Here is a 57,671-nt window from a genome sequence, read left to right as displayed (position 1 = left end):
GCATCAAGCGCGGGGTAAATGTAATCAACCTTACCTTCCCACTTTTGACCTTTTAAGTAATCAAGCGTCATCGTTACAGGTAAACCAACGCTCACTTGTTCTGATTGGCGCTCGAACACTTCAGCCTCTACCCAAATTTCATCAAGCTGGGCAATACTCATCATTGATGTACCCGGTTTAACGTAAAAGCCTTCTCGAACTGTTAGCTCATCTACCACACCACTTTGCTTTGCGTAAAAAGTAATATTTTGCATTATCTTTTTATTTTTTTGTAAGCGCTCGATAAATCCATCAGACACATTTAACGACTCTAAACGCGCCTTTGCAGCGCGAATTAACACGGTATTATTACGATTAACCGCCAATAAAAGCTCTTCCTGTGCGTTCACCAATTGTGGTGAATACAATGTATATAAAGGCTCACCGGCTTTAACTTCTGCGCCTTGTGCTTTAACGTATAAACTTTCAATCCAGCCTTCTACACGCGGATGAATGTGAATAAGTTGGTCTTGGTTATATTGCACATAACCCACAGTATTTATATCGCTGTGAAGTGTTTTAAGCTCTACTTTGGCAGTTCTTACACCAAAGTTATTAACGACTGCAGGCGAAATAGTTACAGCACCAGGCCCATCCTGATCGTTGCTAGCGTTTTCATACACAGGGATTAAATCCATTCCCATTGGCGAAAGCCCTGGCGTTTCACGCCTGTAATTACTATCCATAGGCGCAACCCAGTATAAGGGTTGTTTGTCAGCATTTTGCTGTTCATTCATTGGCGAGTTACTAGGTAAAAGCTGCATTACTAAGCCCCCAATTAACCCAAAAGCGCCTGCGCCAACTAAGGCGGCAACAAGTAACTTTAAATTAGTATTCATTGTGTAATTCTCCAGTTTTCTCGCTCATTACTTGGGTGTCTAAGCTACTTGCATAATAATTAAGGCGGGCGGTAATAATATGTTGATCTACTTGAATATTAAGTGCGTCAATTTTGGCGTTTAGCTCACTAATACGCGCGCGCATCACGTCAGAAAAATCCCCGTCATCGCGTGTATAAGCATTAAGTGTTGCTTGAGATTGCTCTGACATTTGCGGTAATAACGTATTTTGATAAAGCGCACCGCGTTTTTGCAAACGAGCGAGTTGGCTAAACTCCTTAAAGTACATGCCTTTGAGTTTTTGAAGCGCCACCAGCTTTTGTGTTTTAGTAGCTTCTGCACTAGCAATAGCCGATTTAACCTGTTGATCTTGTCTGTTATCGGTAAACAATGGCAAATCAATACTAAACCCTACCGAGAGTAAATCAGCTCGCGACTCACCCATCGGAGTATCATCTCGGTAACCATAACCCACATTAACGCCCATTTGAGGTTTGTAGCTTTGCTTAGCGAGCGCAACTTCGGTTTGCTTTGCTGTGACGGTTTTGTCTATCGCAATAATTGCGGGATGCGCCATAAGCAACTGTATTAATTCATTAAATTCAAGGCTCGCAAAATCAACCAGCCCCGCAGTTTTAGTAAATTCTGTATCTAAAGGCTGCATAAGCATATTAATAGGTAACCACTGTGCTAAACGACCTTTAGCACTTTCAAACTGCTGCTCAAGCATAACCAGCTTATCTTCAAGGCGGGTGAGCTCTAATTGCGCACGAATAATATCTTGCTGACGTGTTTTACCTAAGGTGCTTGCGTAGCTTGCTTCGGTAATTTCAATAAGCTGAGTAAATAGCCCTTTATCTTGCTCAATTAAAGCAATACTTCGCTGAGCACGATACGCGTTCAACCACGACTCAATCACAATTGCTTTTACTTGTGCTAAGCGATCGGCGCGCTGCCAAGGGTATTGTTGAGCAGACTGTGCTAATGCTTTTTGTTTAAGCGCTAAACTATTCCCTCGGCTAAACTTTTGGCTCAAATCAACTTTAAGCTGCGTCATCCCTTCTTGATCAAACGCATAACCGTTAGTAGGTAAGTTGAGTAAGCCAACCGTTAGAACAGGATCGGGTAAGGTGCCTGCGGCAATGCTTTGCGCTATTGCGGCATCTTCTTGGTAGCCACTCGCTTTTAGCCATGGCTCATGCGTTAGCGCATAATTAAGCGCTTGCGTTAAGCTAAGCGTTTGCTCATTACTAGATTGCTTTAGTATTTCGGTATTTAGGTTATTTGAATTGTTTTGCGCATTAACAGCGGTGCTAAATAACACAACACTACATAATACGACTTTAATACTTACAGCGTGGTTCATCACCTGCTCCATCTAAAAATAAAAGAAAATCTTAAATTAGGAAGCAAAAAAGGTGTTTAGGAGTTACCAATAAACGGGGTTACCGCAATTTTTACATACACCTATCCTGCTATTAAGCAGACATAGGAGGACGGTAGAGTGAACGAGGTATATTAATTTGTGTAGTAAATACACGTACATTTACTTTTTCAGATTCAAGTAAAGTAACGCTAAATAAAGTATCAACATTAAGCATTGAGTTAGCAGCGCAGCCACTCATAGGGCATTTACAATCATTTTGTGGCGTACTTTCGTCGTCGCAACAATCCATCTGCATCATATTATCAGACATGCTAGCAACAGCTGTTGCATCACTACTTTGTGCCATTGGCATTTGGGCATGCATTGCTGTTTTAGTTAGCATATGTGGCATTTCGCATACCATAGCTACAGACGCAACTGCCTGACCCACAAAAGTGAGTAGCAAAGTTATCATGAGTAAACTAGAGTAAAAACGTTGCAACATTATGCCTTTTAATAAACTTTAAAATGATTGTAAGGTAACCTAACGGCAACCACAAATACTTTAATTATATAGACTGCGGTTTAGCAGGTGTTTTAATTAAGTTACTCGCGATAATTGCAAATATACAATATGCGCTAAAATACCAAAACCCTTCACCAAATTGTGCATTCATAACAAGTAGCTCGCCACTTTTACCATGGGCGTTACCTGCTAGATAAGTCACTATTAATGCAATAACAAATACATCAACCATGCTCCACTTACTTAATGCACAAATAACCAGACCGAGCTTTTGCTTAAACCTATTCAAAGGTAGGCAACAATAAAGCAATTGTAATAGCAGCTTCAAGCTTGGAATAACAATAGAAAACAACCCCACTAAAGCGGCTACAAATAAATTATTATTGCTAGCAAGCTCTTTAACTGTGCCTAAAATACTTTGTGTTTTGTTATAGGCGCTAATCTCGCCTTCTAGCTTATCAAGCCCTAGCATGTTCGAGAACATCATTAGCATACTGCGAGTTCGACCATCGCCCTCTTCAGCCAGCATTTCAATACCCGCTTGCGCTAGTTTTGATTTATCTATGTTGCCCTCTATTGTTAATACTGGTTTTGTAATACCAGGAAACAATAAACCAAGCGCGATTATAATACTTAAAACAGATAACCAATTACGCATACTTAATCACCAGCCACAACTTCAATAACATCATCACTATAAAGCATCGATTCTAAAACAAAGCTATAAACTTTCTCAATAGAGATTTGCGGGTTTACCTGTTTAAGTTTATAACTTGCAATTACCCAGTCTTTTTCTTGTATTGCTTTAGCAAGTAACAAACAATCACCGAGCACACCAGTGTGAGCTAATAATGCATTATTTATAGCAACATCAAGTGCAAACTCTTTTACAATAACGCTTAATTCTATATCTAAAATAGCATCAAGCATCGAAAACAAGCCCACCAAATAACCTTGCTGCGCCAACTCAACATTTTGCTCGCTTAAAATTAGCTCCATTAATCTTGCACGAATAAGAGCATACTTAGTAAGCTCTGTTGGCTTATCAATTCCCAAATCACTTAATGCTAAAACTCGTACAAACTGACGTATTGTATCCTCACCCAAATAAACAACAGCTTGAGAAATAGATGTTATTACTAAATTACTATTACCAGAGCGTGCATTCGCCAGTTTTAAAATACGTGCTGTAATACCTATATCTCGAGCTACTCGTTGGTGTATTTCTTCAAAACATAAAGAGTCTTTAGAAGTGCATTTTAGTAAATCAAATACTGTAACTTTAGAGGGATCAACGCTGTTATACGTTAGCATCTCAGGGCGTGAAAAAAAGAACCCTTGAAAGTAATCACATCCGGCGCCTTTGAGCGTCAAAAATTGCTCATGGGTTTCTATACGCTCAACAATCACCTTACATTTAGGGTAATTACGTTTGAGTTTTTTAACACGCATATTTGTTTTGATGATGGCTTCATCAACTTCTATTTTTATATAATCAACTAACGCTAATAATGGCTCCCACTTAATATCGCCATCGTAATCATCTAATGCAAAAATATAACCTTCTTTTTTTAATGCCTGCACACGCCTTGCAATAGCCGTTATATTAACTACACGCTCTACGATTTCAATAACCGCAGTTTCTGGTTTTAATAATTTAGGGAAGTCATCTAGCAGTGCATCAGTTGATAAATTAATAAATGCTCGATGGTTAGCGGTTAATTTTTCAATTCCAACTAACATTAGTGTATTAAAAAATAAGCGACTCGTTGCCTTTTCGTCGCTCATGCCAACCGGAAACGCATTATTTGATGAATCTCTATATAGCAACTCATATGCAAAAACGCCTTTAGCAGCATCAAAAATAGGCTGCCTAGCTACATATTGTGTAATAACCGGTTGTTCAGGCAATTTTTTTGAGGGTTTCAATATATATAACCTTTATAAGACGCTTTAATGTTCACCATTAATCCTAACACTTTAATATAAGCTGCATAGAATATACATAGTATAAATATACTATTCGTTACAAAAAAACTATAATACTTAACACTAAAGTTATAGTTTCACTAAATTTAAACCTATTAAGGAAAGCATTTGATTAACTTAAAAGGGCTATTAATAGCCTGCTTGTTATTATTCTCTTTTCCTATATTAGCTGAATTAAATAACCCAGCTTTAAAATATAATATTACTTCATCAGGGAACTACTACCCTTATTATACAAATAACCCTGTAGAGCCTGGTGTACTGCCAGAAATTATCGAAAAAATACTTAGTGATGCAGATATATCAGCATCGCACGTAAACCTACCAACAAAACGAATTACAAAATACCTTCAAGATGAAGTAATCGATTTTGATGTAATTACACTTAAATGGTTACCCGAAAGTGAGCGAAACAACCCTCAATATATTTTTTCTGAGCCATTAGTTAATGCAACAGAAATGGTTGTAAGTCTGTCTGAAAACATTAATAACTGGCAAAGCGCTAATAGTTTATATAATAAAAACGTAGGCACTGTTTTAGGTTACTACTATCACAACGATAATTTATTTAATCGCATAGATTTTCCTTCTGAAAAAGAACTTATGATTGCACTTGCTCGCAAACGAGTCGATGTAGCAATTATTGGAAAACTACCCGCTTTACATTGGTCTAAACAATTAAATGTTGATATTGCTTTTGGTCCGCAGTATTCACATGGCTTATTAAAAATACGCTTATTGAGCAAACATAAAGTTTTATTGCCAGCAATTAACAAAGCTATTAAAAACCTCCATAGCAGCGGCTTCATTCAGCAAGTTGCCGATAAATATATGGCAAATATACCCACACAAAATTAAGGGACTAATGGCACAAAGCCACTATGATGGGGTATAATAGCAACAAATGTTAACTCGACCAGAACGAGAAAGAACCTCCATGAGTATTGAAAAAGCCTTAATTGAACGCAGTAGTAGTCAATGTGAATTATGTGCAGCAACCGAAAACCTTTCAGTTTACGAAGTACCACCTGTAACCGAAACCCACTCAGACAAATGTATTTACACATGCCAAACATGTAAAGATCAAATCGAAAACAGTAGTGAGCTAACACCAACACATTGGCATTGTTTAAACGACAGCATGTGGAGTCAAACTCCTGCCGTACAAGTTGTAGCTTACAGAATGCTTTCGCGTTTAGCGCCGGATAATGGCTGGGCACAAGACGCTCTAGACATGATTTACCTTGAAGAAGACACGCTAGCTTGGGCTAAAAAAGCACTTGCAGAAGATGACGACGTAAAGCACGTTGATAGCAATGGTGTAGTACTTCAAGCTGGCGATACAGTTACCCTTATTAAAGACTTAGATGTTAAAGGCAGCAGCCTTACCGCTAAACGTGGTACCGCAGTACGTAATATTGGCTTAACAAGTAACCCTGAACACATCGAAGGGCGAGTTGATGGTCAACGTATTGTAATTTTGACTAAATACGTTAAAAAATAAGACCGAGTAATTAATTTTATTAAGGACGCATTTGCGTCCTTTTTTATTTTAAACAACCAATTAAGCAATGATTAAGTCACTTATTAATACAATTACTTTAATTTGTTTAAGTAATACTTTTAATTAGGGATAATTATGCCAAAGCGCAAACCTGCACATACAACTATAAAATCATTTGTTGGTTTTAGTTTGCTAGCCTGTGGTACTTTTATACTTGCTGGTTGCGACCAACAAACTCCATCATCAAGCACGGAGCAAGTAAAAAAAACGACAATCTTAACCACACAAGTTAGTTACTCCGATCGCTCAATGCTACGCCCAGGCTCACAACTTATAGTTACGCTTTCTGATGTATCAAAAATGGATGTAAGAGTTGATATTATTAGCCAACAAATACTCGATATAACCAAGACGCCACCTTACACTGTTGACCTTATATACGATGCAAGTAAAATTAACTCTAAACATCGTTATAGCTTAAGTGCCCGTATTATTAATAAAGATCGCGTGTTGTATACGAGTGCTGCCCATTACAACCCCTTTACTGAGTCAAAATCTACTAACCCGTATAAAATAGAATTATCAAAAGCCTCAACTAATAAGCCAAATGTTGATTTAGTAAATACTTACTGGAAAGCTAAAACGTTAAATGCAGAGCTGGTTAACGTTATTACTAAAGAACCATTTATTCAGTTTGATAAAAACAACAAGGTACATGGCTTTTTAGGGTGTAACAACTTTACTGCAAGCTACCAATTAGATAAGCAAACCATTGCTTTTAATCAACTCGGAAGTACAAAAAAAATGTGCAGCGAAGCTATGGACCAAGAAGCTGCATTATCTAAAGCATTAAACAAAAGTGCCCAGTGGCAAGTCACCGGTGAAACACTCACTCTAAATAACAGTGACGGGAAGCGTTTAGCTACTTTTGGCGCTGTATATTTTTAATTAATAAAAAAAAGCCCAGCGTATGCTGGGCGTATATCAGTAACTTAAATATTAACGGATTACTCGTCTACCAATTGCTCACTGCGATAAAAGCCACTTGGCTTACTTAATAAAGTCATAAGCTCTGGTAACACTTCATCCATAGTATGCTTTAATTTCCACGGCGGGTTTATCACAATCATGCCTGATGCAGTCATACCGTGCACATCAGTATCATCCTCAGTACCTAATTCAAATAACTGAATGTTGCGCATACCTGAATCAATTAAACCCTGCTCCATGTTTTCAATGCGCTCTCTATCTACAACTGGATACCAAATCATATAAGTACCTGTAGAAAAACGCTGGTAAGCTTTAACTAAGGTTTTTACAACTGTTTCGTAGTCATCTTTAATTTCGTATGGTGGGTCGATTAACACACATGCCCTGCGAGATGCTGGTGGCAACAAGCCAACTAAACCTGCAAAACCATCTTCTCCACGCACACGAATAGAGCGCTTACCTTGCATGTTTTCTTCAAGTAACAACAGATCGCGAGGGTGAAGCTCAAAAAACCAACCTTTATCTTGGCGGCGCAAAAAGTGCTCTGCTATTTTTGGAGAACCTGGATAAAACGCAAGTTCATCAGTGTCGTTAAATGATTTAATTAGATCAATATATTCATTAAGCGCAGCGTGCTCACTTTTATGCTTCCAGAGTTTTTCAATACCATCTTGATACTCTTGTGTTTTTTGCGCATCAGCGGCTGCTAATTCAAAAAAACCCGCACCCGAATGCGTATCTATATAATCAAGCGGTTTATCTTTAATTGTTTGATAGCCTAGCACCTGTGCTAGCACTAAATGTTTAAGTACATCGGCAGGGTTACCCGCATGAAATGAGTGTCTATAACTAAGCATTATTTATTTTCGCCATACGCAATTTAATATCGTAAGTGAACCATAAGCACTGTGCTTTGGCAACTTACACCATTATATGAGAGTGTTTAAGTGAACCATTTCTGAATGAAAAAGCCCATATGATGAATTATCCCTTAACGCAGAAGAAAAATCAGCTAAAACCACCGTAAATGCTGGCAAATCAACACACTTTGCTTTACATTTGCATGACATTAATTACAGTTATATGAGCGCATTTATGAATAACAACACTCTTCAACAACTCGAACAACTGATCGATTCACTAATTGATCGTAATAATCAATTACAAACTGATGTTTCTAGCTTAAAAGAGCAAAATAGTAAGTTAGTAGACGAAAACGAGCTACTACAACTAGAAGCTCTTGAAAACGAAGAAAAACAAAAAGATGCCAGCACTACTTTATCTGGTCTTCTTGATAAGCTACAAAGCGCACAACAGGCTAGCTAATGTCTGAGCTGCAAAACCAGCGGGTCACTGTTGAGTTGCTAGGTAAAGAGCAGCAATTTGCTTGCCCTGAAGGACAAGAAGAAGCGTTAATAGCAGCAGCTAAAAATCTAAATGACTTAGTTGAACAAATGAAACAGCGTTCATCCGTTAGAAACGATCAAAAAGCTCTGCTTATGGCTGCACTTAACTTAAGCCACGAATTGCTAGAAGCAAAAACGCTGGCAACCGTTGATCAGCAACATCAAGACCAACTCGTTGACAAACTCAGTCAATATTTGGCAAGTGACCCCAAACATAAAAAATAAAAAGCGCAAATTGCGCTTTTTGTTTATTATTAAAGTAACTAAACGCCAGCGTCGAGATACTAAATGCAGTTATCACTTTCTTCTATAATCACCTCATGTAAACACTTACTTCTCTTGTGTTCATTATCTGCTTTAGCTACACAAGCAAATGCAGCGGTTAGCTGGGAGACAATAAATCCCAACATACAATTTTTAAAACAAGAAAATAAACTACGCTTTTACGACTCAAATCAAGTTCTTATTGAAGGCGATGAATGTGCATTACTTGTTGATGCCAGCGGAAACTTCGCTGCGGTTGAGCAATTAGTCAATGATTTAAAAAAACGCCTTAAAACGCCTTTATGCTATTTAGTTGCTACGCATTATCATGACGATCATTTGCTTGGTATGGCGGTTATGCAGCACTTTTATCCAGACGCTAAACTGATTGTTCATCAGCAAGTAGACAAAAATTTTAGTGTGTATCAAAAAGCATTTAACGACCAACTCGATAGCTACGAAAAAAGTATTGAACTGAGCTATCAACGCTTGGCAAATATTCCAAAAGAAGAGCAACCTCAGTGGCGAGCAAAGTTAGATTTAGCCAAAAAACGACTTTTTCGCTGGCAAGAATACCAATTAAATACACCGCAAATAACTATAAATAAAAGCAGAACTCTTAATTTAGGTGGATTTGAAATAACACTTGAACCCCATAAAGCACATACCAATGGTGATTTAACTATTAGCACTAATAATGGCAGTATTTTAATTGGTGGTGATAGCGTTGATTGGCTTCCCTACCCTGGACATGGTGAGCTTGAAAGTTGGCAAGCACTTCTTAAGCAATACATTAATGATGATAAACTTACTTTAATTATACCTGGTCACGGCGGGACACTTAATAAATCTCAGCTCAAGCAACCCTTATCGTTTTTAACAGCAATGACTGAGCACGTTAAAAACAATAAAGAGCAGACTATAGAGCAACTTATGTTGTCTTTTCCTGAGGAAGTAATGAAGCCTTATAGAGAAGAATCTCTTAGCGCTAAATCAAGTAATTTATTTTTACAATCAGGGCTGGCTCGCGCTAAAAGTACGCAGTAACTCAACACAACGGATTGTGTTAAAATAATAAAAGGAATTTATAAAAGTGATCACTATGCGCTGTTTGATCTTATGTTTTTTGGGTGTTTTTTTATTTGGTTGCGAAACCACAGAACCAGAGTTACGAGAAGCTCCACAAATATTTACTCATTTTGAGCCTAGCTACGAGTATCAAAATGAGCCAGTACCACAGACAGAGCAACCAACTACCGTTAGTAAGAAAATAACACCACCACTTAAAAGAACGGTTATTAAAAAGCGCCCACCGAGAACAACTGATTTATGGGTGCACATTGCTAATAACTTACATTTTACGGTGTATCAAAATCGTGCTTTAAAAAGTCGTATTAACTGGTATTTAAAACAACCCAACTATTTACCTACTGTTAGTAAGCGTGCTGCTCCCTACCTGTATCATATTGTAAAAAAAATAGAGCAAAAGCAGTTACCTATGGAACTTGCACTATTGCCATTTGTTGAAAGTGATTTTAGACCAACAATTGCATCATCACAGCAAGCCGTTGGTGTTTGGCAATTAGTTGGAGCAACCGCACACCACTTTGGTGTTAAGTCGGATCAGTGGTATGACGGTCGTCAAGATGTACTTGCCTCTACCGATGCTGCGCTTAATTATTTAAGTTATTTACATGAGCGTTTTGATGGTAACTGGCTGCATGCTCTTGCTGCTTATAACAGTGGTGAAGGACGTGTTAAGCGCGCAATAGACAAAAATAAAAAACGCGGTAAAAGCACCGATTATTGGTCATTAGATTTACCTAAAGAAACTGCCGACTATGTACCTAAATTACTTGCCCTTAGTTATTTAGTAAAACATCCGCAAAAAGGAATTAACCGTCCACGATTAGCCTATAAACCACTTACAACGACTATGAATGTGGGACAGCAATTTGATTTTTCGGTAATCGCTAAACTCTCCGGTGTTGGTTCAAAACAATTACACTCACTCAATCAAGGCTATCTAAAAAATCAGAGTTCTCCTAATGGTCCGCATACATTACTACTTCCTATTGGGCAAGAAACGCTACTAAAAAGTCAGTTTTTTAGATCTAACTTTGCTGGCGAATACATAGTAAAACAAGACGATACCCTTTATGGTATTGCTAGACATTTTGATATGTCAGTAACCGCATTACAGCATTTAAACAATAAGCAAACGAGCCAAATTAGCGTTGGTGAAAAGTTATTAGTAGGACAACCCAAAACACTCCCAAAATCATTAACGGTTGATTATAAAATAAGCCCCTATCTAGAGTATCAAGAAGTGGCTATTCCAACTCTCGAGATTGATTATGAAGTAAAGCAGGGAGACACTCTTTGGAGCATTGGTCAACTTTACGATGTACCTCATAGTGATTTAGCTAAGTGGAATAAACTTTCTGCATCAAGCGTGTTAACGCCTGGCACCTCATTAATATTGTTTATCCCTCAAGCAGAAAAACCAAAAGTAGCACCAATAGAAAAAGATTTACTGTTAGATCTACAAAAAACGTTAAATCAACCACGTTAAGTTTATAAACGAATATATTTCGCGTAAAATTACGCCCTAACATAGTCAAATTTAAAGAGACAAGCATGCAAATTAGTAAAAATTCAGCAGTTGAATTTCATTACACCCTTAGCGAAGCCGGTGAGCAAGTAGAAACAAGTACAAGCGAAGCGCCACTTACTTACATTCATGGCAGTGACGGTATGCTTCCTGGTTTAGAAAAAGCACTTGAAGGCAAAGAAGCTGGCGAAAAATTTAGTGTAACCCTAGAGCCAAGTGAATCGTACGGCGAACGTGTTGATGACTTGATTCAACGTATCCCACTAAAGCACTTACAAGGCGACGTTAAAGTATGGAAACCAGGTATGACAGCAATGGTTAGCTCTAACCAAGGTCGTCATCAGGTAACTATTGTTAAGGTTGGTCGTTTTAATGCTGATTGCGATTTAAACCACCCATTTGCTGGTAAAACGCTAACGTTTGATGTTGAAGTTGTATCAGTACGTGAAGCAACAAGTGAAGAAGTTTCTCACGGACACGTGCACGCTGCAGGCGGCTGTGGTCACTCTCACTAGTTAGCAATAAAGGAAGTAAGTATGTCTAAAGTTGCAATAGTTACAGGTGGTACAAAAGGTATTGGTTTAGCTGTAGTAAAGCGCTTGCTAAGTAATGGCTATAAAGTACATAACCTTGATATAGAGCCAAGCGAAACTGGTACATTTCATCAGTGTGACGTAAGTGATGTATCAGCGGTACAAAGCTGTATCAATGCAATCTGTGAACAAAACCAACGTATTGATGTACTTGTTTCTAATGCTGGAAAACATTTAAGCGCAAATATAGAAAGCACCGATGAGCAAACTCTCGATGCGCTTTTTGCGCTTAATGTTAAAGGCGCTTATGCGGCAGTACAAAGCGTATTGCCCAGCATGAAAGCGCAAAATGGCGGCACTATTATATTAGTCGCATCCGATCAGGCAATTATAGGTAAGCAAAACTCTTTTGCATATAACCTAACAAAGCATGCCCTTGCCTCAATGGCTAAAACAACGGCGCTTGATTACGCGAGCTTTAATATTAGAGCAAATGCGGTATGCCCTGGCACAATAGAAACCCCGTTGTTTCATAACGCAATAGATGCATACTGCGCAAAAAGTGGCGCAAACAAAGCTGAAATAGTTGCTGAGGAAGCAAGCCTGCAACCACTTAACAGATTAGGTCAAGCTGATGAAGTTGCGGCCCTTGTGAGCTTTTTAGTAAGCGACGACGCCAGCTTTATTACCGGCAGTCTGCAAAGTATTGACGGTGGCTACACAGCCCAATGAGTACAGTGCAATGAGCATAAAAATTATTGATCCACACGTACATTTTTTTAACTTAGTAGAGGGTCAATACTCATGGCTACAAGGAACTCATCCACCAGCCTGGCCAAATTTAGATAAAATAAAAAAGCCAGTAAGTGCACAGCAACTTATTAAAAGTATCGACTTTGAACTAGCAGGGCTTGTTCATATAGAAGCAGGGTTTGATAACATATCCCCTATTAACGAGCTAAACTGGCTAGACTCGCATTTAAAAGATATTCCATTTAAAGCCATTAGCTACAACCAAATTGACTCACCAGCTGAACAGTTTATAAACTCGTTAGAAGCTTTAGCTCATCCTAGTTTATGTGGCATTAGAGATATAACCGAAGGTGCTGATGCAAAACGCTTATTAAGCGCTAATAGCTTTAAAAATCTAACAACGTTATCAGATACCCAACTGCATTTTGAAGCGCAATTTGATATTGAAAACAGCGAAATAACCAAACAAATTACTGACTACGCAAAACGGTTACCGCAACTTCAAATTATAATTAATCACGCAGGGCTGCCTAGTAATTTAAATACTTGGCAACAAGCTGTTGAGTTACTTGCTCAACATAACAATATTGCGATTAAATTTTCTGGTTTTGAATTACTACTGCTCACCAGCCAACAGCAAATAACATGTTTTAATTTTCTTTTTAATCACTTTGGTGAGCAGCGTATTATGTTTGCTAGCAACTTCCCTGTGTGCCAAATAAATACAAGCTACAGCAATTTATGGCACTGTCGTAAAGCATTGTGCTCAAGCGATAAAGTATGGCACAGCCTCGGCTACGCGAATGCCAAACACTACTATCAAGTATGAGTAAAAGTCGTTATATTAAATTATCTTTTGCTAATAATGCGAGTAGTTTATGAAGGTGTACTTTTTACTAATCGTTGTATTTTCAGCAGCTCTACTCAATGGCTGTATATCTCAAGGCGCAGACCCTACACCTAAGCTTCAACATGCCTTACTTGTTAGTCCAAATAAAATGGCCGTTAGCAACGCAATCAAAACTCTTATACACATGCAGCAGGTTCAACTAGCTGATAATGTATTTACTACCAGCAGCACAGTCACACTTAGCAACGTAAATAATAACAACGCAATAGACACTCAAAGTCTTAATAATCCCGATAGGTTTGAACTGATGATAAAAGGTGAGCAGTGCTATATACGCCACCTTGATAGTAAAGCAACGATCGAGCTTAAAAATGCAGAATGCAAAATTAATGAGCTATAACGAGCGTACCCAAACAACAAAAAAGCCAGCAAGTAAAAATCACTTGCTGGCTCTTTAATATGTAACTCAAATTTTAACTAAAAGATTACTATTTAATTTCTACGCGTTGAGAGCGCATAACAATCTCGTCATTTAGCTCAATGCCAAGCCCTGGTTCTTCTGACACTTCAAAGAAACCATTTTTAGGTTGTGGGTCTTGTAAACACAATTCACGGTTCCACTTTTTAATCGCATAAGTATGATGCTCATGAATCAAAAAGTTAGGAATAGCGGTCTCTAAGTGTAGTGATGCTGCTGTTGCAACCGGACCACCACATACGTGAGCTTGAATACGCACATCAAAAATATCTGCGTAGTCACATACTTTTTTAGTTTCGGTAAAACCACCACACAAACCAATATCCGGTTGTAGTACATCAATACTTTGATCTTCTAAATACGGACGTACACCCCAACGATTATACAAACGCTCACCACCAGCAATAGGCACTGATACTTTATCAGCTACTTTTGCGTGTAATGAATGGTTTAAATAGTTAACTGGCTCTTCAAAGTACATACAGTCAAACTCTTCTGCAATTTCACCTAACTGAATAGCCGTTGTAACGCCAGGTAAGCTATGGCATTCAAAAATAATATCAACCTCGTCGCCTACCGCTTCGCGAATAGCTTGCATACGTGCACGGTATAACTTCATTTCAGTACGTGAGATTATTTTTGTACGGTCGTAATAAGTATTGCCGTCTTTATCATACTGAATTGGGTCTACTTTTACTGCATCGTAACCTTCAGCTATTGCCTTTAAAGCAGCTTCTGCATACTCTTGTGGCTGTACTAGCGCTTTAAATTCGCTATCCCAGTCAAACTGTAATTGCGAAGCGTAAGTACGTAGCTTGTCGTTAACTTTACCGCCTAGTAATTGATAGACCGGTAATCCAAGCGCTTTTCCTTTAATATCCCAAAGAGCGGTGTCTATTGCGCTCATTGCGGCATACACAACAGGTCCGCCGCCTAAGCCCCAAAAGCTTTCACGTAACATACGTGACCATAGCTTTTCTGTTTGAAATGGGTCGTGACCAATTAAAAAAGCATCGGCCATTTCCTTTATCATAGCCGCTGCAGCACTATGGCCTAAATCGTAAGCAAGACCGGCTTCGCCAACACCACTAATGCCTTCATCTGTATGAATACGTACAAATACAGGCGTCCAAGAAGGTCTATCAGGACAGTGAATATCAAATACTTCAACGCGATTTACTTTCATTAAAATTCCTTATTAACCGCTATGGGTTATTTTGCAAAACTAGGGTCAAGTCGATACGCTTTACGTAACATAGCAGGCCACGCAAGTTGCCCGCCAGTACTGCCACTGTGCACTACATTTGCTTGATTATAAATATTATCGATTATAGGCTGCGGTACTTCAATAATCTCTTGTGAGCTTGATTGCAATGCCAATTGTATTTCACACGCGCGCTGTAAATCATAAAAGCGCATAAACGCATCACCAACGGTAGGGCCTACCGTTAAGCCACCGTGGTTTACTAATAACATGTGGTTAGTGCTGCCTAAATCGTCTTGCAGCACTTTTCGCTCATCGTCGTTTACCGCAAGCCCTTCGTAGCCATGATAAGAAAGCGATGGCAGTGAAAACATTGAATACTGGCTAAGCGGTAACAAACCATTTTTTTGCGTTGCAACAGCAATTGTTTCTTTAGTATGAAGATGTATAACACAATGCGCGTCTTCGCGTACTTCGTGAATAGCGCTGTGAATAGTAAAGCCAGCTGGGTTAATACTAAATGGCGTATCGTCGATAATATTACCGTTTAAATCTACCTTCACTAAATTTGAGGCGGTAACTTCATCAAAGGTTAAACCAAAAGCATTTACTAAGTAATGATCGGTACCAGGCAAGCGTGCTGATAAATGCGTATAAATTAAATCGCCCCAACGAAAATGATCTACCAATCTATAGCATGCGGCTAAATCAACGCGTAATTGCCATTCTTGTGCTGACACTTTATCTTTTAAATCGAGTACTGGTAAATCAAACATATTAAGCCTTTTAAAAACACAAACAAGCAACCTACAAAATAGATGTTTAGAAGTCTAAAGCAGTATTAATTTTATAGCAATTAACAAACAAAACAGCCACACAATTGTGTGGCTGTTTATAAAACTAATTTAATGCTAATCGCATTAAATTAGTGTGGCTACGCAAATTATTTTACGTTAGCTAAGTAATCTGCAATTGCTTCAAATTCTTCATCAGTAACTGTTGAAACCATTGCTTTCATTGCCATGGTCATACCGTTATTACGCTTACCTGATTTAATATCTTTCATTTGCGCTAATAAGTAGTCTTTGTTTTGACCATTTAGCTTAGGGTACATACCCATAATTGGCGCTTTACCTTCAGCTCCATGACAAGTTTGACAGCTTTTAGCTGTATATAGCGCAGCGCCATCAGCAGCTGCTGCGTTAAACGAAAAGCTTGCGGCTAAACTAAGACCGGTGCCTAATAATAATGTTTTCATCTTGCTCATTGTATTTACTCTTCTTTTTGACGGTTAGAAAAAACAGTTCATTGATTGTAATAAACAATCAAATAAAAAGTATACGTACGAAACGACACTAGACGATCAACTTAACTACACACTGCTAACGCGTTTCTGCTCACTTGTATTAAGCTTAATAAACAAAAATGAGCCGACACTTAATAGTTAAAATTTCCTACCAAACAATATCGTCTGGCACTTCAAAATCTGCGTACGGATCGTCTTCATCTTTAGGTTTATTTTCTGGCTCGACATGAAAAACAATATATTTTTCATCTACTTCAGCTACTTTTCGTGCTGGTTCATCATCTAATACATAAAACAACCCTTCAAGTACACAAATAGCTAGACGACCACCCGATAACGCTTTTTGCGTTTTCTCGTTTACATCTATATTTTTCACTCGGTTTTCATAAGTAAAATTAAATGTGCGCTCACCACGTATTGCATCTTGGTTATGGTGCTCTAGTATTTGCTTAACACGCGCTTCTTGTTCGCGCTGCTTTAAGCTAACTTGACGTGTTTTATTAAGCTCTTCAGCCTTTTTTTGCTGCTCAAGTTTGGTTTGTTGAATATGCTTTTGCAAATCACTAGGGTTACTAGTAGCCCCTTTTTTTGGCTTTTTTTGCTGCTTACGTTTTTCTGACTTTGCAACTTTGGCTTTGTGTGACGTTGTTAATCCTGCTTGAAGCAATTGGTCTTGTAATGAACCCATGGCTTTGTTCCACTAAAAACTAATATTAAGGTTATTTTAATCACCAACGCGTTTAAATAACAGCGCTATCGACATTAATCTATCAAACTAGTAAAAACAAACCATGATATAACGCACACACTATGGTTTTAATTATGAAATATAAGCTATTTTTAATACAATATGCATAACTGACCCAAAAATACATAGAGCCATACAATGCGACTACCTCACCTACTCGTTTGCTCTGTGTTTATATTTTTTGTACTTTACGCACCTCAGCCCCTACTTAGCCTTTTTGCAAGCGAGTTTAATGTAGCTCCGGCTGTAGCCGGCAGTTTAATGACCGCTGCTATGCTCCCTTTAGCCATTGCACCACTTGTTTATGGTTTACTTTTAGCAAAAAAAAATCCATTACAGATACTGCGTATTGCAATGATGTTTTTAGGTATCAGCTGTCTACTTTTTATTTATGTACCAAGCTTCGAGCTTTTATTGTTAGTTCGATTTTTACAAGGCTTAGCACTCCCCGCAGCTTTAACCGCAATGACCACTTACATAGGCATGAGTTATAGCGCTGATGCACTTCAAAAGAATATGACCCTTTATATAGGCAGCAGTATTGTTGGAGGTTACTTTGGTCGTGTGCTAGCTGCCTTATTTAGTGATTTATGGTACTGGCAAAGCTTTTACTACGTTATTGCTTTTATGCTTGTTGCTTTGGCTTTAACAATTAAACATTCTCACTTTACAAGCCCCACAACAACGTCGCGGCTTTCTTTGCTAGATTACATTAAACAACTTAAAGAAGGAGCTGTACTTAAAGTTTATGGCGCCGTTTTTTGTATGTTCTTTTGCTTTGCTGCACTACTCAATTATTTACCATTCATATTACAAAACACGTTTTTAATAACAAACACTCGCGACATAGGTCTGGTTTACAGTGGTTATTTAATTGGTGCTCTCGCCTCTGTTGCAGCACCTTGGATGCTTAAAAAAGTCCCCTCCCCTTGGCATTTATTAACTGCTGTATTTAGTTTTTATAGCGTGAGTATTATTTTATTAATGAGCCACCAGCTAGTGCTATTTCTAACGGCATTTACTTTATTTTGTGGTGCTATGTTTGTAATCCATTCGACTGCAGCGCCGCTCGTTAATAAAATAAGTAAAGCACCACCAAGTGTTACAAATGGCGGGTATGTCTCTTTTTATTACAGTGGTGGAGCGCTTGGCTCGCTATTACCAGGTGTGGTATACCAACATCATGGTCAAACGGCATTTATGTTTACTTTACTAGCCGTTTGCTTATGTGGTTTGTCATTAATTATGTGGGCTTATTTTGAGGGTAAAAATACAACGCGTGGCTGATGATTTGTGTGATTAAAAAATGTGTTTAAGTCAGCTTTACTAAGCAACCATGTTTGGGTGTTTTCAAACGGGTGGCAATGAAATAAGTCACCGCTGTAAATATCTTGGTCAACCCATAAACTCACTTCACTCTTTTTATCATTTAATAACGCAAGCATTGAAACACACCCTGGCGCTACCTTTAAATACTTAGCTAAACGCTCACTTGAAGCAAACCCGATCCGTGAAAGCCCTTGCTGCTTTGATAATAACTTTAAGTCGAGTTGCTTATCATGTGCTGTAATAACTAAAAAGTGCTGTTTACCCTGGTTATCACGTAAAAATAAGTTTTTTAGGCGAGTACCAGGACGCTCAATCATAAATTCATCAGCCGCTAAGCTCGTATGTAACGCCGGATGCTCTATTACATCGTAATTAATATTTAGGTGCGTTAAAAGCTCTGCTAACTTAGTTTTATCCGCATACATATTACAAACAACGCCCTCTTAATTGCACACTTAAATCTCGCCATATAACATCATTTACTTCATGCTTATTATCGCAATATTTACGCTCTTTTAATTCTTGGTTTAATAACTCCACCGCTTGGTCTTCTAACTGCAGCTTTAAAACACTCGACTCTTCGAAATGCTCTTGTTCAATATACTGCTTAACCTCACCACGGCTTGGTCTATTGTTAGGACCGCGATCAAGATTAAAATTTTCGCGATTCTTTGCTTTTACCGAAACAACATAAGCAAAAAGCTTATTTCCTTGTTCATCTTGTTTTTCATGAAACTGTTTATTATTTATTTCAAAAGGCGGCTCATCAATTGAAGAGCAACCAGCAAGTAAAACCATGAGCGCTAGAACACATTTTTTCATTGTTTTTTATCGTTTTAGTTTCAAATTAAGCTGAGTCTATCAAAAATTGACGTAAACAGTGAAAATTAGTAAAAAAATACTTGACCAAATATGCAAAAAAACTTAAAGTTCGTCCCGCTTGAAACTCAGCAGTCAAGCTTTTATGTAATACATAAAATTAGGAATGTGGGGCTATAGCTCAGCTGGGAGAGCGCCTGCCTTGCACGCAGGAGGTCAGCAGTTCGATCCTGCTTAGCTCCACCACTTTCCTACACTTCACAAAGCAAAATCTCTTTCTTTATTTCCTGTAAATATATTCTTAGTAAATTTTTATTCTGCCTCTTAATACACAAAATTATTTATTTATAATTAGTAACTTCAACTTGAGCATTTACAAGTTCTTAGCTATACATAATGTTACGTGTATTAATACTTTAGGCTTAAAATGGATACCCCTAAGCGCTCGACGCTAAAAAAGCTAGCAGTTATAGGCTTAACCGCAGGCGCTATTACACACGCACCTTATGTATTTGCTCGTAAAAAAGTAACTTTAAGAGTGCTTGGCACACACGTTACCTTGCAAGAAGCTATTCGAAAGCAAGCAATGAGCGACCTAGGTATCGATATACAATTTACCCCAGCAGGCAGCGCAGCTGTATTACAAAAAGCATCAATGAACCCCGGCTCATTCGATTTATATGAGCAATGGTCTAATAGTATAAATGTGCTCTGGGGTGCTGGCTCTATTCAGCCAATAGAAAAAAAACGACTAACCCACTTTAACGAAATAAACTCACTCACTAAAACGGGAAAACTTACAGCAAACGCCAATATTGGTGCTGGCGACGCCCCCTATAAATTATTAAATGTGCAAGCAGATGGCAGTTTAAGCGCACAAGAAAGCGATCATATTAGTTTTTTACCTTACGTACACAATGTTGATTCATTTGGCTACAACACTAAATTTATAAAACCCGGTATAGCCTACGAAACAGAAAGCTGGAGTTGGTTATTAGATGATGCCAATAAAGGTAAAGTGGGTATTGTAAACGAGCCTACAATTGGTTTATTTGACCTAGCACTTGCCGCTCAAAGTAAGGGGCTTATTAAATTTAATAATATAGGCTCAATAACTCGCTCAGAACTAGACAGACTTTTTAAAATTTTACTCGATTTTAAACGCCAAGGTCATTTTAATGGTTACTGGAACTCAGTACCTGAATCAATCGAATTTATGAAAAGTGAACGCGTGCATATTGAAAGTATGTTTTCGCCTGCCGTTGGGGCACTCAATAGCCAAGGCGTAAATGTACGCTTTGCTGCACCAAAAGAAGGCTACAGAGGGTGGCACGGTGTCATGTGTTTATCATCACAAACGCAAGATAGCGTAAAAGATGCTGCCTACGATTATATGAACTGGTGGCTCTCAGGTTGGCCTGGTGCTTTTATAGCTCGCCAAGGGTATTACATTAGCAACCCACAGCGCTCAAAAGCTCTGCTATCGTCTTCTGAATGGGACTATTGGTATGATGGTAAAGCAACCAATATTGATTTATTAAACACTAATGGCGAAATAGCAGTAAAAGCGGGAGAGCAACGCAATGGCGGAAGCTATCTAAAACGCCTTAGTAATATTGCAGTATGGAACACCGTTATGCCAACATATGACTATAGTTTACAAAAATGGTATGAGTTGATTAGCCGCTAATGAAAATACGATCTATAAAATCAAAAATAATTTTAGCTTTATGCCTACTGATAAGCTTATTAATTTTACAGAGCTACTTTTTTAATTATTCACAAAAGTCACTCTTAAGCTTACAAAAAAAACAGCATAATGCGCTTATTCAAAACGAAAGCGTAGCTAGCTTAGAGAACGATGTTATTTCTTTGCAAAGCCAAGCAATTGCATTTGTAGATCACGCCAATGAAAATACAATTGAAAAGTTTAGCTTTTATTTATCAGCTGCACACTTAAACCTAAACTTATTAAAAACAAATACCCTTCAACGTACACCTGAATACCAAAAAACATTAACTCGTATAGGCGAATACCTAAACAACTACCAAGAAACATTCGATCAAGTTGTTATTAACAGAGCTAAGCGAGAGTTAGTTTACGCAACACAGTTTAAACAACCTATTACTGACTTAAAAAAACAAATAACAAATTTAGAAACCAACGCCAACATTAAAGATAAAGGCGCCTACACAGATATATTACTGACGATTAGTAACTTAGAGCATGCATCTGTAAGTTATTTATACAAACCAAATTTTGATGAAGCACAAAATGTTAAGCAAAACCTCCAGCATTTACATTTAAGACTTATTAATATGCCACAAATAAAGGGAGCCCTTATAAATAATACAGCCGATTTAAAACAAGCCCTCAATCAACTTGTGCTATTAACGCGTGGCTATACCTTTTCGATTAATGTGGTACTGACTGGTATTGAAAATGAGCTACTTTATTTAGCTAATCAAGTTAAAGTTACCGAACGAAAAGAACTACAAATAACTGAAGACAAACTAACGTCTCAACTAGTTACAAATACTGAGCGAGCAAATATGTTTGCGGGGTTAATAATGATTATAATTGCATTAGTAAGTTACCTTATTTTTAAATCAATTATTAAACCAATTAACCAGTTAACTCAGTTACTTAAAGATATGAATAATGAAAAACAAATTACCTTATCAAACACTAATAGTGGTCAAACTGAAATCGCATCGGTAATAAGGGCAGCAAATACTCTTTATTTAAAAAACAAACAAACCAAAGAACTATTAAGTGAAACTCAAACACTTAATATTCAAATGGAAAAAATGAATAAAGACCTTACCTCCTCAATGGAGCAAACCCACGAAGCTAATAAAGCCAAAGGCGACTTTGTGGCAAATATGAGTCACGAGCTTCGCACACCAATGAACGGCATACTCGGTATGTTACAACTTTTACAAAGTAGCGCCCTACCCTCAAGACAAAAGCATTATGTTGATAAAGCATTTTCAAGTGCTTATAACTTATTGCATATTTTAAATAATATTTTAGATTTTTCTAAACTTGAATCAGAAAAGGTACAACTAGAGACTATTCCATTTACGCTGCATACTATTATTTCAAATGCACAAAACCTTTTTTCAACCAGTGCAAAACAAAAAGGACTAGCCCTTAACTTTACTTTACACGTAGATACAAGTTTAGAACTTATAGGCGACCCATTACATTTAAGCCAAATTATTAATAACTGCATTGGTAATGCTATAAAATTTACAGAGCACGGCGAAGTATCTTTAATAGTAGAAGCATCATCTCAGCATAAAAAAACAATAAATTTACGCTTTACAATAAAAGATACCGGTATAGGGATGACTGATGAGCAGTCAAAACGGGTGTTTCAATCATTTTCTCAAGGTGACTCAAGCACAACCAGAAAATACGGTGGTACTGGGCTGGGCTTAACCATAAGCAAGCAATTAACCACGTTACTTGGTGGAGATATACAGGTAAGAAGTGCATTAAATCAAGGCAGTGAATTTTTCTTTACTCTACCTTTTGTACTGTCGGAGCAACAAGCTCTTAAAAAACATGCTTTATTAATTAGCCCCAGTAGCGAGCAAATTAATAAATTAATGGACTTATTAAGCAGCACAAATATAACAACCGAAACAACGCAAGAACCGCTAAGGGCGATTGCTAAAATATCTCAACCTAACAACCCTTTTAGTATTGTTATTATGTCGCTTGAGAAAAAAGAGTTAAAAGATAATTTTATTTTACAGCAACTAGAAACACAAAATAAAAGCACTGAAAATAAACTGCTACTGATATTGCTTATCAGTGATGAAGAACATCCCGAGCAACTCCCTAAAAATAATAATATAGATATTACTGTTATTGGAAATATACATACAGAAACACAACTTTTAGAAAAGTTGTCTCCAAAAGCACCTAAAACTGAAAGCATACAATCTTTTCCTCAGTTTTCGGGTTTTAGTGCACTTATTGTTGACGATAACAAAATAAATCAAGAAATAATGGCAGCACTTTTAACAAAGTTAGATATGAATGTCATTATTGCAAATGATGGGGCTGAATCACTAAAGCTTGCTGATGAAAATGATTTTGATATTATTTTTATGGATATTCAAATGCCGATAATGGATGGGCTTGAAGCAACAAGAACCCTGCGTAGCAGAGGTTACACAACACCAATTATAGCAATTACTGCAGCAGCACATACAAACGATAAAAAAGCGGCCTTAAGAGCCGGTATGGATGACTTTTTAGCTAAACCTATTCTTTTAGATACACTGCATAAAAACATAGAAAAACACTTACAAAGCAATCGCACTTTAAGCACAATTAACTTGCCTTTAGCTAAAGAAAACATAGACAACAATGATGAACTATTAGAAAAGTTATTCTCTAAATTTATTAACGATTACAGTAGCTTTGCAAATAAAACCGAAAAGTTAATTAAGAATAATGAGATAAATAATCTTACGATCCTAATACATACGTTAAAAGGAATTGCTGGCACATTAGGGCTTGAGCTATTAGAGCAAAGTACAATAAAAGTAGAGAAAAAATTAGTAAATGAAAAAACAATTGAATTAGATAACTTTAATGAACAACTAACATTAACACTTTATGCAGTTAAGCAATTTTTAGTAACGAAAAACTTTCAGAATAAGAGTAAACAATTAGGCTCTCAAAAAGAGGATATTTCAGCTGTTGATGAAATCTACTCATTAGCTTTAACATCTCGACCAATACCAAGTAGTTTGATTAGGCAATTAGAAATGAATCAATATGATAGGGATCATCCCTTACTTAAACTTAAAGAAGCAATTGATTGCTTTAATTACCATTTAGTTATAGAGCTCATTGATCAGTATAGAAATAATAATAAAAACTAGACAATTATTGCCAATTTGAACTAGATTTAATATGCATAGAACAGAAGAAGGATTAAAAGTGCATTCAACGTATATCGCTAATAGCAATAAATTAAAAGATGAGCAAAGGCAAAAGCCTTTAATTCTTATTGTTGATGACGAACCTAGTAATTTACACGTATTAGTTGAAGGGCTTTTAACTGATTACGATGTACGTGTTTCTACCAGTGGTGAGCAAGCTTTAATATTTGTAGAGTCAACACGCCCCGATTTAATTTTGCTTGATATTATGATGCCAGGCATGGATGGCTACGAAGTATGTAACAAATTAAAAGCTAAACAAAACACTAAAGGCATCCCGGTAATATTTGTAACTGCTTTAACTGAAGAAGGGGCTGAAGAAAAAGGCTTTGCAATGGGCGCTATTGACTACATCCATAAGCCTTACAAATTAGCACTGGTAAGAGCGCGTATTCGCACGCATATAACAGCTCAAGGGATGCTAGACCGCCTCATTGAAAAAAACTTTGACTTACACGACAAGCTTCTCGAAATAGAATCTCTATCACAAGAATTGACCCAACGAGAAGAAGAATTAAAACTACTTTCCTCTAAGCAACAGTTGTTTTACCAGGCTTTAACAGGTACAGCTGACGGTGTAGTAATAACAGATAGCGATGGTAAAATAATTGCCGTTAACCCTTCTTTTTGTCGAATTACAGGATACTGTGAAGCTGACTCTTTAAAAATGCAATTACACGATATTAAGCAAAACAATCATCCTAGTATTAGTTTTGACCAAGTGTGGGGTCATGCAAGCAAAGCCGGTTACTGGAGTGGCGAACTTGTTACAAGACGAAAAAATGGCGAACTATATCCAGAGCTTTTAACACTAACAATGGTTAAAGGTGAGCAAGATACTAACGTACACTACATTGGTGTATTTAGTGATATATCGAGTGTTAAAATAACTCAAGAGCGTATTGATTATTTAACATGGCATGATGAGCTAACAGGTTTACCTAATCGAAATGGCTTTTTAAAGCAATTAGAGCAACAGCTTCAAACCTGCAATACGGATAAAACCTACGCTTATATTTATATTATCGATATTGATAGCTTTCACTCAATAAATGATGGTTTAGGGCTCCTTGCAGGAGATAATATACTTAAAGATCTTACTAAACGTATTCATACTCATATTGATAAAAAAGATGTTATTGCCCGTTTAGGCAGCGATGAATTTGCAACACTGTGTATTGTAGATAAAGGAATTGGCAGAGCTAGAGCCCAAACAATTGCAGAGCGAAAAGCCCAAGAGTTACTTATAGCAATAAATCACCCGTTTATAGTTAATGATCAAGAAGTAAGCTTAACGGTAAGTATTGGCACTTATATTTTTCCGCGTGAGGATCAATGGGAAAGTGCTATAGAAACAATTAGAAATTGTGAAGCTGCCTGTTACAAGGCAAAAGAAAAAGGGGGAAATAGAATCACCTTTTTCGATACCTCATTTGGTGAGCAAGCAAAACGTCGCTTTGAAATAGAGCAAGATTTACGCAAAGCAATTGCACAAAATGAGTTGTCTCTGTATTTGCAGTCGCAATTTGATCGCAATCAAGAACTTAAAGGTGCTGAAGTTTTACTACGCTGGGAGCATCCTCAAAAAGGGTTTATAAGCCCTGGTGAGTTTATATCTATTGCTGAAGAATCCGATATTATTTACGACCTAGATTGCTGGGTCAGCTCCAATGCACTTAAAATACTGGCTAAACTTGGGGAAACCCATCCACATTTAAATTTATCTATAAATATTAGTGGCAGACATTTTCATGAGGCACGCTTTTTAACATTTATCAGCCAACAAATTAAACAACACGGAATTAATCCTCAACAGCTTACAATTGAGATTATTGAAGGTACTCTTTTAAATCATATGGAGGCTGCAATTGAGGCTGTTCACCTTCTTAAAAAGTTAGGTGTTAGAGTATCTATAGACGATTTTGGTACAGGTTATTCAAGCTTAACCTATCTGAAACAACTGCCGATACAAGAACTTAAAATTGACCGCTCATTTGTATTAGAAGCACCAACTGATAATAACGATAAGTTAATTGTTGATATGATTGTGAGTTTAGGTCGTTTATTTGAATTAGACGTTGTTGCTGAAGGGGTAGAAAATCAATCGCACTTTGATTTATTACAAGAATATCCTGAGGTTATATTGCAAGGTTACTATTTGCATAAACCAGAGCCAGCAAATGATTGGCTCGAAAAACTAAAGTAATAAGCAATGGCTAAACTATTAGCCATTAAAATAGGAAAGCCGAGCATAGCTCGGCTTTTTAGTTTAATTTTATACTATTAACTTATTCGCGTACTTGGCCTTCACCATTCACTAAGTACTTTTCAGTTGTTAGTGATTCAAGACCCATTGGTCCGTAAGCATGAAGCTTAGAGGTTGCGATACCAATCTCGGCACCTAAACCTAACTGTGAGCCATCTGAGAAGCGTGAAGATGTATTAACCATAACTACTGACGCATCAACGCTACGTTGAAATAATTCTGCTGCAGTTTGGTTTTTAGTACAAATTACTTCAGTGTGGTTTGAGCCAAATTGAGCAATATGCTCTACCGCTGCTGTAAAGCTTGGTACTACACGAATAGCGATTTCTAAATCTAGGTATTCTTCACCAAATTCATCATCAGCTAATACTGTTGCGTTATCAAAATACTTAGCTGCTTGGCTATCTGCATTTATTTTTACACTCTCTTGGCGTAATACCACGGCACACAGATTTAAAAACTCATCAGCAACATCTTGGTGAACAACTAAGCCTTCAAGCGCATTACATACGCCTGTACGCTGTGTTTTACCATTAAGTAATAAGTTAATTGCCACTTCTAAATCAGCGTCCTTATCTACATACAAATGACAAACACCTTTGTAATGCTGGATCACTGGAATGGTACTGTTTTCAGTTACAAAATTAATTAAACCTTCGCCGCCGCGCGGTATTATTAAGTCAATACTCTCACGTTGCTGCATTAATTCCATTAATAGTGCACGGTCTGGATCGGGTATTACCGAGATAAGCGCTAAAGGTAAATTGTGTTTTTCAAGCACGCTATGCATTACGCTCGCGATTGCTTGTGAACTTTTAAGCGCTTCTTTACCGCCACGTAAAATAACACTATTACCTGATTTGAAACATAATGCGCCGGCATCCGCGGTTACATTTGGACGCGCTTCATAAATCATACAAACTACGCCTAGTGGTACGCGCATTTTACGAATTTTAATACCATTTGGACGCTCTGTGATATCACGCAGTTGACCAACTGGATCATCAAGGCTAACTATAACTTCAATGCCTTGCGCCATTGACTCAATACGCTCGTCGTTTAGTGTTAAACGATCAATCATTGCTGCTGGTAAACCGTTGTCGCGAGCAGCGCTTAAATCACTTTCGTTTTCTTTAATTATAAATGCTTTTTGAGCTCTAAGTGCTGCTGCTATCTCTGTTAATACTTGATCTTTTGTCTCGGTATCGAGTAAAGCAAGTGTTAATGCAGCTTTAGCTGCCTGACGTGAAATGTCTGTAATTAAGCTCATGACTTCTCCAATAATGCGATATATTTCTCAGATATTACAGGTCCAATTGAATCCTGCATTTTTTCACTGAATTCACTTTGTTCGTTGTCTGCAATAAAGTTCAACAAACAACTACTATAATTTGCGGTCGCTTTCGCTAACCGAGTGCCATCTTCACTACGAACTAAAATAGTGTCACCAACGGCAAACTCGCCGTGTACTTCCATTATTTCATCGCCGCGAATACAGCCTGTTTCACCTTCTAATGATTCATCAAATGATCCATCAACAACAACTTCGCCTTGCTCGTTTGCTGTGTGTGTCATCCAATGAACAGAATCTTGCATTGGTTTTTCGTATGGTAAGAATATACTACCAGGGTTTTCGCCAGCTAATAGTTGTGTAAATGTTTCTTCTTTAAAACCATTTATAATATATGTTGCGATACCATGTGAAGTCGCTTTTTCTGCAGCTTCTATTTTGGTTTTCATACCGCCCGTACCTACTGAACTTGTAGCACATCCTGCCATAGCATAAATAGATTCATCAATTGATTTTATTTCAGGCAATAGCACTGCATCATCATGTAAATTTGGATTTTTATCGTATAACCCATCAACATCTGAAAATATTAGTAATGCATCTGCATCTGCCGCAGCTGCTACCATCGCTGATAAATTATCGTTGTCACCTACTTTTAGATCATCGGTCGTTACAGCATCATTTTCATTAATGATAGGTAATACACCGTGCTCTAGTAAGGTAAATACGGTTTCGCGAATACTCTGATAGCGGTCATGGTCACGTAAATCACCATGAGTTAGTAATAATTGCGCTGAAGGAAAATCAAAAAAGCGATCCCACATTGCCATCATTTCAGTTTGACCTGCCGCCGCCATTGCTTTTTTCATAACAACAGTACGTGGTTTATCCGATGGGAATAAGTGTGCGCCTGCTGCTACAGAACCCGATGAAACTAAAATAACTTCAATACCACGGGCACGACAACGAACAATAAACTGTGCGATAGTTAGTAAATAGCGTGAACGACAGCCATCTTGATCTGGTGCAATTAAAGCACTACCTACTTTAAGTACAATACGTCGCCAATTTAACTTTTGCATAAGAGCTCAACTTTCCATTTTATCTGCGCTCATCTTTACTCGATAAGCTAAAACTAGGTAGCTACGTATAAAACATAGCTTCGAATTTGTCTTGTCATTTAGGCAACACTTTTTTACGCACGCGAAAAGGCCATATCTAAAACCATGGTTGTAGATTTAAGCTCGAGTATAAAGTAGCAACAACTCAATAAAATTGAGCGGTACTAAATCAGAAAATTTAAAAAGTGTTGTTTATGCATCGCTGTAAAAAGCTGTGTGAAGCTTTTCTATTAACAACATACATAGAGCCTCTAAAGTCTGATACACCGACAGATAGGGTGAAGACTTAAGGACCGAGATTTAACCGCCACGATGGGGATTAAATATTGAAAGGTAATAGTTCAACTCAAACCTTTGCTTACTTAAAAAATTAAATAAACTTGTTTAGCAAAACCATACCAAAGAGTTCGGTAAATGACATTTTGAGTATTCAAACTCAAATTTAACTGTTACTGCATGATTATAAGGTTTAAATATGACGCTAACATTAACGAGCCATTATTTAATAACAATAAACATACTTAGATAACTAATTGTTTGAACACGAAGTATAATACGTCATTTTGGGGTGTAAGATCAAGGCTAAAATTTAAACGGCATTGGTAATATTGTTTAAAACCTCTATTTTTATCCTTTATAATCAAAATATTAAGTTCCTTTTATGCGCTTTAATAAGACTCTTCGGTACTTTAGCAATAATTAAAGCTCACTAATCTTTTATAAGCAGCTAAAATTCATTAGTAATATTTGAGTTTCACGTGTATACCCCTGTACTAATAATTAACAAAAGTTATACTTTAAAATATCGTCATAAATAAGGAATTCTTAATCTATGTCAGCAATTTATATAGCCGGTATCGCACTTTGCTCTGTGCTTGCTCAATGGGTAGCATGGGCGTTTAAAGTGCCTGCTATTCTTTTTTTATTGCTTACGGGACTGTTATTAGGGCCATTTAGTGGCGTATTAGACCCAGATGCACTTTTAGGAGACTTACTGTTTCCAATTGTATCTTTAAGTGTTGCGGTGATCCTATTCGAAGGTTCACTCACATTACATTTTCGAGAATTAAAAGGCATTGGTAAAGTTGTTAGAAACCTCTGCTCTATCGGTATGCTTACTACCTGTATTGTTGTTAGCCTAAGTGCTTATTGGCTACTAGAGCTCAACTGGCGAGTTGCCGCAGTGCTTGGTGCTGTACTTGTTGTTACGGGACCTACCGTAATTGCACCTTTGCTAAATTCTATGCGACCAACGCAAGATATAGACCGCATACTTCGCTGGGAAGGGATTGTAATTGACCCTATTGGCGCATTGTTTGCCGTATTGGTATTTGAAGCCGTTATGCTTGTTGGGCAAGGTGAAATACTAAGCCATACAATTATCGCTTTAGTTAAAACACTCGGTGTTGGTTTAAGTATAGGTGTTGCTGCTGGTTGGATTACAACACAACTTATGCGTCGTGAGTGGCTACCATTTGAATTACATAAGTTTGGTATTTTAGCGTTAGTACTTATTAGTTTTTCTGTATCTAATCATTTAAGTCATGAATCTGGTTTATTAGCCGTGACTGTATTTGGTATTTGGCTTGCCAATCAAGACGATTTAGAAATTGATTCAGTCCTTGAGTTTAAAGAAGACTTATCAATGATTTTAATATCAACACTATTTATTTTACTCGCTGCACGCTTAAAGCTTTCGGATTTAATGATGCTCGACGGTGACGTATTTATATTTTTAGCTGTTGTGTTATTTATTGCGCGCCCGCTGTGTATTGCAATATCAACCTTTGGTACCGACTTACCAATGAAGTCGCGCTTAGTGCTCGCGTGGATTGCTCCGCGAGGTATTGTTGCTGCTGCAGTAGGTTCTGTATTTGCTTTAAGCATGATGGAAGCCGGCGTTGCCGATGCCGAAAAAATGGTACCGTTAATATTTACAGTAATTATCATTACAGTGGTACTACAAAGCTTAACAGCAATTCCTGTTGCTAAACTTTTAGGTGTACGTCAGCCATCTGCAAATACCATATTAATTATAGGCGCTAACCATGTATCGCGTGCAATTGGTCGTGGTTTGAAAGATCAAAATATTCCAGTGCATTTATCAGACCCAGCATGGGAAAACTGTAGGATGGCACGTATGGACGGCTTAGCCTGTTATTACGGTAACCCGCAATCAGAGCATGCCGAGCGTTATTTACCACTAACAACCATTCGTAGTGTATTAGCATTATCGCCAAATCGTCATCATAACGCGCTGGGAGTTCAATATTTTTCTCATTTACTTAATGAAAAAAATGTATTTTCGCTTCGCTCTTCAACGTCACATGCAAAAGCAAATAAAGACAGCGCAACGTTTTTATCACGACAAATACTGTTTGGTGATGAAGGCTCATACGCACGTTTAAGCAGCATGATTGCAAAAGGCGGAAAGGTGAGTGCGACTCGTATCTCTGATGAATTTAGTTGGGAGCAGTACCAGGAAATGAACCCTGAAGCTATTCCATTATTTATTCTCAAAGGCGATAAAGACAGCGATGACGATACACCAATTAAGCTAAGACCTTTTACAATTAACATGGAAAAGCCACCACAAGAAGGCGAACGCATAGTTGCATTGCAACCGCCTAAAATGTCGGTTTTGAAAGATCCGCAAACCAAGGCTAAAGAAGAAGTTTAAATACTTTTACTGCCTGTAGAAACGCAAAAACCCTAACTTAAAAAGTTAGGGTTTTGTTTTTTAAGAACCATTAAATAGGAAGACGAGCTCGGGCAACTACACTATCTGGCATTTTTTGCGCTAACTTAGTTAACGCTCGCTCAATTTTTTTATGAGTCGCCTTATCTGCCACCATGGAGTTAAATAACCAACGATACGCGTCTTCAAAGTCACGCGGGCTGCCATAGCCATTATTAAATAATTTAACTAAACGCAGCTGTGCTTTCAAATTACCTTGCGACGAAGCTTCACGCAAATAAGTAATTGCCATTGCTTTATCTTGTTGAACTAAACGCCCAGTGTCGTAGTAACGCCCTAGTTGCTCTAATGCAGCCGCTAAGCCTTGCTGAGCAGCTTTTCGCATATAATACACACCTAACTCTACATTTCGATCAACACACACGTTATAAGCCAGCATATCGCCATATAAAAACTGATAAGACGGCAGTGCCATTTTATTGGCTCGCGCCTCTATATCTTGCACTAACTGGCAATCATCTGCCTTTACACGCGCCAAATGCGTATTTTTATTTATTAATGCAATTAGCTCAGATTCAGTATACAGCGGTACTGCAGCTGGGCTTTCTGTAGCTAAGCTATTGGTTGATATAAATAAAGATAACGAAATTAACGAAAGCCTTAATACGCAATTATGAGTAAATAAACGCATGCTCACCACTTATAAAAATAAACTTATTAAATGATATACAAAGATCGTTCCAAGGTGAATTTTAGACACAAAAAAAGCTGCACTAGGCAGCTTTTTTTAATCTATTAGTAATTACGCAAACGGGTTGCGAAGTACCATAGTTTCTACACGATCTGGACCTGTAGAAATAATATCAATTGGAACACCCGTAATTTCTTCGATACGCTTGATGTAATCAATCGCAGCTTTTGGTAAACCGTCAAGACTAGTTACACCAACTGTGTTCTCTGACCAACCTGGCATCTCTTCGTATACTGGTGTTACTTTATCGTAACCTTCAGCTGCTAATGGCGTTATGTTAGTAACAGTGCCATCTTCAAGCTTATATCCAGTACAGATTTTAAGTGTTTCTAAGCCATCTAAAACATCAAGCTTAGTTAAACAAAAACCTGAAATACTGTTGATTTGAACTGCACGGCGCATTGCCACTGCATCTAACCAACCAGTACGACGAAGTCGACCTGTTGTCGCGCCAAATTCATGACCTTTATCGCCTAAGTGCTTACCTACTGGGTCTTGTTTTTCAAGACCGTCGTAAAGCTCTGTAGGGAAAGGACCTGAACCAACACGAGTAGTGTACGCTTTAATAATACCTAAAACGTAATCAAGGTGTAATGGACCAAAACCTGCACCAGTAGCTACGCCACCAGCTGTAGTATTTGAAGATGTTACATATGGGTAAGTACCATGATCGATATCAAGTAACGTACCTTGTGCACCTTCAAACAAAATGTTTTCGCCAGCTAAACGTGTTTCATCTAAAAGCTCAGTTACATCTACAACCATTGCTTTTAGAATATCTGCAACAGCCATTGCATCATCAAACGTTTTTTGGAAATCTACAGCATCTACTTTGTAGTAGTTAACTAAAGTGAAGTTATGGTATTCAAGAACTTCAGTTAGTTTTGCAGCAAAAACTTCAGGATTAAATAAATCACCTACACGTAAACCACGACGTGCTACTTTATCTTCGTACGCAGGACCGATACCGCGACCTGTTGTACCAATTGGTTTATCGCCACGTGCAGTTTCACGGGCTACATCTAATGCTACATGGAAAGGCAAGATTAGCGGACATGCTTCACTAATTAAAAGACGCTCGCGTACAGGTACGCCGCGCTCTTCTAGCATGCCAATTTCTCTCATTAGCGCTTCTGGTGATAAAACCACACCATTACCAATCACACATTTAACATTGTCACGTAATACACCCGATGGAATAAGGTGTAGAACCGTCTTTTCACCTTCGATAACTAAAGTATGACCCGCATTATGGCCACCTTGATAACGAACTACTAAAGATGCTTTGTCTGTAAGGAGATCAACTACCTTACCCTTTCCTTCGTCACCCCATTGGGTGCCTAATACAACAACGTTTTTACCCATCGTAAATTCACTTAGAGAAAATTAGGACGAGATTTTACCAGAAAACTAAAGTAAAGATCACCCCTGTTCAGCTTATTTTTTCTGCGCAGTTTTTTTTGTACCTAAATAACAGCTAATAACCACATAAATAACAGTGATTTAAAGAGTTAAATGCAATTAACAAAAAGCCCCGCAAATGCGAGGCTTTTAACTTTTAAATGCTTAACGTAAAGCTTATTGAGCTTTAGCGCCTTTCATGTATTGAAAGAAGTCGCTATCAGGTGAAAGCACCATAACGTCTTGCTTGTTTTTAAAAGTCTTCTTATAAGCTTCAAGTGATCTTACAAAGCTAAAAAACTCAGGATCTTTATTATATGCGTTAGCATAAATCCCAGCAGCATCAGCATCACCTTGACCACGAACAGAGCGTGAATTACGTTCTGCATCAGCAAGCATTACCGTTACACGACGATCAACACCAGCGCGAATAGTTTCGGCTTTCTCTTGACCTTCAGAACGATGCTCTTTTGCAACAGCAGTACGCTCAGCGCGCATACGTTGATAAATAGAGCTACTTACTTCTTGTGGTAGATTAATTTGCTTAACGCGTACGTCTAGCACTTCAATACCTAACTCGCGTGCACTTTCAGAAGCTTGAACTAACGCCTCTTCCATTAACTCGCTACGCTCACCTGAAACAATTTCGCGAATAGTTCGTGTACCAAAGTTAGTACGCAGACCATTATTTACTTTTTGTTCAAGTAACGTTTCAGCATATTGCTTATCGCCACGAGCACGTAAGTAAAAAGCACTAAAGTCGTTAACACGCCATTTTACAAACGAATCAACAATTAAGTCTTTTTTCTCGCTAGTTACAAAGCGATCAGGTGTGCCATCTAGCGTTTGTATACGTGCATCAATACGACGTACTTGGCTAAAAAAAGGTACTTTTAAATGTATACCTGGGCTGTAGACTACCGCAGTTTCTTCGCTATCTTTTTGTACTTTACTGAATAACAAAACAATTGCTTTTTGTCCTTCAGGTACAACAAATACCGACGAGAAAGACATCACAATGGCAGCTAATAGTATTACTAAACTAAAGTTTTTCATTATGCTTATCTCCCGTCATTAAAGCGATCGTTGTTAAAGCGGTCACTACCACTATTAACAGTGCTGTTGCGTGACGTATTTACCTTATTGCGTAAATCTTGAATATCACTTGAGCTTGGTAATGCAACGCGTGTTGCCGTCCCTTGCTTATCCATGATTTTATCAAGTGGTAAATAAATCATGTTATTACCGCCTTTCACATCAACCAATACTTTAGAACTGTTACCTAGCACTTCTTCCATTGCATCAATGTATAGACGCTCACGAGTAACTTCTTTAGCTGCTAGATACTGAGGTAATAGCTTTTCAAATCGAGCAACTTCACCTTGTGCTTCTAAAGTAATACGTTCTTGGTAACCTTCAGCTTCTTGAGTCATACGCGTTACTTGACCACGAGCACGTGGTTCAATTTCACGAGCATATGCTTCAGCTTCACGGATGAAACGCTCTTCATCTTCTTGTGCAGCAATAGCATCATCAAACGCATCTTTAACTTCAGTTGGCGGACGAGAATCTTTAAAGTTCACGTCAGTTACAATTAAACCTAAGTTATATGGTTCAATAACCTTATTAAGCTCATCCCACGTATTTTGGCGTACAACTTCACGACCATTCGTTAGCACTTGGTCCATTTTTGCATGACCAACTACATAGCGTAATGCACTATCTAAAGCCTCTTCTAAACTGCTATCAGCATTAGTTACACTAAACTTATAAAGATATGGGTCAATAACGCGGTATTGCACCTGAAACTCAACGCTTACTACGTTTTCATCTTCTGTTAGCATAAAACCAGAGGCAGACAATGAGCGTACAGCTTCAATATCCACTGGAATAACCGTTTCAATAAAGGTCATTTTCCAACGCAAACCAGGATCAGCTATTCGGTCATATTTACCAAATTGAAGAACCACGCCACGCTCGGCTTCTTTCACTGTATAAATACCACTTAGCGCCCATACAATAACGGCGATAATGAGCACAAATGAAATACCTGCTCCGCCAAGTCCGCCGCCATTATTATTGCCGGATTTTTTCCCGCCAAATAAGCCACCAAACTTCTTACTGAATTTACGGAACACCTCGTCTAAATCAGGTGGGCCTTGATCACGTCCGCCTTTATTATTCCACGGATCTTTGTCATTGCCATTATTACCCGGTTCATTCCAGGCCATAGCTATACTCCATTGTTATCTAAATAAATTAGGATGTTGTGTTAAATCTAACAAATCTACTGCGTTTCTCATACAAAAACCGACATTAAAACGCTAATTTTTAATCTCGGTTGATAAAACCAGCAATTTCAGGACCAAATTCTTTAATTAAGCGATTCCATTCGACTACAGGTAATCTAACATCTAGCAGCCAATTACCTTGCTCATCAAAGCGTTCTTCATGAACTGCACTCAAACTAAATAACGATGCTCTTAAACGACCATATAATGGAGTTAACAGCAGAGTTTCACTAAACATCTGCTTAGCAAGTAACTCACTAATAGCCTCACTGAGTAACTCGCACCCTTCACCTGTTTGTGCAGAAAGCCATATTCTTATAGGCTGACCTTCGTCATCTCGATCAATTCGAGGGCTAACATTATCTAACGCATCAATTTTGTTATAAATTAATAATTGCGGTACTTCATCAGCTTCAATTTCTTTTAACACCGATTGTACTTCTTCGATGTTTTCTTTAAGACGTGCATCTGCCGCATCAATTACATGTAGCTGTAAATCAGCTTCACGAGTTTCTGTTAATGTTGCTTTAAATGCAGCAACTAAGTCATGCGGTAAATGACGAATAAAACCAACGGTATCAGCTAAAATAACAGGACCAACATCACCTAATTCAAGCTTACGTAAAGTAGGGTCAAGTGTTGCAAATAACTGATCTGCAGCATATACATCAGAGTTTGTAATTCGATTAAATAGCGTTGATTTTCCAGCGTTAGTATACCCTACTAACGATACTGTAGGAATTTCATTACGCGTACGAGCTCGCCTGCCTTGCTCGCGCTGCACGGCTACTTTATCTAAGCGAGAACGAATGTTTTGGATACGAGCACGTAATAAGCGCCGATCTGTTTCTAATTGGGTTTCACCAGGACCACGTAAACCTATTCCACCTTTTTGGCGTTCAAGGTGAGTCCAACCGCGAATTAATCGGGTCGACATGTGACGTAGTTGTGCCAATTCAACCTGCAACTTACCTTCATGGGTACGTGCACGTTGGGCAAAAATATCAAGAATAAGTGTCGTTCTATCAAGTACACGACATTGAAAAACGCGCTCTAAATTACGTTCTTGTGACGGTCTAAGTTGATGGTTGAAAATAACGACATCTGCATTGTGGATTTTAACAATCTCAGCTATTTCTTCTGCTTTACCGGTACCGACGAATAGTTTCGGATGTGGTGCTTGACGGCTGCCTTGCACAACCGCCAAACTACTAACACCAGCAGAAGATACCAACATCTCTAATTCATGAAGATCTTCACGATCCCCCTCCTTAGGTAAGTCGATATGAACTAAAATTGCCTGCTCGCCGGATTCATAGCGGTCAAACAAATATTACGCTCCTAATTTAAATATTTCCAGCTTCTGGCTCTTCAGTGCTCTCATCTCCTAAAACACCTTGGAAGTTGACTGCACGAGCAGGTACAACTGTTGAAATTGCATGTTTATACACCATTTGGTTTACAGTGTTTTCTAGTAAAATAACAAATTGATCAAATGACTGAATTTTACCTTGTAATTTTATGCCATTAACCAAAAAGATTGATACTGGGATGCGCTCACGACGTAGTGCATTCAAAAATGGGTCTTGTAACGATTGGCCTTTTGCCATGTTATTATTCCTTCGTTCTAGGTGTTATTATAATTAAGTGGCTGAACTAATTTAACAAAGTTAAATTGATTCAACTACTACTAGCTTAGCGAACTTACTACACGATGCAAGTTTTCTTCATCGCCCGTTGTTAACCAAGTAACATTGGGCCAGCTTCTCAACCAAGTTAACTGACGTTTAGCCAATTGACGTGTTGCTGCGATGCCGCGAAAAACCATTTCATCATGGTCAATTTCACCCGCAAGGTAATCCCACATTTGTCTATAACCTACACAACGAATAGAAGGCATATTGGGGTGTAAATCCTTACGTAGATATAGGGTCGAAACTTCATTTTCAAACCCCTGTTCGATCATTATTTTAAACCTTTCTTCAATTCGGGCATGTAATTCACTGCGTTCTTGCGGTGCAATAGCAAATTGATGAAAAGTATAAGGTAAAGCTGGCTGTTTTTGCTTTTGCAACTCAGTCATGGTCTTACCAGTTAGTCGATAAACCTCTAAAGCGCGATTAATTCTTTGTGAATCGTTTTCACTCATTTTTTGAGCCGCTTGTGGATCTATTTTTACTAATTCTTGATACAAATGTGGCCAACCATATTGGTTAGCTTGTGCTTCAAGCTCAGCTCTTATTACTGGATCAGCCTCTGGTAATGGCGATAACCCATCAAGAAGTGCTTTAAAGTACAACATTGTACCTCCAACCAGTACAGGTACTTTACCCTGTTCGTGAAATTCATCAATTTTTTTTATTGCATCTCGTCTAAAATCTGCAACTGAATAGGTTTCACTTGGATCAAGTAAGTCTATTAAATGATGCGGAGCACGGGCAAGCTCCTTTGAATCAGGCTTTGCTGTTCCAATGTCCATACTCTGATATACCAACGCTGAATCGACGCTGATTATTTCGGTATTTAAATGCTCACACAACGAAATAGCCAATGCTGTTTTACCAGCAGCGGTTGGACCCATTAAAAATATGACAGGTAAATTACTCAACAGGAACACCTTAATCTAATTGCGTTAAATAGTGATTTAGATCTATTTTAACTGCTTTTTCTTGTAAACGTTCAATAGTTTGGGGATTATTTTGTAAGCGCGCTTGTTGTGTTAAAAATGCATTACTTGAATAAAAACGTGCTGGTACGCATTTCATTTGCCACTCTAACCAATTTTCTATATTTTCGTATCCCGCATTACATGCACTAAGTAACTCACCTAATGCTGCACTTACATCTAATAAATATAAACACGCTGGCAACTTTTTAACCATTACAAACTGTTTTTCTATTACTAGCTCAAAGCCAAGCAAAGTAAACCATGATTGCTGAGCCTCTATAAGTAAGCAATCTTCTTTCGGTAAGTTTACTCGCACAGGTAACAACAAGGCTTTTCCTTCTAAGTTACCAAGTTCTTTAATTTGATTATGCCAGTCATCAACCAATGCATATTTAAAATGTGAGCAATACAATTGCTGCTCGGCACTAAATACGCATGCTCCATCATTAATACTAATGATAGAAACTACCTGTAAGACATTGTTTGCTGGCTCTAATTGGCTTTGCGCTGACGGCATGTTTGCTACATTATCAAAATGTGCTGCGTGTTGTTCGCTCACACCTTGATAAAATGCATTTACATCATGGTGATTCGCACTTGGTGAAGCTCGGTAGGAGCCACTCCCGGCGCCTTTAGAGCCTGATGACGAATTACCAGCGTTGCCAGAGTAAGAGGGCTGTAATTGCGATTTAGGGTAATCAAATACCCCACCGCTCTGCGTATTGTCAGAGTTACTATGTGTTGAGTTCATAAATACAGGTGCAGATTCAACCTGAATACTTACTTGCTCACTAGTAAACTCACCTTGCAGCGGTACTACTACCTGTTTAATCGCTTGTAATATAAAGTCATGAATTAAACGTCCTTGATGAAAACGCACTTCATGTTTAGCTGGGTGAACGTTTACATCAACTTGTCGTGGGTCAATATCAATATAAATAACAAACCCTGGCAGTTCTTGAGTACCACTTACTTCTTCAAATGCTTGGCGTATCGCATGTAAAATAAGCTTATCGCGCATCATGCGATTGTTCACATAAGTATATTGAGTTGTATTAGCTGAGCCCACAGGTAGCACCCAACCATGTAACTGTAAACTCCCCTCACCGGATTGAATATGCAAACCTTGCTCTGAAAACGCCTTACCTGCAACTTGTGCTACACGTGTAATTGCCTGAGAAGGATCTGTTTTAGCACGGTACTGCCTAACCACTTTTTCGTTGTGGGTTAGTGTAATCGACACATCAAAGCGACTAAGTGCGATGCGTTTTATAAGCTCATCAATATGACTAAATTCTGTTTTTTCAGTACGTAAAAATTTACGTCGTGCGGGTGTATTAAAAAATAAATCTTTAACTTCAATGGTTGTGCCATCAGGATGCGCAACTGGCTTTACCTGCACTTCCATATCACGACCTTGTGCAAAGGCCTGCCAAGCGGTGTCTTGCTCTTTGGGTTTTGAACTAAGTGTTAAACGCGACACAGAGCTAATTGAGGCAAGTGCTTCTCCCCTAAAACCAAGCGAGCAAATATTTTCTAAGTCATCAAGCGACTTTAACTTACTCGTAGCGTGGCGAGAAAGCGCAAGCGTGAGTTCTTCTTTAGCAATACCATAACCATTATCACGAATTCGAATAAGCTTATGACCACCACGCTCTATATCAATTTGAATACGTGTAGCACCTGCATCTAAGCTATTTTCTACTAATTCTTTTACCACCGACGCAGGGCGTTCAACTACTTCACCGGCAGCTATTTGGTTAGCTAAGCGCGCGGGTAATATTTCAATATTCATGGTACTTCCTAGCAAGCATTACGCTGATAATAAATAACTAACTTTGCGGTATATCGAGTTCTTGCCCGATAAATAAAGTGTTAGAGCTGAGTTTATTAACTTGCTTTAACTTACTAACCGTAATGCCGTAACGACTCGCCAACATGCTCAAAGACTCACCAGGGCGCACTTTATGCTTGGTTGGATACTTTGACTTTAACTTAGCAAATAAAGAATCATCAGGTGGATTTTTTAAATAATAATTTTTTATTGAAGTAAATATCGCTTTTGCTAAACGTTCTTGGTGATTAGCGCTCTTAAGTAATTTTTCTTCTCGTGGGTTAGATATAAACCCTGTTTCGACCAAAATAGACGGGATATCTGGTGACTTAAGCACTGCAAGGCTCGCGTGTTGAGGGTCTTTTTTATGAAGCTTTGCAACCTTGCGTAGCTCTTTAACTACTTCATCGGCTACGCTTAAGCCGGTTTTCATTGAGTGATCCATCGACATATCAAGCAGTGCTTGCGCTAAATACTTTTCGTTAGCTGCATCTTTCATCACATCGGCTGCGCCGCCTAAAAGCTCAGAGTGCTTTTCTTTATCTTCTATCCACTTACCTATTTCTGAATTAGCGCGTCTTAACGAAAGCACCCAAACAGAAGCACCATTTGGTCCAGGGCTAGTAAATGCGTCTGCATGAATAGAAACAAAAAAATCTGCTTTTTTCTCTCGTGCACGGTTAGTACGAGTATTTAATTTTACAAAGTAATCACCGCTTCGTACCATGCGCGAAATCATACCGCGCTCGCCATCAATCATGCGCTCTAAACGTTTGGCTATTTGCAATGTTACTGTTTTTTCGTAGGTACCCGATGGACCAATTGAGCCTGGGTCTTCACCACCGTGCCCCGCATCAATTGCAATAACAATATCGCGTTCTTGACTCAATTGACGATTTTTAGCCGCAGTTTGTGCTGGTGATACCGCTGTTGTGTTTTCACTTTTATTATATAAATCAACAACCAGTCTGTTTTTATAGGGACCTGTTGGAGCCAGTGCAAAAACCACAGGTTTTACGGGTTCACTTAATTCAAATACCAAGCGAACACTTTGTTTATTTTTAGGCTTAGAATACCGTAATTTACTTATTATTTGATGCTTTGGCGGCACACCTGGTAGTATTTTCAGCTCACTGGTATTTTCTAAATCGACGACTAATCGACTGGGATTTTTAAGCATGAAATAGCTAAAATCTGGCTTGTTATCTAGATCAAATACCACCCGCGTGCTATCAGGAGAAGGCCAAACGCGCACACTATTAATCGTATTTTTTGCCAATAACGGCAAACTTATAGCAATAACCATAAGATAAATAAAAAATTTAATTACAATACGACTCATTGAACAATCACTGCCTTAACTGTTTTTATTATATTGAGCTAAAAATACTTTATGCAATTTAGCTATTTAGTTTTTCGACTATTGCGACACCGCGCTCACTGGCACTTTTAATAACAATTTTCCGCTCATCATCTACATAGCTTAGAGTAATATCTAAATCAGGCACAGGAATAAATTCCCCTCCTTTTTCTGGCCACTCAACAACACAAATTACATCCGCTGAAAAATAATCCCGTATGCCCATGTATTCAAGCTCTTCCGGATCGCCTAAACGATATAAGTCAAAGTGATAAACATTCGCTTTTTCAAGCTCATAAGGTTCAACTAAGGTATATGTAGGGCTTTTAACTTTGCCCGTATGCCCAAAACCTTGTACTACTCCGCGTGTAAATGTCGTTTTACCAGCACCTAAATCACCATGTAAATAAATCACCGCACCTTGCTCTATAATAGCTGCAATCTGATTGCCCATTGCTACTGTGGCTACTTCATCACTCAGGTGAGACTCAAAACTACGCGACATAACTACCTCAAAAATTTATACAAAGCGCTTGTTTGCTAATCATACCAGATTATTTAACTTAGGCGATAACGGAGCTTATACTCAAGCAACCTCAAAATATAGAATTCAGCGTTTCATAGCGACTTACAATTAATGCCTTACTAAAATTTTTTTACTTCAACTAAAACTCGTACCTTGAGATAGCTTAGATAGATGTAGAATCCAGACATAAAAAAACCGGCTAAGCGCCGGTTTTTATCAATCAAAGAATTATAATCCTAATTTCTTTTCAAGATAGTGGATGTTAGTACCACCATTTTGGAAGTTTTCGTCTGCAAGAATTTTCTTATGCAGAGGAGTATTAGTTTTAATTCCGTCAATTACTAGCTCATTAAGTGCGTTACGTGCACGTGCAATAGCTACATCACGGTTTTCACCGTAAGTAATTAACTTACCAATCATTGAATCGTAATGTGGTGGAACCGTGTAGTCAGCATAAATATGGCTGTCCCAGCGAATACCTAAACCACCAGCAGGATGGAAACGTGTAATTTTACCCGGTGACGGGATAAACGTTTCAGGATCTTCAGCATTAATACGACACTCAATAGCATGACCACGAATAACAACGTCGTCTTGAGTGAATGATAATGGCTGACCCGCTGCAATTTTTAACTGCTCTTTCACTAAATCGATACCAGTAACCATTTCAGTTACAGGGTGTTCAACCTGAATACGTGTATTCATTTCGATGAAGTAAAACTCGCCGTTTTCGTATAAAAACTCAAACGTACCTGCACCGCGGTATCCAATTTCGATACATGCACGAGTACAGCGTTCACCAATAAATTTACGTGTTTCTGCGGTAATACCTGGTGCTGGCGCTTCTTCAACTACTTTTTGGTGACGACGTTGCATAGAACAATCACGTTCACCTAAATGTACTGCATTGCCTTGACCATCAGCTAATACTTGAACTTCGATATGACGTGGATTTTCAAGGAATTTTTCCATGTAAACCATACCATTACCAAAGAACTGCTTAGCTTCTTGTTGTGTTAATGCAATTGAATCAATAAGTTCAGCTTCGCTACGAACAACACGCATACCACGACCACCACCGCCACCAGCGGCTTTGATGATTACCGGGTAACCAATACGCTTAGCGATTTGCATGTTACGTTCTTTATCATCTGATACCGGACCGTCAGAGCCTGGAACACATGGAACGCCTGCTTTTCGCATTGCTGCAATAGCAGACACTTTATCACCCATAAGACGAATGGTGTCGCCTGTAGGACCGATAAATACAAAACCACTTTGCTCAACTTGGTCGGCAAAATCAGCGTTTTCTGCAAGGAAACCGTAACCTGGATGAATCGCTACAGCATCAGTTATTTCAGCCGCAGCAATAATGCGCGGAATATCTAAATAACTTTCAGTTGCTGATGGTCTACCAATACAGATGGTTTCATCTGCAAGCAATACATGCTTAAGATCGCGATCTGCCGTTGAATGCACAGCAACCGTTTTGATCCCAAGCTCTTTGCAGGCGCGCAATATACGAAGTGCAATTTCACCTCGGTTTGCAATGACTACTTTATCTAACATTAGAGTTGGCCTTTTAGGTTACGCTATTATTCAATGATGAATAGTGGTTGATCAAATTCTATTGGCTCGCCATTTTCAGCTAAAATAGCTCTTACTGTACCGGCTTTATCTGATTCAATTTGGTTCATCATTTTCATAGCTTCGATAATACAAAGTGTATCGCCAACTTTAACCTGCTGACCAACTTCTACATATGCTGGAGCTTCAGGAGACGCAGCAGAGTAAAAAGACCCAACCATTGGTGATTTAACTTGATGACCAGTAGGTTCTGCTGGTGCTGCTTCAACTGCTACAGGAGCCGCTGCAACTGGTGCTGCTGGCGCTGGTGCATATTGTTGAGGAGCAAATTGTGGGTAACCTGGGCCTGCGCTCATATTGTTACGGTTAATACGTACTGATTCTTCACCTTCAGTGATTTCTAGCTCAGCAATACCTGATTCTTCTACTAATTCGATAAGCTTCTTTATCTTGCGAATATCCATTACACGACCCGCCTGTTAGTTTGTCTGTTAATTTAAATTAAATTGCGTTTTGCAACCGGCTAACCGCTGCATTTAATGCTGCGTGATAACCCATTGCACCTAATCCACATATCACGCCCTGTGCCACATCAGAAAAATACGAATGATGGCGAAACGCTTCACGTGCGTGCACATTACTTAAATGCACCTCAAAAAACGGAATATCAACACTTAACAGTGCATCACGTAATGCGACGCTAGTATGCGTAAATGCAGCCGGGTTGATAATTATATAATCAACCGCTTGCCAAGCATCATGAATTCGTTCAATGAGTGCTTGCTCACTATTACTCTGAAAATGCGTTAACTTAACATCTAGACTATCAGCGGCACTTGTAAGTTCGCTCATAATTTCACTAAGTGTTTGAAAACCGTATTTTTCCGGTTCACGTTTACCTAGCATGTTTAAATTTGGACCATTTATAACTAAAAGGTTAAATTTTGCAGTCATAATACGCGATATATCCTATAAGTAATGAGTTAAGCAGTTACTAACTAGTTTTTCACTTTTAAGTAAGCAGAAAAAGCAATGTAGCAACAAATTCTCACGTTAACCAACTATTATAGTGATTTCGACGTAAATAGCAGCAAAATACTGGTCTTATCAGTGTTGGAGGTACAAATTAAAGAAGAATTAAGGAGGTGCCACTCTCTAAATTAAGTGGCACCATTGCACTATTATTGTGCGCTGGCGCGCACTATAGCGAGGTGTTTAGCAAAATCATCAGCGTTTAAAAAGCCAGTCACTCGTTGCGTACTAAGCTCTTGCCCTTGAGTGTTAAAAAACAAAATACTAGGTAAACCAAACACCGTGTACTCTTCCATCAGCTCAACTGTTTTATTATCACTTTGCGTCAAATCTATTTGAATAAGTTGATAATGGCTAAATTCATTTTGCACTTTAGCATCAGGAAACGTGTAATGTTCAAACTCTTTACAAGCAACGCACCAATCAGCGTACAAATCGACCATAACCAATCGACCCTCATCGTTTGCTTGTGCTACCGCTTCTTTTAACTCCGTTAAATTGGCAACCTGTTTAAACTCATTATTTTGTGAGCTTACCTGTACTGTTTGTACTTGCGCTGGCCAAAAATAGTTTTTGCTTAAAGTGAAACCAGTGATAACTAAAAGTGTTGCTGCAAACCATAAAGCTGTTTTTAATTTACTTGGACCTTGGCTGCTTTGCCAATGGTGTAAATAAATTGCAGTTGCTAATGCAAGTACACCAGCCATTAGTAAAATAATATCAGCGTTTACAAGTCGCTCAAGTAATATAAGCGGCACAACTAACATTACAAACCCGAATAATGTTTTAACTTGTTCCATCCAACCGCCGGCTTTAGGAAGCAACTTACCGCCAGAGGTACCAAGTAATAACAGTGGTAATCCCATGCCTAAACTAAGCACATAAAGTGTTAATCCGCCCACTAAATAATCGCCACTTTGCGCTACAAATAATAATGCTGCCGACAATGGCGCAGTAGTACAAGGTGATGCTATTAACCCCGAAAGCACGCCCATTAAAAATACGCCTACGTAATTACCACCTTTTTGATTGTTACTAACCTGCGTTAGTTTACTCATCATACTGCTTGGTAGTTTTATTTCGTACCAACCAAACATCGACATAGCGAGCAATACAAACAATAAGCTAAAGCTAATAAGTACATATGGGTGCTGTAAATAACCCTGAACCTGGCCACCAAGTGCAGCAACAACTAAACCTAATGCCGCATAGGTAACTGCCATTCCTTGTATGTATACAAACGATAACGCAAACGCTTTTTTAGTTGATAGGTTTTGCTGCCCCGCTATTAAGCTCGACAAAATAGGGAACATTGGAAATACACATGGCGTAAACGCAAGACCAACACCAACAACAAAAAATATTAATAAATTGGTCATCAAGCTCTGGCTTGCTAGTTGCTCAGTAAAGGTAAGTTCTTTTTCGGTATCACCCGAATCAATTGTTGGTTCAGCAGCCGGCTCATTAAGGGCTGCAAATGTGCTTGCAGTTGTGGCTACTTCATCATTAGCGTTATTTTGTTGTATATTTTTTACTTGGTCATCAACAATTACACTTAGCGGAATACTAATTACTTCTGGTGGATAACAAAGCCCTGCTTTGGCACAGCCCTGATAACGAACCTTTACCACAGCGCCTTCATTCACATTACTTAGCTTACTAACAACGCTTGCGGTATTAAAAAAAACTTCTGTTTTACCAAAAAATTCATCTTCGATAATTTCGCCACTGCCAGAGTCCCCCACCTCTATGGTGGCATCTTTAGCAATGAGCTCTATTTTCTTTTTATAAAGGTAATAGTCTGGCGCAATATCCCAACCCACAAACAAAGTGTTACCTTGTTGGTCAAAATCAAATACAAATGCTTGGTCTACCGGTAAAAAAGTGTGTTGAGGAGGCCCCAGTAAATCGCCAAGCACATTATTAGTTGCAGCCTTTACAGGAACAGTTAATAACGTTACCAATAATAAAAAGAAAAAACGCATTAATTCAGTACCTCATCCATCCAATTAAAATATGCTAAGTTTCCGGTTGCTACATCTATAACTTGTATCTCCGGTACTTCGTAGCTGTGCATTGCTTTTATGGTTAAAAACACATCGTTTGTTTTATCAGCCTTTGTTTTAATTAGTAGTTTAGCCTCTGTTGACTCTGCTACCTCACCTTCCCACATATAAATAGAGCTCATATTTGGCAAAATATTTACACAGGCTGCGAGTTTTTTCTCTACCAGTGCCTTTGCTAATGTGCGTGCTTCATTTTCATCTTTGCAGGTCGTAAAAATCATTTTAAATTGCGTACTCATTATGAACCTTTACTTATTTTATGGTGTCTAGCCTTATAGTATCTGATAGAAGGTACAATGTGTAGACGCTAAAACCACAGTAAAATAACGTTCCCCATGTGCTAACCTTGAAAAGAGACCTAGTCACCCTCACTTATATTTCATCAACTCTTTTGAGTGTCATTATTTAGAGAGCATTATGTTTAGATTTTTATTTGTGTTGTTTATTATCATCCCAATCATCGAAATCGCTTTGCTGATTCAAGTAAGTGATGTGATTGGTGGGTTTGCAACAATTTCGCTTGTCGTTATTACCGCGATTTTAGGTGCTAAAATGGTTAGAACGCAAGGTATGGGCGCACTACAAAATGTGCAAACCCAAATGGCACAAGGTCAAATGCCAGCCAAAGAACTATTTACCGGAATTTGTGTTGTAATTGCAGGTGTATTATTACTTACTCCAGGCATTATGACTGACGTGTTTGGGTTACTATTATTGACCCCTGCAATTCGTAACAAACTGGCCGCAGGCCTTGCTAGTCAAGCAACTGTTAGAATGAGCGCAGGCATGCAACAAGGGTCATCGCCGTTTGCTCAGCAACAACATGCTGAACGAGAGCAAGGGCAAATGGAACGACCAACAACTATTGATGGTGAATATGAGAGAAAAGATTAAATATTTATCGTTTTTTCTCTTGGAATTTTACACTCTACCCCCATTAATGAATGCAAATTAGAAAGCTTTTTTCTGTAATGTACAGAAACTGTTAGGAGAACTAAAAAACATGAACATTCGTCCTTTACAAGATCGCGTAATCGTTAAACGTCTAGAAGAAGAAACAAAATCTGCTGGCGGTATTGTATTAACTGGCTCTGCAGCTGAAAAGTCAACTCGCGGTGAAGTTGTTGCCGTTGGTAATGGTCGCGTTTTAGAAAACGGTGACGTTAGAGCTTTAGAAGTTAAAGCCGGTGACACTGTGTTATTTGGCTCATATGTTGAAAAAGTTGAAAAGATCGAAGGTCAAGAGTACCTGATCATGCGTGAAGATAATATTTTAGGCATTGTAGGCTAAGCCTACTTTTCGTTTATAAACATTTAAGAATTTAGAGGAATTTAAAACATGGCAGCAAAAGAAGTACTTTTTGCAGGTGACGCACGCGCTAAAATGCTAACTGGCGTAAACATCCTGGCAAACGCAGTAAAAGTTACATTAGGTCCTAAAGGCCGTAACGTTGTACTAGATAAATCATTTGGCTCACCAGTTATCACTAAAGATGGTGTATCTGTAGCAAAAGAAATCGAACTTGAAGACAAGTTTGAAAACATGGGCGCACAAATGGTTAAAGAAGTTGCATCTAAAGCAAATGATGCAGCAGGCGATGGTACAACTACCGCTACAGTACTTGCACAGTCTATTGTTAATGAAGGCCTTAAAGCTGTTGCAGCGGGCATGAACCCAATGGATCTTAAGCGCGGCATCGACAAAGCAGTTATTGCTGCTGTTGCAGAGCTTAAAGCGTTATCTGTTCCTTGTTCTGATACTAAAGCAATTGCACAAGTAGGTACTATTTCAGCTAACTCTGATAAAGAGATTGGCGATATCATTGCACAAGCAATGGAAAAAGTAGGCCGTAACAGTGGTGTTATTACTGTAGAAGAAGGTCAATCACTTGAAAACGAACTAGATGTTGTTGAAGGCATGCAGTTTGACCGTGGTTACTTATCTCCTTACTTTATCAACAGCCCAGAAAAAGGTACTGTTGAACTAGATAACCCATTTATTCTACTTGTAGATAAAAAAATATCTAACATCCGCGAATTATTACCAACATTAGAAGCGGTTGCTAAAGCAAGCAAACCACTACTAATCATCGCAGAAGACCTTGAAGGTGAAGCACTAGCTACATTAGTAGTTAATAACATGCGCGGTATTGTTAAAGTATCAGCTGTTAAAGCACCTGGTTTTGGCGACCGTCGTAAAGCAATGCTACAAGATATCGCTGTATTAACTGGCGGTACTGTAATTTCTGAAGAAATCGGCTTAGAGCTTGAAAAAGCAACAGTTGAAGACCTAGGTACAGCTAAGCGCGTAATTATTACTAAAGATGATACAACAATCATTGATGGTGCTGGTGAAGAAGCGGGTATTAGCGGTCGTGTTTCACAAATTAAAGCACAAATCGAAGAAGCAACATCAGACTACGATAAAGAGAAACTACAAGAGCGCATGGCTAAACTAGCTGGCGGTGTTGCAGTAATCAAAGTAGGTGCTGCTACTGAAATGGAAATGAAAGAGAAAAAAGACCGCGTTGAAGATGCATTAAATGCAACTCGTGCAGCGGTTGAAGAAGGCGTAGTACCTGGCGGCGGTGTTGCACTTGTACGTGCAGCTAGCAAGCTGGTTGATTTAGTTGGCGACAACGAAGATCAAAACCACGGTATTAAAGTTGCACTTCGTGCAATGGAAGCACCACTTCGTCAAATCGTAACAAATGCTGGCGAAGAAGCATCTGTTGTAATTAACGCAGTTAAAGGCGGCGAAGGTAACTACGGTTACAACGCAGCAACTGGCGAATACAATGACATGATTGAAATGGGTATCCTAGATCCAACTAAAGTAACACGCTCTGCATTACAATTTGCAGGGTCTATTGCGGGTCTAATGATCACTACTGAAGCAATGGTAGCTGAAATCCCAAAAGATGAAGCTGGCGGCGCTGATATGAGTGGCATGGGCGGAATGGGTGGTATGGGCGGCATGATGTGAACCGCACCCTATTGAATCCATAAGAATTCATTAAGTTTTATAAGGCCCGCAAGACACTGTTTTGCGGGTTTTTTTATAACTTTGATAAGTTCACAAGGTTTCATTAGATCTTTTTAAATTTCGAAAGTTTAGGGTATTTATGTGGGGTATTTCACAAACATCGAGATAAAAATAGATCTAATTTTTAATAAAATACCCCTATTCTAATCAAATAGGTGTTAAAAAATGATACTCAATAATGAAAAAGTAAAAGCAAAAACATGTCCAGTTGATCAAAAACAGACTAAAACATCTGATGGTAACAACCTGTATTTAATAACAAAAAATACTGGTTCTAAGTTTTGGTATTTCATTTATATGTTTGGCGGTAAACATAAAGATATGTCCTTAGGAGAATACCCCACAATATCCCTAAAACTAGCTCGCACTAAAGCAGGTAAGGCCCGTCAGCTTCTCAGTGATTCTATTGATCCGATGGCTCAACGCAAGCTTCTTAAACTTCAAAGTACTTGCAAAGATTTAAATTTCGGTGAGATTGCGTTTCAATGGTTCGAACTTAATAAAAAAGAATGGAGTAATGCCTACCAAGAAAAATTATTGCGTTGGCTTAAAAGCGATCTTAAGGGGATTTGTGAACTACAGATTGACCATATTACTAAGAATCACATTATTAATATCGTAAGCTCTTTAGTTAAAGCTAATACCGTGAAAAAAGTCCCCCCATTATTGTCCATGCTAAATCGTATTTTTCGTTATGCGATTACAAAAGATCTCACTAACAATTGCCCATTAACTAATTTCGACTACGTAGCATTGACTGGAAAAATTTCAGCTCCAAAAAATCATGCAGCTATTACTAACTCGAAAGAACTGGGACAGCTCATTTTAACTATTGAGAATAACAACTCAGGCTCTTATTGCTCTCAGGAAGCATTGAAACTACTACCTCATCTATTTTTACGCCCTAGCGAACTTCGTTGCTTAAGATGGGAACATGTAGATTTTGAAAATAAATATATTAAAATACCCGGCGAATTAATGAAAGCAGGTAAAACTCATATCGTCCCCCTTTCAGTTCAAACTCTATCTAAATTTCAAGATATTTATAAATACACTCATTATTCAAAGTACGTTTTTCCCTCAGAGATGAATTCTTCTAAACCGTTTAGCAAAAACGTACTGAATAATCGTCTACGTGCATTGGGCTACTCGACTAATGATATTGTTTCACACGGCTTTCGAGGAACAGCTTCAACATTACTAAACGAACAAGAAGAAAACTTTCAGCATATTGAAATGCAACTTGCCCATAAAGTGGGCAACTCCACAACTCTTGCATATAACCACGCTGAATATCTTACTCAAAGACGTGCAATGATGCAGCGATGGTCTAATTATTTAAATAAACTGTGTAGTGATGCTGAGCTTTGCAATGCCATAGAGCAATCTGATTAGGTAGAAGCTGAAGTCCAATCTCGCATTTTTGAAAGAACATAATCTTGTGTCTTCAATGAATCGCGCTGTTAACTGTCATAATAATGCGGTTGCAGAAAGCTTTTTTATGACAATTAAAAGCGCCATTCACACACAGGCGGTGTTTCACCTGCTAAGTTTGAAGGTACATACTATTCTGAGTTAAAAACTGTCTAGTGAAAACTGGGAAGCGCACTGTTTATAGTCACTAGGTAGTAAAAGGTGATCAACTTTCCACACACTGCAAGTTGGGCTACTCTGCAAAAGGTGATCAAAAAGTCAGAGTTAAAGCCCAGTTATAACCGTTATCGCTAGGCAGATATGAGAGATTATCGGTAATTTAGTGAAGAGGTAATCAGTTTTCCACACACTCCGAACGGGTTTACTTTACAAAAGGTGATCAAAAAGTCAGTGTTAAAGCCCAGTTATAACCGTTGTCGCTAGGCAGATATGAGAGATTATCGATAATTTAGTAAAGAGGTGATCAGTTCTCCATACGTTATGAGCAATGCCCACTCTAAAAATCATATTAAAGAGCCTAGTTCTTGCTGTTATAGCGCGGTAGGCTGGGTATTACCGGTAAATTAAGTTAAAAGGTGATCAACTTTCCACACACTGCAAGTTGGGCTACTCTGCAAAAGGTGATCAAAAAGTCAGAGTTAAAGCCCAGTTATAACCGTTATCGCTAGGCAGATATGAGAGATTATCGATAATTTAGTAAAGAGGTGATCAGTTCTCCATACGTTATGAGCAAGGCTCACTCTAAAAGTCATATTAAAGAGCCCAGTTCTTACCGTTATAGCGCGGTAGGCTGGGCATAATCGGTAAATTAAGTTAAAAGGTGATCAATTTCCCACATGCTAGATACTGGATTGCTCTACAAAAAGTGATCTAGAAGTCATATTTAGAGCCCAGTTTTTACCGTTATAGCGCGGTAGGCCGTGGCATAACCGGTAAATTAAGTTAAAAGGTGATCAACTTTCCACACACTGCAAGTTGGGCTACTCTGCAAAAGGTGATCAAAAAGTCAGAGTTAAAGCCCAGTTATAACCGTTATCGCTAGGCAGATATGAGAGATTATCGGTAATTTAGTAAAGAGGTGATCAGTTCTCCATACGTTATGAGCAAGGCCCACTCTAAAAATCATATTAAAGAGCCTAGTTCTTGCTGTTATAGCGCGGTAGGCTGGGTATTACCGGTAAATTAAGTTAAAAGGTGATCAGTTCTCCATACGTTATGAGCAAGGCCCACTCTAAAAGTCATATTAAAGAGCCCAGTTCTTACCGTTATAGTTCGGCAGGCTTGGCAATTGTCCGTAATTTAGCAAAGTACTTTATTAAAACCCCAAAGAACCAAAGCAACTTTGGTTTATGCTCGAACGAAAATATACGGGCCATTCAGTTACTACTTGGTCATACCAAAATTGATAACACCATCAGATATTTGGGAATAGAGATTGAAGACGCCATTAAGATTATCGAGAGAAAGCGATTGTTGATTTAACACTGGCAGTGTTCTTATACTGCCTTTGCCCCATAACGAGTTACAACCTTTCAATTGCCAAAACATCACTTTGCAGGTTGTAAATACTTAGCTATAAAAAGCACTCATAGAAGCCCACTTGCTTCACACCGACTTTTAACTACATTGTTCTCGCTTTTCTGTAAGCTAGATATTTTTTTTGCTCTAGTACATTCCCAGTCATCTACAGGGTACATTTTATCCCACGCATTCATTAGCTGTCGCTGTGATGAGCTCATATTATAACGTTTATAAGCGCTCTCCATATAAAGGTAAGTACGTGCAATCTCTCCTCTAGCTGATTCAGGCGGTTCTGCTTTTCTGTTATCTATCTTCATCGCACAACTACCGAAATCACTTTGTGCTGAAGGCAGTACAGTGAAATTATAATTACTTCTTAACGCATTAACAGCACCTATAGCAGGATAAAGGTTAAACATGTCAGCCTGCATAAGGCGATACTCAGTATTAACTTTCTCCGCACATCTTCGACCTTTAAATGACTTCCCTTTACTACTAACACATTGGCTATGTCCATCTCTCCATTCACTGAAAGTACGGCCAAAATTCTCCGCAGGCACAATATGCTCCCACTCAACTTTTTTGGCACGCTTAAGATACTTAGTCGTGGTAAAGCCTTTTGGTGCTGTTACTTTTTTCTGAGAATCAAATTCAGCACCACAGTAAAGCGTACTTCGGTGATTGTTATAAACTTGCTTTTCTAAAATATTTTTCGCTTTACTAAATGATTCGATTTCTTGATTTTCAGCTAAGACTTCTGAACTGCCTAGTATTGTTAGTAGTAAGGTTATTAATAATTTCATAGTGTTACCTGATAATTAGTTATTCCTATGAATATGCCTGTAACTGTGGAGGAGTTCAATATATAGAGTGGCAAGAGATAAATTTAAATAAACTGGCTTCTTTATGAATACAGACTTGGACCCTTGATAATCGTGGGGTGGTATACAAAATGATAGGAATTTATTACCTAACATAAAGGTTCATCTTCAAATTTAATTTGCCCCCCTAACTTAAAATTAAAAAAGTATTGGTATGTTTTATCTCTCAAACTATACTGTACATATAAACAGTATAGAGGTGCATATGTACATTATTCCAATTTTCATAGAAGCAGGTATTACAGGCTTTGGATCTCCTGCCGCAGAATATATTGAGCTAGATATTTCAATCGATGAGCTGATAATAAAACATCCTAACGCCACTTTTATTGGTCTAGCTTCAGGCCATTCTATGCAAGACGTAGGGATATTCGATGGTGATTTGTTAGTTATTGATAGAGCTGAAGATGTAAGTACAGGCGATATCATTGTTGCAAACTATAACGGTACATTTGTTTGTAAAATCATCGATAAATCAAAGCGTTTACTAATCTCTGCATCTAACGATTATAAATCTGTTTATATTTCTAAAGATGATGACTTTAAACTCGAAGGTGTCGTTACTACGAGTATCCGCCTACACAAAAATAAAGTTGAGTTAAATCGATGTTTGCCCTAGTAGATGCGGTGGCCTTTTATGCAAGTGCAGAAAAGGTGTTTGACCCTTCTTTACGGCACAAGCCCGTTGTTGTATTAACAAATAATGATGGCTGTATCTGCGCTATATGTCCTATTGCGAGAAAGCTTAACATCCCTAAGTTCGAGCCTTACTTTAAAATAAAACCCTATTTAGAGCAGCATAATGTCGTTGTGCGCTCATCGAATTATGAACTCTACGCTGATTTGAGTGAAAGAATGATGACAGTCATCAATCGTTTTTGTGATGACCATTATGTTTATAGTATTGATGAGTCATTTTTACGTTTTACTGGTTTTTCTAAAATTATTAACGACTGGACTGACTACGGACACACTATACGCCGGGCTGTATGGCGTGAGACAGGACTGCCCGTTGGGGTAGGCTTTGGCACTACTCCAACGTTAGCTAAAGCAGCCAATCATGCAGCAAAAAAACTGTCAGGCTATAACGGGGTTGCTGTTATTAATGATGATATATCACGCCAAGAAGTACTTATACGTATGGATGTTACCGATGTCTGGGGTATTGGTTCTCGACTCGGTAGTAAACTCAAGGTGATGGGAATTAAAAGTGCATGGGATTTAGCGAATCAAAACCCAAAAGCAATGCGACGTATTTTTAGCGTTGTTGTTGAGAGGATTGTAAGTGAACTCAATGGCATCGCTTGTTTGAGCTGGGATGAAGTAAAACAGGATAAAAGAGAAATCTACTCTACAAGAAGTTTCGGGGAAAGAGTGAGTGATTTAAATGCATTAAAATCAGCCCTCGTAACACACGCAGCGATTGTTGGTCGTAAGCTAAGGAAACAGCAGTCATTAGCAAAACGACTCGTTATATTCGCTGCAAGCTCGCCACACGAAAACATGTATTATAAAAAGTCTTTGCTCTATGATTTTCCTATACCTACATCTGATACCAATGTCATAGCCAATGCTGTTTCAGATGTTATTAATGATATTTTTAAACCTAACACCCGCTTTTATCGCTGCGGTATTGGCGCAATAGAATTAGAAAGTGAGTTATTTCAACAAGCAGATATGTTCGCTGTGAGTAAAAATAATCCAGAAGTAATGGCATGCTTGGATGCTATAAATAAACGTTATGGGGTTGGCACTTTATCTTTAGGAAGTGAAAAGCTGACACAATCATGGACTATGAAACGGGCTTTTTTATCACCCCACTACACAACACGCTGGTCTGATATTCCAATCATAGATTGTGATTGAATTGGGTTACATTCATCTATGTACTGTGTACCTTTAATTGCACGCTTTCAGTAAGCTCTATATTAGTAATTACTTTATCAATCAGTAAATACTAACATACTAATTGACTATCAACTTATCGCTCTTACCACTCTTCCTGATAGGATTTAACTCTATTGAACAGAGCTTTAGCTACTAAAAATTATGCTGCCATGCCAGCTAAACATTTATTAAGTCATAAATTCATAAGGTGTCACAGATACTTTTATAAGTTTATGTGAGGTTTCTAACATACTTCGAGATATAAATAGATCCATCTTTCATTAAGATACACCTAATCCAACTAAAAAGGTGTTTAGAAAATGAAATTAAATAATCAAGAAATTAAAAACTTAAAATGCAATTCGGGGCAGAAACAAACTAAAAAATATGTCGATAAAAACTTATATTTATTAGTAAAAAATACAGGCTTAAAGCTATTTTGTTTCCGTTATATTTTTGATGATAAGCATAAAGACATAGCCTTGGGGAATTACCCTCAAACAACTCTCGAACAGGCTCGCACCAAAGCGAAACAAGTCCGCTTACTTCTTAGCAATTCAACTGATCCTATGGCTCAAGGTAAGATTCAAAAAGGTTAAGGACCTCGTGAAAATTTAAAGTTTAACTAAATTTCACTTTTACGTTTAAAATTATAGCCAACAAGCAAAATTACTATGTTGTTGGCTAAACTACTTGCCTTAAAGAATTAGTAGATTATGAAATATATTCAATAATAAGCTATGAAGTTTGGGCTATAAGATAGATGATATTGTGCCTCGTGATTTTAATGGCATAGCTTCAACTTTATTAAGCGAACAAAAAGACTATCATCGTATCGAATGCAATTAGCCGATAATTGGTAATCCTACCTCACCCTCTTTAAGTGCCTTTAAATATTTAGCCTCATCGTAGCAGCATTTCGTTTTCCAAAAAAACGATAGATTATGCGTATCCATTTAAATACAAGTGTTATAACAGTAGATTGATGAGACTTACCTTTAGAGCGTTGCCCCTGATAATATAAACCTGCCCATAAAATGTATCCACCGTTTTAGCTCTTTGCCGAAGTTCAGCTCAGTGCCATGAGCGGTCATTCAGTATTTTAAATTAGGTCTTTATTGATAGTCGCAAATGCCACCAAAGCTATCATTCAGATATTCAAGAAAGCAACTTCGGTTTGAGTAAGCAGGCATCGTACTTCTCATTAGAGCTTTAATAATGTAATGAAGCTATTTCAACCTATTTACATTAAATTACTCTATGTTAGTTGTACTAGGATAGTGATAAATAGATTACAGTATATTATTCACCTGTAATCCTCCGTGCGCCATTCCCACTTTCATGAAGAACATCATCAGGGTTAAGTAAATGACATTTCTTCATGCTAAGGCATATATGGACGCTCCCTTGAAGTCAAGACGAGCTAATGTATAAACATCAAAATTGATGCCTTTATTTTATTATCATGTATCCCATTTCACAGTA

53 protein-coding genes, 1 tRNA gene and 2 pseudogenes (1 of these 56 running past the window's edge) are annotated in these 57,671 nt (G+C 38.2%); 25 read left to right on the top strand and 31 right to left on the bottom strand.

Going from position 1 to position 57,671, the window contains the following annotated elements:
- From GQR56_RS00275 to GQR56_RS00255, 5 genes are all read right to left on the bottom strand, one after another.
- On the bottom strand, window positions 1–878 hold the 5' portion of the coding sequence (locus GQR56_RS00275) for an efflux RND transporter periplasmic adaptor subunit (RefSeq protein WP_166108781.1). The gene continues 706 nt to the left of window position 1, outside the view; 878 of the gene's 1,584 nt are visible here — the first part of the coding sequence; it begins with the start codon at window positions 876–878; its stop codon lies off the left edge, out of view.
- The gene (locus GQR56_RS00270) at window positions 868–2,244 is read right to left on the bottom strand and encodes a TolC family protein (protein ID WP_166108780.1); all 1,377 of its coding nucleotides are present in this window, start codon (window positions 2,242–2,244) and stop codon (window positions 868–870) included. The genes GQR56_RS00275 and GQR56_RS00270 overlap by 11 nt, the downstream gene beginning before the upstream one ends.
- A gap of 112 nt (window positions 2,245–2,356) precedes the next feature.
- Entirely contained in the window at window positions 2,357–2,749 is a 393-nt protein-coding gene (locus tag GQR56_RS00265; protein ID WP_346775731.1) for a hypothetical protein, read from the bottom strand.
- A gap of 64 nt (window positions 2,750–2,813) precedes the next feature.
- Window positions 2,814–3,428, bottom strand: a complete 615-nt coding sequence (locus GQR56_RS00260) for a paraquat-inducible protein A (protein WP_166108779.1) — start codon at window positions 3,426–3,428, stop codon at window positions 2,814–2,816.
- Window positions 3,429–3,430: 2 nt separating this feature from the next.
- Entirely contained in the window at window positions 3,431–4,699 is a 1,269-nt protein-coding gene (locus tag GQR56_RS00255; RefSeq protein WP_024610462.1) for an EAL domain-containing protein, read from the bottom strand.
- A gap of 168 nt (window positions 4,700–4,867) precedes the next feature.
- On the opposite strand from GQR56_RS00255, the gene GQR56_RS00250 reads away from it, so the two are divergent.
- From GQR56_RS00250 to GQR56_RS00240, 3 genes are all read left to right on the top strand, one after another.
- Entirely contained in the window at window positions 4,868–5,617 is a 750-nt protein-coding gene (locus GQR56_RS00250) for a transporter substrate-binding domain-containing protein (RefSeq protein WP_166108778.1), read from the top strand.
- Window positions 5,618–5,696: 79 nt separating this feature from the next.
- Window positions 5,697–6,263: an alkylphosphonate utilization protein gene (locus tag GQR56_RS00245; RefSeq protein ID WP_166108777.1), complete on the top strand. Its 567-nt coding sequence runs from the start codon at window positions 5,697–5,699 to the stop codon at window positions 6,261–6,263.
- A gap of 135 nt (window positions 6,264–6,398) precedes the next feature.
- Window positions 6,399–7,211, top strand: a complete 813-nt coding sequence (locus GQR56_RS00240; protein WP_166108776.1) for an META domain-containing protein — start codon at window positions 6,399–6,401, stop codon at window positions 7,209–7,211.
- Between the two features lie 59 nt (window positions 7,212–7,270).
- Here GQR56_RS00240 and rlmJ read toward each other — a convergent pair whose 3' ends face one another.
- Window positions 7,271–8,110 carry a 23S rRNA (adenine(2030)-N(6))-methyltransferase RlmJ gene (gene rlmJ / locus GQR56_RS00235; protein WP_166108775.1) on the bottom strand — a complete coding sequence of 280 codons (840 nt, stop codon included), beginning with the start codon at window positions 8,108–8,110 and terminating at the stop codon, window positions 7,271–7,273.
- A gap of 238 nt (window positions 8,111–8,348) precedes the next feature.
- On the opposite strand from rlmJ, the gene zapB reads away from it, so the two are divergent.
- The 8 genes from zapB (at window position 8,349) to GQR56_RS00195 (ending at window position 14,073) form a co-directional block, all read left to right on the top strand.
- The gene (gene zapB, locus GQR56_RS00230) at window positions 8,349–8,579 is read left to right on the top strand and encodes a cell division protein ZapB (RefSeq protein WP_024610458.1); all 231 of its coding nucleotides are present in this window, start codon (window positions 8,349–8,351) and stop codon (window positions 8,577–8,579) included.
- The gene (locus GQR56_RS00225) at window positions 8,579–8,884 is read left to right on the top strand and encodes a cell division protein ZapA (protein ID WP_166108774.1); all 306 of its coding nucleotides are present in this window, start codon (window positions 8,579–8,581) and stop codon (window positions 8,882–8,884) included. The genes zapB and GQR56_RS00225 overlap by 1 nt, the downstream gene beginning before the upstream one ends.
- A 63-nt stretch (window positions 8,885–8,947) precedes the next feature.
- Window positions 8,948–9,970: an MBL fold metallo-hydrolase gene (locus GQR56_RS00220; RefSeq protein ID WP_166108773.1), complete on the top strand. Its 1,023-nt coding sequence runs from the start codon at window positions 8,948–8,950 to the stop codon at window positions 9,968–9,970.
- Window positions 9,971–10,025: 55 nt separating this feature from the next.
- The gene (locus tag GQR56_RS00215; protein WP_024610455.1) at window positions 10,026–11,498 is read left to right on the top strand and encodes a LysM peptidoglycan-binding domain-containing protein; all 1,473 of its coding nucleotides are present in this window, start codon (window positions 10,026–10,028) and stop codon (window positions 11,496–11,498) included.
- Between the two features lie 65 nt (window positions 11,499–11,563).
- Window positions 11,564–12,052 carry a peptidylprolyl isomerase gene (locus tag GQR56_RS00210; RefSeq protein ID WP_024610454.1) on the top strand — a complete coding sequence of 163 codons (489 nt, stop codon included), beginning with the start codon at window positions 11,564–11,566 and terminating at the stop codon, window positions 12,050–12,052.
- Window positions 12,053–12,073: 21 nt separating this feature from the next.
- Window positions 12,074–12,802: an SDR family oxidoreductase gene (locus GQR56_RS00205; RefSeq protein ID WP_166108772.1), complete on the top strand. Its 729-nt coding sequence runs from the start codon at window positions 12,074–12,076 to the stop codon at window positions 12,800–12,802.
- A 10-nt stretch (window positions 12,803–12,812) separates the two neighbouring features.
- On the top strand, window positions 12,813–13,652 hold the full coding sequence (locus GQR56_RS00200) for an amidohydrolase family protein (RefSeq protein WP_166108771.1): 840 nt from the start codon (window positions 12,813–12,815) through the stop codon (window positions 13,650–13,652).
- Window positions 13,653–13,701: 49 nt separating this feature from the next.
- On the top strand, window positions 13,702–14,073 hold the full coding sequence (locus GQR56_RS00195; protein ID WP_166108770.1) for a hypothetical protein: 372 nt from the start codon (window positions 13,702–13,704) through the stop codon (window positions 14,071–14,073).
- An 88-nt stretch (window positions 14,074–14,161) separates the two neighbouring features.
- Here the strand turns inward: GQR56_RS00195 and GQR56_RS00190 are convergent, their stop codons facing one another.
- From GQR56_RS00190 to GQR56_RS00175, 4 genes are all read right to left on the bottom strand, one after another.
- Complete coding sequence (locus GQR56_RS00190) at window positions 14,162–15,337, bottom strand: mandelate racemase/muconate lactonizing enzyme family protein (RefSeq protein WP_024610450.1); 1,176 nt, start codon at window positions 15,335–15,337, stop codon at window positions 14,162–14,164.
- A gap of 26 nt (window positions 15,338–15,363) precedes the next feature.
- Window positions 15,364–16,131 (bottom strand): class II aldolase/adducin family protein, encoded by a 768-nt coding sequence (locus GQR56_RS00185; protein WP_166108769.1) that lies wholly within the window; start codon window positions 16,129–16,131, stop codon window positions 15,364–15,366.
- Window positions 16,132–16,298: 167 nt separating this feature from the next.
- Window positions 16,299–16,622, bottom strand: coding sequence for a c-type cytochrome (locus tag GQR56_RS00180; protein ID WP_166108768.1), 324 nt, complete (start codon window positions 16,620–16,622; stop codon window positions 16,299–16,301).
- Window positions 16,623–16,809: 187 nt separating this feature from the next.
- On the bottom strand, window positions 16,810–17,349 hold the full coding sequence (locus GQR56_RS00175) for a DUF2058 domain-containing protein (RefSeq protein WP_166108767.1): 540 nt from the start codon (window positions 17,347–17,349) through the stop codon (window positions 16,810–16,812).
- 198 nt (window positions 17,350–17,547) lie between these two features.
- On the opposite strand from GQR56_RS00175, the gene GQR56_RS00170 reads away from it, so the two are divergent.
- Window positions 17,548–18,696, top strand: a complete 1,149-nt coding sequence (locus GQR56_RS00170; RefSeq protein ID WP_166108766.1) for an MFS transporter — start codon at window positions 17,548–17,550, stop codon at window positions 18,694–18,696.
- On the opposite strand, the gene GQR56_RS00165 is transcribed toward GQR56_RS00170, so the two are convergent.
- Window positions 18,663–19,163, bottom strand: a complete 501-nt coding sequence (locus tag GQR56_RS00165; RefSeq protein ID WP_166108765.1) for a prolyl-tRNA synthetase associated domain-containing protein — start codon at window positions 19,161–19,163, stop codon at window positions 18,663–18,665. The genes GQR56_RS00170 and GQR56_RS00165 overlap by 34 nt on opposite strands.
- A 1-nt stretch (window position 19,164) precedes the next feature.
- Entirely contained in the window at window positions 19,165–19,560 is a 396-nt protein-coding gene (locus tag GQR56_RS00160) for a hypothetical protein (RefSeq protein ID WP_024610445.1), read from the bottom strand.
- 167 nt (window positions 19,561–19,727) lie between these two features.
- Between GQR56_RS00160 and GQR56_RS00155 the strand changes: the two genes are divergently transcribed.
- The 4 genes from GQR56_RS00155 (at window position 19,728) to GQR56_RS00140 (ending at window position 26,731) form a co-directional block, all read left to right on the top strand.
- Window positions 19,728–19,803, top strand: a tRNA-Ala gene (locus GQR56_RS00155).
- A gap of 181 nt (window positions 19,804–19,984) precedes the next feature.
- On the top strand, window positions 19,985–21,247 hold the full coding sequence (locus GQR56_RS00150; RefSeq protein ID WP_024610444.1) for an extracellular solute-binding protein: 1,263 nt from the start codon (window positions 19,985–19,987) through the stop codon (window positions 21,245–21,247).
- Window positions 21,247–24,465, top strand: coding sequence for a response regulator (locus tag GQR56_RS00145; protein ID WP_166108764.1), 3,219 nt, complete (start codon window positions 21,247–21,249; stop codon window positions 24,463–24,465). The genes GQR56_RS00150 and GQR56_RS00145 overlap by 1 nt, the downstream gene beginning before the upstream one ends.
- Before the next feature lie 58 nt (window positions 24,466–24,523).
- Window positions 24,524–26,731 (top strand): EAL domain-containing protein, encoded by a 2,208-nt coding sequence (locus GQR56_RS00140; RefSeq protein ID WP_166108916.1) that lies wholly within the window; start codon window positions 24,524–24,526, stop codon window positions 26,729–26,731.
- 82 nt (window positions 26,732–26,813) lie between these two features.
- Here GQR56_RS00140 and GQR56_RS00135 read toward each other — a convergent pair whose 3' ends face one another.
- A complete protein-coding gene (locus tag GQR56_RS00135; protein ID WP_166108763.1) occupies window positions 26,814–28,061 on the bottom strand; it encodes a glutamate-5-semialdehyde dehydrogenase in 1,248 nt (415 codons plus the stop codon).
- The gene (gene proB / locus GQR56_RS00130; protein WP_024610440.1) at window positions 28,058–29,164 is read right to left on the bottom strand and encodes a glutamate 5-kinase; all 1,107 of its coding nucleotides are present in this window, start codon (window positions 29,162–29,164) and stop codon (window positions 28,058–28,060) included. The genes GQR56_RS00135 and proB overlap by 4 nt, the downstream gene beginning before the upstream one ends.
- 871 nt (window positions 29,165–30,035) lie before the next feature.
- Here proB and GQR56_RS00125 point away from each other — a divergent pair.
- On the top strand, window positions 30,036–31,883 hold the full coding sequence (locus GQR56_RS00125) for a sodium:proton antiporter (RefSeq protein WP_166108762.1): 1,848 nt from the start codon (window positions 30,036–30,038) through the stop codon (window positions 31,881–31,883).
- A 70-nt stretch (window positions 31,884–31,953) separates the two neighbouring features.
- Here GQR56_RS00125 and GQR56_RS00120 read toward each other — a convergent pair whose 3' ends face one another.
- The 15 genes from GQR56_RS00120 to cutA form a co-directional block, all read right to left on the bottom strand.
- On the bottom strand, window positions 31,954–32,592 hold the full coding sequence (locus GQR56_RS00120; protein WP_024610829.1) for a tetratricopeptide repeat protein: 639 nt from the start codon (window positions 32,590–32,592) through the stop codon (window positions 31,954–31,956).
- A 111-nt stretch (window positions 32,593–32,703) separates the two neighbouring features.
- On the bottom strand, window positions 32,704–34,017 hold the full coding sequence (locus GQR56_RS00115; protein WP_024610828.1) for an adenylosuccinate synthase: 1,314 nt from the start codon (window positions 34,015–34,017) through the stop codon (window positions 32,704–32,706).
- 213 nt (window positions 34,018–34,230) lie between these two features.
- Entirely contained in the window at window positions 34,231–35,109 is an 879-nt protein-coding gene (hflC, locus tag GQR56_RS00110; protein WP_024610827.1) for a protease modulator HflC, read from the bottom strand.
- 5 nt (window positions 35,110–35,114) lie between these two features.
- On the bottom strand, window positions 35,115–36,284 hold the full coding sequence (gene hflK / locus GQR56_RS00105) for an FtsH protease activity modulator HflK (RefSeq protein WP_024610826.1): 1,170 nt from the start codon (window positions 36,282–36,284) through the stop codon (window positions 35,115–35,117).
- A gap of 100 nt (window positions 36,285–36,384) precedes the next feature.
- The gene (hflX, locus tag GQR56_RS00100; protein ID WP_166108761.1) at window positions 36,385–37,674 is read right to left on the bottom strand and encodes a ribosome rescue GTPase HflX; all 1,290 of its coding nucleotides are present in this window, start codon (window positions 37,672–37,674) and stop codon (window positions 36,385–36,387) included.
- 16 nt (window positions 37,675–37,690) lie between these two features.
- Window positions 37,691–37,954 (bottom strand): RNA chaperone Hfq, encoded by a 264-nt coding sequence (gene hfq / locus GQR56_RS00095; protein ID WP_024610824.1) that lies wholly within the window; start codon window positions 37,952–37,954, stop codon window positions 37,691–37,693.
- 80 nt (window positions 37,955–38,034) lie between these two features.
- A complete protein-coding gene (miaA, locus tag GQR56_RS00090; protein ID WP_024610823.1) occupies window positions 38,035–38,952 on the bottom strand; it encodes a tRNA (adenosine(37)-N6)-dimethylallyltransferase MiaA in 918 nt (305 codons plus the stop codon).
- A gap of 10 nt (window positions 38,953–38,962) precedes the next feature.
- Window positions 38,963–40,807: a DNA mismatch repair endonuclease MutL gene (mutL, locus tag GQR56_RS00085; protein WP_166108760.1), complete on the bottom strand. Its 1,845-nt coding sequence runs from the start codon at window positions 40,805–40,807 to the stop codon at window positions 38,963–38,965.
- 37 nt (window positions 40,808–40,844) lie between these two features.
- On the bottom strand, window positions 40,845–42,188 hold the full coding sequence (locus tag GQR56_RS00080) for an N-acetylmuramoyl-L-alanine amidase (protein ID WP_024610821.1): 1,344 nt from the start codon (window positions 42,186–42,188) through the stop codon (window positions 40,845–40,847).
- A gap of 58 nt (window positions 42,189–42,246) precedes the next feature.
- Window positions 42,247–42,711, bottom strand: a complete 465-nt coding sequence (tsaE, locus tag GQR56_RS00075; protein ID WP_166108759.1) for a tRNA (adenosine(37)-N6)-threonylcarbamoyltransferase complex ATPase subunit type 1 TsaE — start codon at window positions 42,709–42,711, stop codon at window positions 42,247–42,249.
- 249 nt (window positions 42,712–42,960) lie between these two features.
- Complete coding sequence (gene accC, locus GQR56_RS00070; protein ID WP_024610819.1) at window positions 42,961–44,301, bottom strand: acetyl-CoA carboxylase biotin carboxylase subunit; 1,341 nt, start codon at window positions 44,299–44,301, stop codon at window positions 42,961–42,963.
- A 26-nt stretch (window positions 44,302–44,327) separates the two neighbouring features.
- Window positions 44,328–44,783 (bottom strand): acetyl-CoA carboxylase biotin carboxyl carrier protein, encoded by a 456-nt coding sequence (accB, locus tag GQR56_RS00065; RefSeq protein ID WP_024589567.1) that lies wholly within the window; start codon window positions 44,781–44,783, stop codon window positions 44,328–44,330.
- Between the two features lie 37 nt (window positions 44,784–44,820).
- Window positions 44,821–45,273: a type II 3-dehydroquinate dehydratase gene (gene aroQ / locus GQR56_RS00060; protein ID WP_024610818.1), complete on the bottom strand. Its 453-nt coding sequence runs from the start codon at window positions 45,271–45,273 to the stop codon at window positions 44,821–44,823.
- A 227-nt stretch (window positions 45,274–45,500) separates the two neighbouring features.
- Complete coding sequence (locus GQR56_RS00055) at window positions 45,501–47,336, bottom strand: protein-disulfide reductase DsbD (protein WP_166108758.1); 1,836 nt, start codon at window positions 47,334–47,336, stop codon at window positions 45,501–45,503.
- Window positions 47,336–47,656 carry a divalent-cation tolerance protein CutA gene (gene cutA, locus GQR56_RS00050; protein ID WP_024610816.1) on the bottom strand — a complete coding sequence of 107 codons (321 nt, stop codon included), beginning with the start codon at window positions 47,654–47,656 and terminating at the stop codon, window positions 47,336–47,338. Before cutA ends, GQR56_RS00055 begins: the two co-directional genes overlap by 1 nt.
- Window positions 47,657–47,834: 178 nt before the next feature.
- Between cutA and GQR56_RS00045 the strand changes: the two genes are divergently transcribed.
- The 5 genes and pseudogenes from GQR56_RS00045 to GQR56_RS21420 all read left to right on the top strand — a co-directional run.
- Window positions 47,835–48,311, top strand: a complete 477-nt coding sequence (locus tag GQR56_RS00045; RefSeq protein WP_024610815.1) for an FxsA family protein — start codon at window positions 47,835–47,837, stop codon at window positions 48,309–48,311.
- Window positions 48,312–48,420: 109 nt separating this feature from the next.
- Complete coding sequence (locus GQR56_RS00040; protein ID WP_007580032.1) at window positions 48,421–48,708, top strand: co-chaperone GroES; 288 nt, start codon at window positions 48,421–48,423, stop codon at window positions 48,706–48,708.
- 48 nt (window positions 48,709–48,756) lie between these two features.
- The gene (groL, locus tag GQR56_RS00035; RefSeq protein WP_024610814.1) at window positions 48,757–50,403 is read left to right on the top strand and encodes a chaperonin GroEL; all 1,647 of its coding nucleotides are present in this window, start codon (window positions 48,757–48,759) and stop codon (window positions 50,401–50,403) included.
- Between the two features lie 225 nt (window positions 50,404–50,628).
- Window positions 50,629–51,858 carry a site-specific integrase gene (locus GQR56_RS00030; RefSeq protein WP_166108757.1) on the top strand — a complete coding sequence of 410 codons (1,230 nt, stop codon included), beginning with the start codon at window positions 50,629–50,631 and terminating at the stop codon, window positions 51,856–51,858.
- Window positions 51,859–53,224: 1,366 nt separating this feature from the next.
- Window positions 53,225–53,379, top strand: a pseudogene (locus GQR56_RS21420) (integrase); the annotation flags it as partial.
- Between the two features lie 104 nt (window positions 53,380–53,483).
- Here the strand turns inward: GQR56_RS21420 and GQR56_RS00020 are convergent.
- Window positions 53,484–54,221, bottom strand: a complete 738-nt coding sequence (locus GQR56_RS00020; RefSeq protein WP_166108756.1) for an endonuclease — start codon at window positions 54,219–54,221, stop codon at window positions 53,484–53,486.
- Window positions 54,222–54,504: 283 nt separating this feature from the next.
- Between GQR56_RS00020 and umuD the strand changes: the two genes are divergently transcribed.
- From umuD to GQR56_RS00005, 3 genes are all read left to right on the top strand, one after another.
- Window positions 54,505–54,918 (top strand): translesion error-prone DNA polymerase V autoproteolytic subunit, encoded by a 414-nt coding sequence (umuD, locus tag GQR56_RS00015; RefSeq protein WP_166108755.1) that lies wholly within the window; start codon window positions 54,505–54,507, stop codon window positions 54,916–54,918.
- Complete coding sequence (locus tag GQR56_RS00010) at window positions 54,906–56,165, top strand: Y-family DNA polymerase (protein ID WP_166108754.1); 1,260 nt, start codon at window positions 54,906–54,908, stop codon at window positions 56,163–56,165. The genes umuD and GQR56_RS00010 overlap by 13 nt, the downstream gene beginning before the upstream one ends.
- A 341-nt stretch (window positions 56,166–56,506) precedes the next feature.
- Window positions 56,507–56,785 carry an Arm DNA-binding domain-containing protein gene (locus GQR56_RS00005; RefSeq protein ID WP_166108753.1) on the top strand — a complete coding sequence of 93 codons (279 nt, stop codon included), beginning with the start codon at window positions 56,507–56,509 and terminating at the stop codon, window positions 56,783–56,785.
- A 246-nt stretch (window positions 56,786–57,031) separates the two neighbouring features.
- Here GQR56_RS00005 and GQR56_RS21415 read toward each other — a convergent pair.
- A pseudogene (locus GQR56_RS21415) lies at window positions 57,032–57,219 on the bottom strand (hypothetical protein); the annotation flags it as partial.
- Window positions 57,220–57,671: the final 452 nt, after the last annotated feature.

Source organism: Pseudoalteromonas sp. Z9A5 (assembly GCF_011378875.1).
Classification (GTDB): domain Bacteria; phylum Pseudomonadota; class Gammaproteobacteria; order Enterobacterales; family Alteromonadaceae; genus Pseudoalteromonas.
Note: the sequence above shows the minus strand (reverse complement) of the source record. Positions and strands in the feature narration are given on the sequence as shown.

Excerpts from the sequence above, each read along its gene's own strand:
- GQR56_RS00270 (WP_166108780.1), bottom strand. The coding sequence starts at position 2,244 with ATGAACCACGCTGTAAGTATTAAAGTCGTATTATGTAGTGTTGTGTTA.
- GQR56_RS00265 (WP_346775731.1), bottom strand. The coding sequence starts at position 2,749 with ATGTTGCAACGTTTTTACTCTAGTTTACTCATGATAACTTTGCTACTC.
- GQR56_RS00260 (WP_166108779.1), bottom strand. The coding sequence starts at position 3,428 with ATGCGTAATTGGTTATCTGTTTTAAGTATTATAATCGCGCTTGGTTTA.
- GQR56_RS00245 (WP_166108777.1), top strand. The coding sequence starts at position 5,697 with ATGAGTATTGAAAAAGCCTTAATTGAACGCAGTAGTAGTCAATGTGAA.
- GQR56_RS00240 (WP_166108776.1), top strand. The coding sequence starts at position 6,399 with ATGCCAAAGCGCAAACCTGCACATACAACTATAAAATCATTTGTTGGT.
- rlmJ (WP_166108775.1), bottom strand. The coding sequence starts at position 8,110 with ATGCTTAGTTATAGACACTCATTTCATGCGGGTAACCCTGCCGATGTA.
- zapB (WP_024610458.1), top strand. The coding sequence starts at position 8,349 with ATGAATAACAACACTCTTCAACAACTCGAACAACTGATCGATTCACTA.
- GQR56_RS00225 (WP_166108774.1), top strand. The coding sequence starts at position 8,579 with ATGTCTGAGCTGCAAAACCAGCGGGTCACTGTTGAGTTGCTAGGTAAA.
- GQR56_RS00220 (WP_166108773.1), top strand. The coding sequence starts at position 8,948 with ATGCAGTTATCACTTTCTTCTATAATCACCTCATGTAAACACTTACTT.
- GQR56_RS00215 (WP_024610455.1), top strand. The coding sequence starts at position 10,026 with ATGCGCTGTTTGATCTTATGTTTTTTGGGTGTTTTTTTATTTGGTTGC.
- GQR56_RS00210 (WP_024610454.1), top strand. The coding sequence starts at position 11,564 with ATGCAAATTAGTAAAAATTCAGCAGTTGAATTTCATTACACCCTTAGC.
- GQR56_RS00205 (WP_166108772.1), top strand. The coding sequence starts at position 12,074 with ATGTCTAAAGTTGCAATAGTTACAGGTGGTACAAAAGGTATTGGTTTA.
- GQR56_RS00200 (WP_166108771.1), top strand. The coding sequence starts at position 12,813 with ATGAGCATAAAAATTATTGATCCACACGTACATTTTTTTAACTTAGTA.
- GQR56_RS00195 (WP_166108770.1), top strand. The coding sequence starts at position 13,702 with ATGAAGGTGTACTTTTTACTAATCGTTGTATTTTCAGCAGCTCTACTC.
- GQR56_RS00190 (WP_024610450.1), bottom strand. The coding sequence starts at position 15,337 with ATGAAAGTAAATCGCGTTGAAGTATTTGATATTCACTGTCCTGATAGA.
- GQR56_RS00185 (WP_166108769.1), bottom strand. The coding sequence starts at position 16,131 with ATGTTTGATTTACCAGTACTCGATTTAAAAGATAAAGTGTCAGCACAA.
- GQR56_RS00180 (WP_166108768.1), bottom strand. The coding sequence starts at position 16,622 with ATGAGCAAGATGAAAACATTATTATTAGGCACCGGTCTTAGTTTAGCC.
- GQR56_RS00175 (WP_166108767.1), bottom strand. The coding sequence starts at position 17,349 with ATGGGTTCATTACAAGACCAATTGCTTCAAGCAGGATTAACAACGTCA.
- GQR56_RS00170 (WP_166108766.1), top strand. The coding sequence starts at position 17,548 with ATGCGACTACCTCACCTACTCGTTTGCTCTGTGTTTATATTTTTTGTA.
- GQR56_RS00165 (WP_166108765.1), bottom strand. The coding sequence starts at position 19,163 with ATGTATGCGGATAAAACTAAGTTAGCAGAGCTTTTAACGCACCTAAAT.
- GQR56_RS00160 (WP_024610445.1), bottom strand. The coding sequence starts at position 19,560 with ATGAAAAAATGTGTTCTAGCGCTCATGGTTTTACTTGCTGGTTGCTCT.
- GQR56_RS00150 (WP_024610444.1), top strand. The coding sequence starts at position 19,985 with ATGGATACCCCTAAGCGCTCGACGCTAAAAAAGCTAGCAGTTATAGGC.
- GQR56_RS00145 (WP_166108764.1), top strand. The coding sequence starts at position 21,247 with ATGAAAATACGATCTATAAAATCAAAAATAATTTTAGCTTTATGCCTA.
- GQR56_RS00135 (WP_166108763.1), bottom strand. The coding sequence starts at position 28,061 with ATGAGCTTAATTACAGACATTTCACGTCAGGCAGCTAAAGCTGCATTA.
- proB (WP_024610440.1), bottom strand. The coding sequence starts at position 29,164 with ATGCAAAAGTTAAATTGGCGACGTATTGTACTTAAAGTAGGTAGTGCT.
- GQR56_RS00125 (WP_166108762.1), top strand. The coding sequence starts at position 30,036 with ATGTCAGCAATTTATATAGCCGGTATCGCACTTTGCTCTGTGCTTGCT.
- GQR56_RS00120 (WP_024610829.1), bottom strand. The coding sequence starts at position 32,592 with ATGCGTTTATTTACTCATAATTGCGTATTAAGGCTTTCGTTAATTTCG.
- GQR56_RS00115 (WP_024610828.1), bottom strand. The coding sequence starts at position 34,017 with ATGGGTAAAAACGTTGTTGTATTAGGCACCCAATGGGGTGACGAAGGA.
- hflC (WP_024610827.1), bottom strand. The coding sequence starts at position 35,109 with ATGAAAAACTTTAGTTTAGTAATACTATTAGCTGCCATTGTGATGTCT.
- hflK (WP_024610826.1), bottom strand. The coding sequence starts at position 36,284 with ATGGCCTGGAATGAACCGGGTAATAATGGCAATGACAAAGATCCGTGG.
- hfq (WP_024610824.1), bottom strand. The coding sequence starts at position 37,954 with ATGGCAAAAGGCCAATCGTTACAAGACCCATTTTTGAATGCACTACGT.
- mutL (WP_166108760.1), bottom strand. The coding sequence starts at position 40,807 with ATGAATATTGAAATATTACCCGCGCGCTTAGCTAACCAAATAGCTGCC.
- GQR56_RS00080 (WP_024610821.1), bottom strand. The coding sequence starts at position 42,188 with ATGAGTCGTATTGTAATTAAATTTTTTATTTATCTTATGGTTATTGCT.
- tsaE (WP_166108759.1), bottom strand. The coding sequence starts at position 42,711 with ATGTCGCGTAGTTTTGAGTCTCACCTGAGTGATGAAGTAGCCACAGTA.
- accC (WP_024610819.1), bottom strand. The coding sequence starts at position 44,301 with ATGTTAGATAAAGTAGTCATTGCAAACCGAGGTGAAATTGCACTTCGT.
- accB (WP_024589567.1), bottom strand. The coding sequence starts at position 44,783 with ATGGATATTCGCAAGATAAAGAAGCTTATCGAATTAGTAGAAGAATCA.
- aroQ (WP_024610818.1), bottom strand. The coding sequence starts at position 45,273 with ATGACTGCAAAATTTAACCTTTTAGTTATAAATGGTCCAAATTTAAAC.
- GQR56_RS00055 (WP_166108758.1), bottom strand. The coding sequence starts at position 47,336 with ATGCGTTTTTTCTTTTTATTATTGGTAACGTTATTAACTGTTCCTGTA.
- cutA (WP_024610816.1), bottom strand. The coding sequence starts at position 47,656 with ATGAGTACGCAATTTAAAATGATTTTTACGACCTGCAAAGATGAAAAT.
- GQR56_RS00045 (WP_024610815.1), top strand. The coding sequence starts at position 47,835 with ATGTTTAGATTTTTATTTGTGTTGTTTATTATCATCCCAATCATCGAA.
- GQR56_RS00040 (WP_007580032.1), top strand. The coding sequence starts at position 48,421 with ATGAACATTCGTCCTTTACAAGATCGCGTAATCGTTAAACGTCTAGAA.
- groL (WP_024610814.1), top strand. The coding sequence starts at position 48,757 with ATGGCAGCAAAAGAAGTACTTTTTGCAGGTGACGCACGCGCTAAAATG.
- GQR56_RS00030 (WP_166108757.1), top strand. The coding sequence starts at position 50,629 with ATGATACTCAATAATGAAAAAGTAAAAGCAAAAACATGTCCAGTTGAT.
- GQR56_RS00020 (WP_166108756.1), bottom strand. The coding sequence starts at position 54,221 with ATGAAATTATTAATAACCTTACTACTAACAATACTAGGCAGTTCAGAA.
- umuD (WP_166108755.1), top strand. The coding sequence starts at position 54,505 with ATGTACATTATTCCAATTTTCATAGAAGCAGGTATTACAGGCTTTGGA.
- GQR56_RS00010 (WP_166108754.1), top strand. The coding sequence starts at position 54,906 with ATGTTTGCCCTAGTAGATGCGGTGGCCTTTTATGCAAGTGCAGAAAAG.
- GQR56_RS00005 (WP_166108753.1), top strand. The coding sequence starts at position 56,507 with ATGAAATTAAATAATCAAGAAATTAAAAACTTAAAATGCAATTCGGGG.